Below are 52,568 nucleotides of genomic sequence, written 5' to 3'. Positions count from 1 at the left end.
CTCCTGCCCGCGCGTTCCTCCAGCGTCCGCGCGGTCTCCTGGCACCAGTCGCGCATCTCCCGCTCCAGCCGGCAACCGGCCAGGCAGGACAGGTACGGCCCGATTCGCTCGCCCTCGCGCAGGAACTCCTCCTCGCCGAGGTCGCCGCGCAGGCGGCGCAGGGTCTGCTCGAACAGGGCCAGCTTGGCCGCGGCCTCCTGTGCCCGCTCCCGTAGCTGCGTGATCAGCGGGGCGGGGTCGACCAGGTCGGCGGCGTGCACCTTGACGGCGAGGTCGTCGCGCAGCAGCAGGGGCTTGGCCGGGGTGGCGGCGAAGGCGGCCAGCTCCTCCAGCCCTGCCTCGGTGACCTTGAAGACGCGCTTGTTGGGGCGGCCGCGCTGGACCACCTCGCGGCCCGCCACCAGGCCGTCGGCCTCCAGCTTGGCCAGCTCGGCGTAGAGCTGCTGCGGGGCGGCGTACCAGAAGTTGGAGACGCCGACGTCGAAGATCTTGGTGAGCTGGTAGCCGCTGTACTCGCCGTCGAGCAGTGCCGCCAGGACGGCGTGCCGGAGCGCCATCCGGCTAGTCATCTCCGTTAATAGTCATGTCGATGACTATAAGGCGGTCGCTCCCGCCCGGCAAGGGGTGCCCCGGGTTCGCTAGGAGCCGGCCAGCGTCAGATCGAGCACGTCGATGCCGACAGGGGTGCGCCCGATCGCGATCCGGCCCACCGACCACGGGCCGGGGAAGCGGCGCAGCAGCGCGTGAACCGCGATCGCGACCTCGTGCCGGACCAGGTGCACGCCGAGGCAGAAGTGCACGCCGTGGCCGAAGGACAGGTGCTCGCTGGGCGTCCGGTCCGGCCGGAACTCCTCGGGGTGGGCGAACACGCGCGGGTCGCGGTTGGCCGAGAGCATCATGGCGATCACCCGCCGGCCGGGCTCGACGGTGTGCCCGGCGATGCGTGCCGGGCCGGTGGTGAAGCGGTCGGTGCCACCGACCGGGGGCAGGAACCGCAGCACCTCCTCGATGGCATGCGGCACCAGCTCAGGCTCGGCACGGAGGCGGGCAAGCGCGTCGGGATGGGCCGCCAGGCAGAGCACGACGTTGACCAGCAGGGTCTTGGTGCTCTCGTGGCCGTTGATGAGCAGCTGCGTGCAGAAGTCGAGCAACTCCTCGTCGGAGAGCCGGCCGCCGTCCGGCTCGGCGGCCAGCAGAGTGCCGATCACGTCGTCTCGGGGCCGGGCGCGGTGCTCGGCGAACACCTCCCGCAGGTACGCGGCCAGCTCGGCGCGTGCGGCGCGGAACGCGGCCTGGCGCACCGGGTCCTCGGCGAACGAGCCGGCGAAGGACGTGATCGCCTCGCTCCAGCGCACGAAGTCCGGTTGCCGGTCGGCTTCGACGCCGAGCAGCGTGGCGATGGTGCGCACCGGCAACGGGTAGCCGAGCCGGCCGATCACGTCCAGCTCACCGTGCACGCCGGCCAGTTGCGTCCGCACGGTGTCGGCGATCGAGGGCAGGAGGGCCTGGATCGCGCGGGGCGTGAAGGCCCGGCTGACCAGCCGGCGCAGCAGGTGGTGCCGGGGCGGGTCGATTCCGGACAAGCTGCCGAGCACCGGGTTGTCCCGGTGCGGCACGGGTCGCGCGCTGTGGTGCCGCTCGTCGGAGGAGAACACCGCGTAGTCGGTGAGCACCTGCTTCACCTCGCTGTAGCCGTGCACCACCCAGGCGCCGACCGGCTCGGCGAACCGCACCCCGTCGCCGGCGAGACCGTCGCGTGCGGTCTGCCGGTACCAGCCGAAGATCTCCTCGACGACGTCATCACTCATGCCCTCGAGTGTGTTGACCCCGGCCCGGCGGGGCTTGGAGAAAACGGACGTCCGGCAGCAGCGCGGCCGGCGGCGCCCCCACCGCGTGCCGGAACTCGGCGAGCAGGTGGGACTGGTCGTAGCAGCCGCTGCGCACGGCGATGGCCGCCCAGTCCGGGCGCTCGCCCCTGGCCACCGCGGCGCGCGCGGCGGCGAGCGCGTGGTGCAGCCGGACCACGCGCACGTACGCCTTGGGCCGCAGCCCGACCGCCGCCCCGAACCGCCGCCGTAGCTGCCGCTCCGACAGCCTGGCCCGGGCGGCATGCCGGTGCACCGGCGTACCTGGGCTCGCGTGCATGGCCGCCACTACGGCCCGCACCCGCTCGTCGACCTGGCATCGCCCGGCCCGCGCCCGTACCAGGGCCAGCGCCCCGGCCAGCCGCTTGCCCACCGGCCCGTCCAGGGGCCCGGCCTCGAGGGGCGTCCCGGCCAGCGGCACCTCGTCGGCCGCGACCCCGAACAGCCCGGTCACCGTCCCCGGCCGCAGCCGCACCCCGATGAGCGCTCCGCCCTCGGGCAGCGTCCCCTGCCGGACACGCGTCTCCGGTCCGGCCAGCCGGCACTCCCCATCGGGCATGACCAGCAGATCGACGGCGGGTTGCGGCAGACCTCGCGGCACCGCGCCGCCGTCCAGCACCCAGCTCGCGGCCACCAGGTGGGCGAGGTCGGCGGGCACGGGCAACGCGGTCACCCGTGCAGTCCGGCTGTTCACAGAGCGCCGCGGGCGGCGGCGATCACCCGGGTCAGCGACTCGTGCAACCGCTGCAGCTCGTCGAGGCTCATGCCGAGCCGGGCCACGATGGCGGGCGGGATCTTCTCCGCCTGCGCGCGCAGCGCCCGCCCCTCCGGGGTGAGGGTCACGGCCAGGGCCCGCTCGTCCTTGCTGCTGCGCTCGCGCCGGACGTAGCCCAGCGCCTCCAGCCGCTTCAGCAGCGGCGACATGGTGCCGGGGTCGAGCTGCAGCAGCTCCCCCAGCTCCTTGACCGACAGCGGCTCGCGCTCCCAGAGCGCGAGCATCGCCAGGTACTGCGGATGCGTCAGGCCCATGGGCTGCAGCAGCGGACGGTAGAGGGCGATCACGCTGCGCGAGGCGACGCTGAGGGCGAAGCACACCTGCCGGTCCAGCGCCAGCAGATCTGTCGCCTCTGTCACAGGCTCCATCGGTGTGCACCCCTTTCGTCGTCTGGTAGCTTACTTGGTGTACAAACCATTGGCACACAAATCAAAGCGTTCGGCTGGAGGACATCCCCGTGTTTCACCGCAAGCCGCTGGAGGAGCGCATCGCCGAGCGCCAGGCCAAGCTGCCGCCGCTCAAGGAAGGCAAGCACTTCGAGCACGGCCCGGCCAAGTTCGTGTTCGTCTCGCTGCTCGTCGCCGTGGCGCTCATGCACTTCGTCGGCCTGGCCGTCGTCATGCACTTCTACTCCTGACCCGCCTCAGCGGCGGCGGCAGATCATCAGCTCCGTGGTGGGGCTCTCCCTCAGCACCCGCACCAGCCGCCGCTCCAGCGGGTAGAGCAGCGAGCCCGCCAGGCTCCCCGTCCATTCGCTCAGGGTGACCGCGCGCAGGAGGCCGCCCCAGAGCTTGCGCCAGACGGGGTTCGCGTCGACCTGCGCGTTCATGAGGACGAGCATCGGCACCCGGCGCATCACGTCGAACCCGGCCGCTTCGAGCGCCTCGGTGATCCACGGCAGCGTGTGGTTGACCTGGTGGTCGCCGCGCTGCTCGAGCCGCCGCAGGAAGTTCTCCGACAGGACGAGGATGCCGCCCGGCCGCAACGCCGCGGCCATCGAGCCGAGCGCGGCCCGGTAGCGGGCGTCGTCGGTGATATGGAAGAGCATGTCCATGGCCGACACCGCGTCGAACGCGCCCCGCTCCAGCACCTCCCCCGGCTCCGCGATGTCCATCTCGTGGAACTCCACGCCGGGGAAGCGCCCGCGCAGCCGCTCCACCGCCGCCGCCGTGAGATCGCAGCCGACGATCGACCGGACCCCCAGGCCCTGCCAGCGGCGCACGTAGAAGCCCGTGCCCGAGCCGATGTCGAGGACGCGCGCCTCGGGCAGGTCGAGCGGCAGGGTCGCCGCCTCGCGGTCGAAGACCTCCGCGCGCACGCGGTACATCCACGTGTTGAACGCCCGGCCCAGCGCCGCGTAGCCGACCCCGCTCTCCGTCCAGTCGGACCGCAGGCGCCGCTCCCAGAACCCCTTCAGCTCACCATGCGTCTTCATCCGGACAGGCTAGCGGCGCGGCGCCGCCGATCTCCATGACCGCCGTCAGGCGATCTCGACGTGATCCAGCTCCGCCCAGCGGTCATGGTGCCGGAACCGCAGCGTGTTCCAGCCGCGGGACAGCGGCAGCGACGCCGTCACCTGCCGCCACACGTCCCAGCCGTGCTGGGGGTAGTCGAGGGTGAACCTGGTCGAGCCGTTCACCGTCACCGCGTGCTGCGCGTCGCCGTAACCGGCGGCGTAGGTCACGTGCGCGGTGTAGCGGCCGGTCCGCGGCGCGTACACCCTCAGGTCCACCCAGCTGTCCTCGTGGTCGAGGCCGGCCACGACCGTGCCCTGCGAGGCGCCGGCGGCGCCGGAGCGGGCCCGGGCGTGGCTGATCCGCCCGGCCTCCGCCTCGTAGCGGACGCGCGCGGCCGTCCTGAAGCCTGGTTCGAGGGTACGGCTGCCGCGGAAGGTCTCGCCCGCGATGCGGTAGCCGTGCGCGGCCTCGCTCTCCGCCTGGCCGACGTCGAGGGTGTCGGTGGTGCGCCATCCGCCGTCGGTCTGCTGCTCGACGGCGTACCTGAACTCGCTGAAGTCCCACTCCGAGGAGGTGAACGAGGTCAGGACGGCCAGCGTGCCGCGGCCTGCCGTCACGGACGGCGGCAGGTCGACGTGCTGCTCCGCCCAGCCGCCGGTGCCGCCGGGCAGGGGCTCCCAGTGGCCGGCGGGGGCGCCGTTCACCGTGATGGCGGCCCGCTGACGCGAGACGCGGGCGTCCAGGCGGCGGACCAGCCGCACCGGGCCGGCCGCCGGGTCGATGCGCACGGTGAACCGGCTCCACCCGCCGGGGCCGAACGCGCGGCCGTCGTCGGTGAGCGTGTCCCGGCCCGGCCACGCGACCGCGCCCGCCGTCACGATCGCGCCCGCCGTCACGATCACGGCCGCCGCCAGGGCCCCGGCCAGCACCAGCACGCCCCGCCTCCGTCTCGTGGGTGCCGCCGGCGAGGCCGGCGGCGGAGCACCTCCGTCCGGTGGCGGCCGCATGCGGGCGAGGCGGACCCGCTCCCAGGCCCGCTCCCAGGCGGGCAGCCGCTGCTCGGGCACCTGGCAGGCCCGCAGGAACGCCACCATCACCGCCTTGCGCGGGAAGCGCCGGCCGGCGAGCATGTCGGCGCAGGTGGCGCGGGGCAGGCGGGTGCCGCCGGAGCGGTCGGCCCGCGCCTGCAGCTCCCGTAGCGACACATCGGCCCTTGCGAACTGCTCGGCCAGCAACGCCACCAGCTCCTCGTGGCTGTGCACGGCCTCCGGCCGGAGCCGCCCCTCCTCCTCCGGCGCGGGAGGATCGCTGCCCGGATCGGCGTTCATCGGCCCCTTCCTGACCCCGTCCACGCCGGAAAGTATACGAACCATTACGCAGCGCGTCCGGGGGTGGCCGCAAAGTGTCCGGGACCGGCTCGCGGGCGGCCGGTCCCGGACGAGTTCGCACGAGTCCGTCCGCCTCCCTGTCGGACCGCCCGCCGGGCCCGTTTAGCTGGCACAGCGCCGGCCGGGAGCCCCCCGGAGCACCGGCCACCCGTCCTGAAGAGAAAGCAGGGACCACCATGCGGAAGAACATCCACCCCGCCGCCCGCCCGACCCGTCTTCGCGGCGCGCTCCTGTCCTGCGGCGTCACGGCCCTCGCGGTGCTGGCCGCGCTGTCCGCCCCCGCCGCCGCCACGACCGGCCGGGTGCCGGCCATGGAAATGGAGCGCGCGAGAGCGGGATGCCCGTCCGGGCACGTGTGCATCTATCCGGACACGACCTCCAACGGCAATCCGGACACGTACTTCAGGTACGGCGCCCACAACCTGAGGAACGTCTTCGGCGACCGCCTCGTCGTCAACAACCAGACCGGCGGCGCGGGCTTCCGCCTCTGCGCGGCCTACGGCGGCCAGAACTGCGGTGCCCGCCTCGGCCCCGGCGGCTACGTCGTGAACCTGTCGCCGGTCAACTCCATCCTGCTGGAGCCGTAACCTCCGGCCCCCGCGGGCCGGTCAGGCCGGGCCTCTCCCTCAAGGCCCGGCCTGACCCGGCTGGCGAGAATCCGTTGGAAGTTGGCGTTCCACCCCGTGGGACGCCGGGGCGGGGCCGCTCTAGGCTGGCGGCGCCCCCGGCCGGGCGGCTCGTCCATTCCTTCCACGTTTTCGCAGAACGGACCGTCATGTCCATCATCATGCCGATCGTGATCGGCCTGATCGCCGTCACCATCGTCTCCCTGGTCCCCGAGCCGCACCGCCGCCCCCTCAACGCCGTCGTGGTCGGGGGCGCGGGGGCCGCCTACCTGAGCGGGTTCGGGCTCGGCTACTGGGAGTTCGTGCTCCCCGTCGTCATGTCGTACATCGCCTACCGGGGGCTCAAGAGCTGGACCTGGATCGGGATCGGCTGGCTCGTGCACACCGCCTGGGACGTCGTCCACCACCTCAAGGGCAGCCCCATCCTGCCCATCTCGCACGAGGCCTCCCTCGGCTGCGCCATCTGCGACCCGGTGATCGCGCTGTGGTGCTTCGCGGGCGGCCCGTCCATCCCCGGCTGGATCCGCGCCCGCTTCACCCGTACGCCGGCCGCCCCGCTCGCCGCCGGCCCCGAACAACCCACCAGCCGCGGGTAGCCCGCCTGCCTCGGCGGACAACCGGCGGTTGTCCGCGCGTGAACGTCCGTTGTTTGAGCGTGCCGCCCTTCCCCGTGTTGGATCGGCTCCGGTCCGATCGGAGGGAGCGGGATGGCGGGCGACGGCGGCGGTCTGGGGCGCGACTTCGGCAGGTTGTGGGGCGCCTACGCGACCAGCGCCGCGGGGACGTACCTGGCCCTCGACTCCCTCCCGCTGATCGCCGTGCTCGTGCTGGACGCGAGCGCCGCGCAGCTCTCCTGGATGGCGGCGGCGTCCGGGGCGGCCGGCGCGCTGCTGGCGGTGCCGCTCGGCCCGTGGATCGAGTTCCAGCGCAAGCGCCCGCTGATGGTGCGCGCCGACCTGGTGCGCTTCCTCGTCCTGCTGAGCGTGCCGGCCGCGTACGCGCTGGGGCTGCTCACCTACGCCCAGCTCCTCGCGGTGGCCGTCGTGGTCGCCGTCTCGGACATCGTCTTCGTCGGGGCCGGCGGCGCGCACCTCAGATCGCTCGTCCCCGACCGGCACCTGGTGCGGGCCAACAGCCGGTTCGAGACCGTCTCCTGGCTGGCCACCGCCGTCGGCCCGCCCGCCGGCGGCGCGCTCGTCGGCCTGCTCGGCCCGGTCGTCACGGTCGCCCTGAACGCCGCCAGCTACGCGCTGTCCGCGCTGGGCCTGCGCTCGATCACCGCACCCGAGCCCCCGCCGCCCGCCCGCGCCGCCGGCGGCTCCCGGCTGAGGGACGTCGCGGAGGGCTGGCGCGCGATCGCCGCCGACCGGGACCTGCGCCTGCTGTTCGCCAACGGCGTCCTGGTGAACGCCCTCATCATGGCCACCGCTCCCCTGCTGCTCCACCTGATGGTGCACGACCTCGGCTTCACACCCCTCGAGTACGGGCTCGCCCTCGGCGTGCCGTGCCTCGGCGGGATCGCGGGGGCCCGGCTGTCCCGGCCGCTGGTGCGGCGCTTCGGGGAGCGGCGGATCCTGCTCGGCTTCGGGGCCGCGCGGGTGCTGTGGCTCGTGGGGCTGACGTTCGTCGGCCCCGGTACGGGCGGGCTGCTCGTCGTCATGGCGGCCCAACTGGGCCTGATCACGTGTATCGCGGTCTTCAACCCGGTGCTGGTGACGTACCGGCTGCGCCGGGCGCCCCAGGACACGGTGGCCCGCGTCCTCACGGCCTGGACCATCACCAGCCGCGCCACGATCGCGACGGCCACAGCGTTGTGGGGCGTCCTGGCCGGGCTCGCCGGCGGTCGGACGGCGATCGCCGTCGCCGGCGTCCTCCTCATCGGCACCATCGCCCTCCTGCCTCGCTGAAGGGCCGGTGGTGTCCGGCCTCATGCGCACGGCGGGGCGTAGGCGACGTCCTTGCCCACGTCGCGTTGCCAGGTCTCTTGGGTGAAGAAGGTGCCGGTGAGGGTGCAGACGCGGTGGGCGGACTGTTCGGGGCGCAGGTCCCACAGCAGTACGTCGCCGTTGGAGGTCGCGCTGGCCAGGTGGCGGCCATACGGGCTGAAGAGGGTGCGGCCGATGACGGTGCCGGGGCTGGTGAGCGGGAGGCCGGTCGGGTGGGCCGAGGCGGGGTGGGTGGCGTCCCAGAGGCGGATGGTGTGGTCGGCGCCGGCGGTGGCCAGCCTCCGGCCGTCGGGCGAGAACGTGACGGAGGCGACGGCGGCGGTGTGCGCGGGCGGGGGCAAGGGGTAGGGCGTGGCGCGCCGGGGGTCGCGCACGTTCCAGAGGCGTACGGTGCGGTCGCGGCCGGCGCTGGCCAGGGTGGCGCCGTCCGGGCTGAACGCCACCGCGAGCACGTCGGTGCCGTGGCCGGCGAGGGGGCGGCCGAGGAGGGCGGGGCGGGCGGGGTCGCGTACGTCCCACAGGCGCACCTTCCGGTCCTGGCCGGCGGTGGCGAGGGTGGTGCCGTCGCGGGTGAACGCGAGGGTGTAGACGCCGCCGCCGTGTCCGGTGAGCGGCCTGCCGCGCGGGGACGGGTGGTCGGGGTCGGTCACGTTCCACAGGCGGACCGTGCCGTCCTCGGCGGCGCTGGCCAGCGTCCGGCCGTCGGGGCTGAACGCCACCGCCATGAGGTAGCTGGTGTGGCCGGTGAGTGGTTTGCCGCGGAGGGTCGGACGGTCCGGGTTCGTCACGTTCCACAGCCGGATCTCCCGGTCCTCGCCGGCGCTGGCGAGGGTGCGGCCGTCGGGGCTGAACGCCAGCCACGTCACCGCGTCGGCGTGGCCGGTGAGCGGCCTGCCGCGAGGCGCCGGGTGGCCGGGGTCGGTGACGTCCCACAGCCGGACGGTGCGGTCCTTGCCGCCGCTGGCCAGGGTGCGGCCATCGGGGGCGAACGCCACCGTCCACACCTCGCCGGTGTGGCCCGCGAGCCGGCCCGGCGGCAGCTGCCAGAGGCGGACGGAGTGGTCGTTGGCGGCGCTGGCCAGCGTGCGGCCGTCCGGGCTGAACGCCAGGCCCCAGACGGCGTCGGCGTGGCCGGTCAGGGGGCGGCCGCGCAGACGGGGGACGCCGGGGTCGATGACGTCCCAGACGCGGATGGAATGGTCGGCGCCGGCGCTGGCCAGCGTCCGGCCGTCGGGGCTGAACGCCACCGCGAGGACGGAGCCCGTGTGGCCGTCCAGCGGGTAGCCGCGGGGGGCGGGGTGGCCGGGGTCGCGCACGTTCCACAGCCGGACGGAGGCGTCCATGCCGCTGCTGGCCAGCGTCTCGCCGTCCGGGCTGAACGCCAGCGCGGTGACCGTGTCGGAGTGCTCGGTCAAGGGCCTGCCGCGCGGGGACGGGTGGGCGGCGTCGCGCACGTCCCACAGCCGGATGAGCGTGTCGCCGCCGCCGCTGGCCAGCGTGCGGCCATCGGGGCTGAAGGCCACGGCGATCACCTGGCCGTGGTGGGCGGTGAGCGGCTTGCCGCGCGGGCCGGGGGTTTCGACACTCCACAGACGTACGGTGCCGTCGGCGGCGCCGCTGGCCAGCGTGCGGCCGTCCGGGCTGAAGGCGAGGGCGAAGACGTAGCCCTTGTGGCCGGTCAGAGGGGTGCCGCGCGGGGACGGGTGGGCGGGGTCGGTGACGTTCCACAGCCGGATCGTGCCGTCGGCTCCGGTGGCGGCCAGCGTCCGGCCGTCCGGGCTGAACGCCACCTTGGCGTTGACGCCGGCGTGTGAGGGCAGCGGGCGTCCGCGCAGGGTGATGTGGCCGGGGTTCTCCACGTTCCAGAGGCGGATCGTGCCGTCGGAGCTGGTCACCAGGGTCCGGCCATCGGGGCTGAACGCGACCGCGTTGACCTCGGCCTGATGGCCGGTCAGGACGATCGGCAGCGGGACGTGCTGGGTGTTGAGCAGGCGCGTGTCGGTCTCGTCCGTGGGCTGGTCGGCGGGGCGTTCTCGGCGCGCGAGCAGGGTGAGCTGGGCCGACAGGACGGTGTCGGTGTCGGCGGTGCGGTCGGCCTCCGACAGCAGCCGCTGGTAGACGGCGGTGTCGCGCTGGTGCAGCGCCTCACGCCGCTGCACGGAGGCGAACACGGCGGTGGTGGAGGCGAGCAGGGCCAGCGCCGCCAGCGCGGCGGTCACGACGGTCCGCCGCCGCTGGGTACGCCGCCGCAACCGGACCGCGGCCTCCAGGAACGCCTGCGCGGCGGGGCTGAGCTCGTCGCGGGAACGACGCGGGTCGGTCTCGGCCCAGGCGCGGGCGGCGTCCAGGCGGCTGCCCCGGTACAGGAGGGCGGGGTCGCGGCCGGAGCGTACCCACGCGGCGGCCGTCTCCTCCAGGTCCTGGTGCAGCAGGCGGCCGGCGCGGTCGTCGCCGATCCAGCCGCGCAGCCGGGGCCAGCCGCGCAGCAGCGCCTCGTGCGTGATCAGCACCGTGCCGTCGTCCTGGGTGAGCAGGCGGTCGGCGGTGAAGGCGTCCAGCGCGACCGCGGCGGCGTCGGGGTCGGCGGCGGCCTCGATCAGCTCCGTGCGGGACAGGCGGCGCCGGGTGTCCTGCGTGCCGTCGCCGATCTTGACCAGGCGCAGGAACAACGGCCGCGCCGCCTGGCGCGCCGCCGGCGGCAGGGCGTCGTGGACGCGGTCGGCGGTGCGGGCCAGCGCGCGGTGGATGGTGCCGGCGTCGCGGTAGCCCTGCACGGTCATGGCGCTGCCCTGGCGCTGGACCCACGTGGCGCGCAGGGCGTGGGCGAGCAGCGGCAGGCGGCCGGGCTCGTAGCCGCCTCGCTCGTCCGGGTCCGTCCAGCGTGCCGTGCCGAGGTCCCGGTCCGGGACGGATGCGGGGTCGTGGCCGACGCCCAGGTCCCGTAGCAGCAGCTCGACCAGGCCGGGCTCGATCTCCAGGCCGGCCGCCCTGGCCGGGTAGGTGATCGCCTCCTCCACCTGGCGGGCGGTCATCGCGCCGAGCAGCAGGTGCCGGTCCTGGAGTACGGCGCGCAGGGCGGGGTGGGCCGCGCAGGCGGGGTAGAAGTCGGCCCGCAGTCCCGCCACCACGAGCGCCACCGGCGCGGCGCCCGGGCGTTCGGGGGCGGCGAGGTGGGTCAGAGTCTCGATGAACGCCTCGCGCCGCCGGCGGTCGGGGCAGAGGGTGAACAGCTCCTCGAACTGGTCGACCACCACGACGACCCGCCGGCCGGTCGCTGCAGCGGGGGCGGTGGCGGGAGCGGGGTCGGTGGCCGGAGCTGGGTCGGTGGCGGGAGCGGGGGCGGTGGCGGGACTGGAAGCGAGGTCGGGTGCGGGGCGGGAAGCGAGGTCGGGTGCGGGGCCGGAAGCCGGGTGGGGAGCGGGGTTCAGGAGGCGGCGAAGTAGTGCGGCGGCGCGGGGTGGGCTCGCGGCCAGTTCGGCGGCCACCTGGTCCTGGTCGTCGCCGGGACGGAGCTGGGCGGCCAGGGCGGCGAAGGGGTCGGCGGTCGGGGTGAGGACCAGGACGGGCCAGGTGCGGGAGCCCGACAGCGCCCCCTCGGCCAGGCGGGGCAGCAGCCCGGCGTGCAGGAGGGAGGACTTGCCCGCCCCCGAGGGAGCCACCACCAGTTGCAGTCCGCCGGCGGTCAGGCGGTGGTCGAGCTGGGTGAGCAGGTCGGCGATGACCTCGTCGCGGCCGAAGAACCAGCGGGCCTGATGGGCGCCGAACGCGGCCAGCCCTGGGTAGGGGCAGTCGTCGGCGACCTCGTCCGTCGTGACGCGGGCGCGCTGCCAGGGGCCGTTGTGGATGATGACGGTCTGGGAGCCGCCGCTCGTCAGGAACGCCCGGCCATGCCCGAAGACCTCCACGTGGACGTCATGACGGACCGGCTCCTCTCCCGGCGGCTGTTCCCCGTCCGACGGGGGTCGCGGGGGTGCGGTCATGGGGTGGCGTCCATCGCGGTCCTCCTCGCCCTCGGTCGAGCCGGTCGGATGTCACCGTACTCGCATCCGTGACGGAAGGTAGGCGGATGACCGCAAGTGGTGATGAGATCAGTCGTCCTGGGCGGGCGCGTAGTGGGCGACGCCGTCGCTGAACGACCAGTCGATCAGCTCGTTCTCGGTGAGGAAGACGAGCACGTTGCGCGGCTCGGTGCCCGCGTAGGAGTGGGCGAGTTCGGCGATGCGCCGGTACAGGGCGCGCTTCTGGTCGGGGGTGCGGCCGGAGCGCAGGGTGATGGAGATGTAGACGAGGTCGTCGTCGCGGCGGGTGTCGGGGAAGTCGCCGTACCGCATCAGGCTGTGCGTGCCGTCGTGGGCGGTGAGGGCCTGGAACAGGTCGCCGGGCGGGATGCCGAGGGTCTCGACGAGGGCGTCGTGGACGGCGCGGCCGAGCGCGTCGAGGCGGGCGGTGTCGGCGCGGAGGGCGTCGATGCGGACGAAGGGCATGTCAGTGGTTCTCCTTCTGCCGGTGGGGGCGGATGAGGGCGAGGGCGCCGTCGACGGCCTGGGCGTACAGGTCGGCGGTGCCGGCGGCGCGGGCCAGGACGTAGGCGCCCTGCACCACGGCGACCAGCGCGGCGGCCGTGGCCTGGGGGTCGAGTGCGGGGTCGAGCTCGCCGTCGGCGCGGCCCTGGGCGAGCAGGCCGGCCAGGGTGGCGGTGAGCCAGGCGAACGTCTCCTCGATGGGCCGGCGCAGCTCGGGGTCGGCCATGACGTCGGGGTCGTGGGTGAGGCGGCCGACGGGGCAGCCCTTCAGGGCGTCGCGTTCGCGGCGCAGGTAGGCGGTGACGCGGTCGGTCACGGTGCCGGGCCCGTCGAACGCGGTGCGGGCCCGCTCGCGCAGCTCGTCGGCGTTGCGGGTGATGGCGGCGAGCGCCAGGTCGGGCTTGCCGTGGAAGTGGTGGTACATGCTGCCCTGGCCGGCGCCGGAGCGCTGCTGGATCGCCTTGGGGCTGGTGCCGACGTAGCCGCGCTCCCACAGCAGCTCGCGGGTGGTCTCGATGAGTCGTTCCCTGGTGTCCACGCCGTACATACTAGTAGGTACAGAATGGGTTCTCACAACTCCCCCCTGCGCCAGGCTTCCGCCTCGGCCCGCAGCGCGTCCTCGTCCGGGCCCTCGGGACGGGCGCGGGCGGCCCACTGCCGCAGCAGCCGGGCCAGGAGTTGCGCGTGCTCGGGGCGGGCCGTGGCGTGCACGGCGAAGTAGGTGGCGAGCGGGTCGCCCGCGTCGCAGCGCGCGCACAGCAGCACCTCGCCGAGCCCGCGCACCGGGCGGCCGGACGCGTTGGTCCAGGTGCGCGGCAGGCGCAGGACGGCCAGGATCTCACCGAAGCGGCAGCGTGGACAGACGGGCGGGCAGGCGGGCGAGCCGTTCACGCGCCGCCGATCGCCGTCGCGCCCAGCAGCGCCTTGATGTCGCCGTAGAAGGCCGGGCCGGGCGCGACCTGGAACGGCACCAGGTCGAGCAGCAGGCTCCCGGCGTGCCGGCGGTGCAGGTGCACGTGGACGGGCGCGCGTCCGGGATGGGCGGCGAGGATGTGCTTGAACTCCCGGACGATGCGGGCGTTCAGCAGGCTCTCCTGCAGCGAGATCACCACGGGTTGCTCGGTGCCCGCCGTGGCGAGGTCGAGGACGGCGATCTCCTCGCCGTACACGCTGACCGTCTCGTCGCGCACGTTGATCCGGCCGCGTACCGAGATCACGCGGTCCTCGGCCAGCGCCTCGCCGTACAGGGTGTAGGTCTTGGGGAAGATCAGGCACTCCACGGAGGCGTCGTGGTCCTCCAGGGTGAGGATCGCCCACGGGCTGCCCTGCTTGGTGACCTTGCGGTGCAGGCCGGAGACGATGCCGCTGATCCTGACGGTGCCGTCCTGGCGGCCGGAGGCGAGCAGGTCGGCGATCGTGGTGTCGCGGCCGGCGTCCAGGACGCGTTCGGCGCCGTCGAGCGGGTGGCTGGAGACGTACAGGCCGAGCATCTCCCGCTCGTGGGCGAGCAGGGTCGCCTTGTCCCACTCGCCGTCGGGGATCGCGATCGAGAAGGCGCCGCTGTGGCCCGCCTCGCCGAACAGCGTGTCCTGCCCGTGGGCCTGGTTGCGCTTGACGTCGATGACGGTGTCCACGGCCTGCTCGTGCACCGCGACGAGGGCCTTGCGGTGGTGGCCGAGCCCGTCGAACGCCCCGGCCTTGGCCAGCGACTCGATGACGCGCTTGTTGCAGACGACGGGCGGCACCTTGGCGAGGAAGTCGTCGAAGCCGGTGTAGGGGCCCTTGGCCTCGCGGGTGGCGACGATGGCGGCCACGACGTTGGCGCCGACGTTGCGCACGGCGCCGAGGCCGAAGCGGATGTCGGCGCCGACGGCGGTGAAGTCGAGCCTGCTGGCGTTGACGTCGGGCGGCAGCACCTTGATGCCGAGGCGGCGGCAGTCGGACAGGTAGACGGCCATCTTGTCCTTGTCGTCGCCGACGGAGGTGAGCAGCGCCGCCAGGTACTCGCAAGGATGGTTGGCCTTGAGGTAGGCCGTCCAGTAGGAGACCAGGCCGTAGCCAGCGGTGTGCGACTTGTTGAAGCCGTACCCGCTGAAGGGCACGAGCACGTCCCAGACCGCCTTGATCGCCTCGTCGGAGTAGCCGCGGCCGCGCATGCCGGCCGAGAAGCGGTCCCACTCGGCGTCCAGGACCTCCTTCTTCTTCTTGCCCATCGCGCGGCGCAGCAGGTCGGCGGCGCCGAGGGAGTAACCGGCGAGCTGCTGGGCGATGGCCATGACCTGCTCCTGGAAGACGACCAGGTGGTAGGTGTCGCCCAGGATGGGCTCGAGGGCCTGCTCCAGCTCGGGGTGGATCGGCTCCACCTTCTGCCTGCCGGTCTTGCGCAACGCGTAGTTGGTGTGGGCGTTCATCTCCATCGGGCCGGGCCGGTAGAGGGCGTTCACGGCCGCGATGTCGGTGAACGTGGTGGGCTGCATGAGTCTGAGCAGGACGCGCATGCCGCCGCTGTCGAGCTGGAAGACGCCGAGCGTGTCGCCACGGGCCAGCAGCTCGTACGTCGTGGCGTCGTCCAGCGGCACCTCGAAGATGTCGATGTCGATGCCCTTGTTGGCGCGCACGTTCGCGATCGCGTCGCCGATCACGGTCAGGTTGCGCAGGCCGAGGAAGTCCATCTTGAGCAGGCCCATGTCCTCGGCCTGCGTGAACGGGAAGCCGGTGATGACGGGCCCGCCGGCCTTGGGCTTGACCAGCGGGATCACGTCGATCAGCGGCTCGCTGGACAGGATCACGCCGGCGGCGTGCACGCCGGTGCCGCGGGTGAGCCCTTCGATGCCGGTCGCGGTGTCGATGACCCGCCGCACGTCGGGGTCCTGCTCGTACATGCCGCGCAGCTCGGCCGCCTCGCCGTGCCGGGGGTGGCTCTTGTCGTGGATGGCGGCCAGCGGGATCTCCTTGCCGCCGACGGCGGCGGGGAAGGCCTTGGTGATGCGGTCGCCGACGGCGTACGGCAGGCCGAGCACCCGGCAGGAGTCCTTGACGGCGGCCTTGGCCTTGATGGTGCTGAACGTGACGATCTGGCAGACGCGGTCGTCGCCATACTTGCGGGTGACGTAGTCGATCATCTCGTCGCGGCGGCGGTCGTCGAAGTCGAGGTCGACGTCCGGCATGGTGATGCGCTCGGGGTTGAGGAAACGCTCGAAGATGAGCTTGTGCTCGATCGGGTCGAGCTGGGTGATGCCGGTGCAGTACGCGACCATCGACCCGGTGGCCGAGCCGCGCCCAGGGCCGAGGCCGATGCCGTGCTCGCGGGCGTGGCGGCAGATGTCGGCCACCACGAGGAAGTAGCCGGGAAAGCCCATGGCGTCGATGACCGACAGCTCGTGGTCGATACGGTCGAGCACGTCCTGGGGCGGGTCGCCGCCGTAGCGGCGGCGGGCGCCGGCCAGGGTCTCCCGGCGCAGCCAGCTCGACTCGGTCTCGCCCTCGGGCACGGGGAAGCGCGGCGTGAGGTCGCGGTGGGCGAACACCTCGCCGTAGTCGCCGACGCGCTCGGCGACGAGCAGGGTGTTGTCGCAGGCGCCGGGAACCTCGGCGTCCCACAGCTCGCGCATCCGCGCGGGAGACTTGATGAAGTAGCCGGTGCCGCCGAAGCGGAAGCGGTCGGTGTCGGCCAGGCGCTTGCCGGTGCCGACGCACAGGAGCGCGTCGTGCGCCTTCGCCTGGTCCTCGGTGACGTAGTGGGAGTCGTTGGTGGCCAGGGGCGGCAGGGCGAGGTGTCTGCCGAGCCTGAGCAGGTCCTCGCGGACGCGGCGCTCGATGGGCAGGCCATGGTGCATCAGCTCCAGGTAGTAGTTGCCGGGGCCGAACAGGTCGCGGTGGCGGGCGGCGGCCTCGACGGCCTGGTCGTACTGGCCGAGGCGGAGCCGGGTCTGCACCTCGCCGGAGGGGCAGCCGGTGGTGGCGATGAGGCCGGCGCCGTGCTCGGCGAGCAGTTCATCGTCCATGCGCGGATATTTCTGGACGTGTCCTTCGAGCCATGCGCGCGACTGGAGGCGGAACAGGTTCCGCAGCCCTGGGGCGTCGGCCGCCCACATCGTCAGGTGCGTGTAGAGGCCGCGCCCGGAGACGTCGCCGCCCTCGCCGGTGTCGTCGTCGGAGCGGCGCAGGGCCAGGTCGTCGCTGAAGAAGACGGGCTTGCGATGGTGCCGGGAGACGGGGGCCACGTACGCCTCGATGCCGATGATCGGCTTGACGCCGGCCTTGCGCGCGGACTGGTAGAACTCGTACGCCCCGTGCACGTTCCCGTGGTCGCTCATCGCCACCGCGGGCATGCCCTGCCGGGCCACCTCGTCCATCAGCAGCCCCACCTTGGCGGCGCCGTCGAGCATGCTGTACTCGGTGTGGACGTGCAGGTGGACGAAGGATCCCACCGGTCGATCACCCCTCGTGGTTGTAGTCTCGGGAACGGCCCGCGTCATTCGACCCGAGAGCAGGTGGGGTTGTCCAACAATCGACACGCCGATCCGGCACAACCACCGGTTGTGCAGGAAGGTGCGGCGGACCTGGATCTGGGCACGGTGCGCGCCTTCGTCGCCGTCACCGAGGAGCGCTACTTCAGCGAGGCCGCGGCCCGACTGGGCATCAGCCAGCAGGCCGTCTCGAAGCGGATCGCGAAGCTGGAGTCCGACCTGGGGCTGCGGCTGTTCTCCCGGACGCGCGCCGGGGCCGACCTGACCGAGGACGGGCGGGCGTTCCTGCCGCACGCCCGCGCCCTGGTCGGGCTGGCCGACCAGGCGCGGGAGGTGCTGCGGGGGCGGCGGCGCGCGCTGCGGGTGGACGTCCTGGACACCCGGCTGGCGCCGGTGGACCTGCTCAGGTCCTTCCACCGGCGGCACCGGGACGTGGACGTCGAGATCGTCACCTCCAACGGGCTCAGGAGCGCCCGCGACGCCATCGAACGCGGCTCGGTCGACGCCGCCTTCTGCCGGGTCAGCGGCTCCCTGGACGAGCTGGGCAGCGTGCCGGCGTTTCTGGAGCCGGCGCACCTGCTCGTCAGCCGCGGGCACCCGCTGGCCGGCCGGACGTCGGTACGCACGGCGGAGCTGTCCGGGTCGGTGGTGTGGATGCCGGGCAACGTGCCCGGCAGCGAGTGGGCCGAGTTCTACGACCTGCTCGGCGCCGCGTTCGGCATCCGGATCGACACCTCCGGGCCCGACTTCGGCTGGGACCACTTCGTCGCCGACGTCGGCGCGGGACGCGGGATGAGCCTGGTCGGCGAGACGATGCGGCTGCCGTGGCACCCCGGCACCGTACGGATCCCGCTCGTCGACCCGGTGCCCGTCTACCCGTCGTCGCTGCTGTTCCACCGGCGCCACCGCCATCCGGCGCTGGAGTCGCTGCTCCGTTTCGTCCGGGACGACCGCCCGGTGTTCGACCCGGAGCGCCACTGGCTGCCCGAACCCGACCGAGCCGCGTTCTGCTGATTCCCGTGGAAGATCACGCAGAGCCGGATTTACCCGTATGATCCGGGTCAAGGCGAGGAAGGCAGGCGATGGTGGACGAGAACGTGCCCCACGGGATCGACCCGACGATCCCCAGCGTCGCGCGGATGTACGACTACTACCTGGGCGGCAAGGACAACTTCGCCGCCGACAGAGAAGCGGCCGAGCAGATCATCCGGCTCGCCCGCGACGCCGGCTCCGACGTCCGCGAGGTCGCCCTGGCCAACCGCGGGTTCCTCGTCCGCGCCGTACGGCACGTCGCCGAGGCCGGGGTGCGGCAGTTCCTCGACATCGGCGCCGGGCTGCCCACGCAGGACAACGTGCACCAGGTCGTGCAGCGCACCGCGCCCGGCTCGCGGGTCGTCTACGTCGACAACGATCCCATCGTGCTCACCCACGCCCAGGCCCTGCTCGCCGACAACCCCGACACGTTCGCCGTGCAGGGGGACCTGCAGCGGCCCGCGGACATCCTCCACGCCGCCGCCGCCCACCTCGACTTCTCGCGGCCCGTCGCGATCGTCCTGGCCGCCGTCCTGCACTTCTTCAACGACGACGACGAAGTCACCAAGATCGTCACCACGCTGCGGGACGCGCTCGTGCCCGGCGGGTACCTGATCCTCTCGCACGGCTACATCGAGCCGGACGAGAACGACGCGGAAAAGATCGACGAGGCGCGCGGCGTCTACCGCCGCTCCGCCTCCGGGTCTATCGCCTGGCGCGACCGGGAGACCGTGCGCGGCTACTTCGAGGGGCTGGAGCTGCTGGAGCCCGGGGTGGTGCCGGCCCAGGACTGGCGCAACGACGACCCGTACCTGCCGCCCGGGCTGGCCAAGGGCGGCGTGCTGGGCGCCGTCGGCCGCCGCCCCTGACCTCCACCTCCTGACCTCTAACTCCTACCCCTGACTTCGCACGGCGCTGGGCGCCGCACGGCCGTCCGCGTGCGCGCCGCGGTGTTCGCTCTGGAACGGGACGGGAGCCGCGTCTACCCTGACAGCGGGATCCCTGACGCGACGGAGGCTGCGCCCGCCTCGCGCCCGGCGACTTCTCCACCGGGTTGCCCGTCGGCGGGGACGTCTACGTGCTCAAACGCATCCTGCACGACTGGGACGACGACAGCTGCGTCACCGTCCTGCGCCACTGCCGCCGGGCCATGGTGCCCGGCGGGCGGATCCTCAACATCGACGCGGTCATCCCGCCCGGCAACGAGCCCCACCAGGCCAAGGCCGTGGACATGATGCTGATGACGGCGTTCACGGGGCGGGAGCGGACGGAGGGGGAGTTCGCCGCGTTGTTCGCGGCGGCCGGGCTGCGGATCGCCCGGATCGTGCCCACGGGGACGATGGTCTCCATCGTCGAGGTGGTCGAGCCGTAACCTGGGCATCGGTCGGACGGTCAGGCGCAGGAGAGCCGGATCGGGCCCGCCGCCATCGACTGGTCGCCCGTCGCGTTCCCCATGCCGGTGTCCTTGATCTCCACCATCACCAGGCCGCCCTCGACCGTCACCGGCGAGGGCGCCGCCACCCACGTGCCCTGCCGCATGCGCTGGTCGAGGGTGAACTCGGTGACCGTGCGGGCGCCCTTGTCGAAGCCGTCGGTGACCGTGTACCAGACGCGCTGGCCCGCCAGGCCGGAGCTGGGCACGTACACGCCCACCACGCACTGGTGCCGGCCGCGCAGGCCCGTCGTGAAGCGCCACTGGAAAGTGTTGCTCGGCCGGACGGTGGCGGCCGGGTCGTACTTCAGGTCCGAGAACAGGAAACCCTCGCCGCAGCCCGCGCCCGTCCAGCCGCCCGCCTTCGCGTCCTTCCAGCCGTCCCTGCCGGGGGCGCCGATGATGTTCACACTGCGGCCGGAGTCGCGCGGGCAGCTCGGGCCGGCGACCGCCGAGAAGGCGAGGCCCACGCCGCCCTTACGTGCCTGCCCGCCCCGCTCCCCCTCGGCGGACCGGCCCATCGCGCCCGTCCGGCTCTGCCTGCTCGTCGCGGCCGTCCTGGGTTCGGTGTTCGGCGTGGCTTCCGTTGCCTGTGCGGGCCCGGCGGCTCCGGCCGGTGCGGCGAGCGCCGTGCCCGGGTCACGGTCCTGGTTGAGCAGCGTCACCGCGAACAGCCCGACCTGTGCGAGCACCCCGGCGATCACCCACAGTTTGACAGAGCCGCGCGACCACCGCCCCTTGCGAGCCGCCGCCTCCGGCGGTGCGGGAGGCTCGGCCGCGTGAGCCACCGGGGCAGGGGTTCGAGTCGCCGGCGCAGGGGCGGCCTGTGCCGGGCGGGCTGACAGCGCGGATGCCTGTGCCGGGCGGCCCGGCGGCACGGGCGCGTGTGCCAGGCGAGCCGGAGGCACGGCCGGACGGACGTGCCGGAACTGGACCGTGGCCGCCGCCTCGTCGCTCCCCGCCGCAACGGCCGGGACGCCACCCGCCCGATCGGCGTCGTGAGCTCCAGGCTCAGCAGCCGCACGACCCGGCCCAGCAGCCGCACGACCCGACTCGGAGGCGGCAGGCCCGGCAGCGGCGCGGCCCGGATCGGGGGCGGCAGGTCCGGCGACCGCGCCGCGCGGGTTGCGGCCGGCGATGGCTCTGGTGGCGTCGTAGGTGCTGTCGGGTGGCGTCGTGCGTGCCTGGAGTGGTGCCGGGTGGAGGGCGCGGTTAAGGCCCCGTTCGTCGCGGTCGTTCCGGGCGTTCCGGGCGGGGCGGGCCGCCGGGTCCGGTGGTGGGGTGGGTGTGGGCCGGCCCTGGCGGTGGCGTCCGCCCGCCGATCTCCTGCTCGTCATCATGGCCCCCTGGATGCCGGTCGCCGCCCTCCCTCCGGGCGGCTCTCCGCTCCTGGATACGACGGGGCGCGATGATCGGGCTGCTCGGCATGATGACCGGCGTTGTCCGGACCGCACTGGACAAAGCGTGCGGCAGGTCGCGGCCGGGTGGTTGCGTTCCGGTCAAGGGGTGGGGCCGGGGCGGTCCAGGCAGATCTTGGGAAGGGGGAACCAGCGCAGGCGTTCGAACTCCTGCGGGAGGCCGGGCGGGTGCGGGTCGATCTCGGCGGGGCGGGACTCCAGGAGGGTGCGGGCCTCAGCCAGGTAGCCGGGAAGGGCGTCGTCGTCGCCGACCCGGGCGCGCGAGGAAAGCCACGCACCTGGGTCCGCCGAAAGCGGGCCGCCCGCACCACGGCCGTACAAGCCACCACCGCCCGGGGGTGGCTCGTCGAAGTGCAGGTCGGAGAGGTGGAGTGGGGGGTCGGTGGGGGCGGCGCGGTGGCGCCACAGGCCGGTGGCGGGGTCGAAGCGGTAGTCGGGCAGCAGCCGGGCGCCGTACCGGGCGATGAGGTCGACGGCGTCGATCAGGTAGTCGCAGACGGCGTCCGAGATGAAGTAGTTGAAGTTGACCCGCACCCAGCCGGGTTTGATGCCCTCGCAGCCGTTGCCGATCTCCTCCTCGAACGCCCGGGAGCGGGCGGCGTCGATGGACAGCAGGCGGTGGCCGTAGGGGCCGGCGCAGGAGCAGCCGCCGCGTGCCTGGATGCCGAACAGGTCGTTCAGGACCGCGACCACGTAGTTGTGGTGCAGGAACAGGCCGTCGCCCGCGCGGATCCTGATGGAGACGATGGACAGGCGGCGGGCGTCGCGGTCGCCGAGGATGTCGATGCCGGGGTTGCGCTCCCAGCGGCGCAGGGCCCGCTGCCAGAAGCGTTCCTCGCGGGCCTGGATGAGATCGGTGCCGATGGCCTGCTTGAGGCGGAAGACCAGGCCGGCGCGGATCGACTCCACGATGGCGGGGGTGCCGCCCTCCTCCCTGGCGACGGGGTCGGCGAGGTAGCGGTGCCCGGTCGGGTCGACGAACAGGACGGTGCCGCCGCCGGGCGCGGTGGGCACCCGGTTGCGTACCAGCTCGCGGCGCACCACCAGCACGCCGGGCGTCTGCGGGCCGCCGATGAACTTGTGCGGCGACAGGAAGATGGCGTCCTTGTGGCCGCCCGCGCCGGCCGCCATCCGGATCGGCACGTACGGCGCGGCGGCGGCGTAGTCCCAGAACGACAGCGCGCCGTGCTCGTGCAGCAGCCGGGCCACGCGGTCGGTGTCGGTGAGGATGCCGGTGACGTTGGAGGCGGCTGAGAAGCTGCCGACGAGCAGCGGCCGGTCGGCGTGCCGGCGGAGCTGGGCGCGCAGGTCAGCCAGGTCGATGTGGCCGCTCGCGTCCTCGCCGACGGCGACGGTGTCGGCGATGGACTCGCGCCAGGGCAGCTCGTTGGAGTGGTGCTCGTACGGGCCGACGAACACGACGGGCCGCCCCTCGTACCGGCCGGGTGTGCGCAGGCCGAGGATGGCGACGAGCTTGTTGATCGCGGCGGTGGTGCCGGAGCCGCAGAAGATCACCACGTCGTCCGGGCCGGCTCCGACGCCCTCGTGCACGGCGCGGCGGGCCTCTTCCCGTAACCGGCTGGTCTGCAGGCCGGTGCCGGAGCTCTCGGTGTGGGTGTTGGCGTAGCGGGGCAGGACGTGGTCGCGGATGAAGTCCTCGATGAAGGTCAGCGATCTGCCGGAGGCGGTGTAGTCGGCGTAGATGATGCTGCGCGGCCCGTACGGGCCGCGCAGCACCTCGTCGTCGCCGATGATGCTGCGGCGGATGCGCTCGAGCAGGGGCGAGGTCGGTGGAGCCTGCGGTGTCACCACTCCACCAGCATCCACGGCGTCGTCACTCTGGCAAGCGGCCTCTCACCGCTCCTGCGCGGAGGCGGCCGGTGACGAGCGGCCTCTCACCGCTCCTCCGGGGAGGTGGCCGGTGACGAGCGGGAGGTAGACCTCGTCGACGATCTCGACGAGCACGTCATCGGGGACGTTCGGCGTCCCCCGGGTGACGAACTCGTTGCGCAGCAGCCCCATCGCCACCGTCGCGACCCTGGGCGTGACCTCGATGCCGGCCCGCCGCAGCACCGCCTGCCACATGCCCGCCCCGCTGTCGCCACCGCTGACGCGTGCGTGCAGGACGGACAGCAGCTCGGGGTCGTCGCCGGCGGCGGACAGCAGCCCGCGCAGGATCTCGCCGAGCGGCGACGACCAGTGGTCGTTGGCGGCCCGCAGCAGGGCCAGGACGTCGCCGCGCAGGCTGCCGGTGTCGGGGATCACCGTGTGGGCGGCGGCCAGCTCGGCGTAGGCGGCGACGCCGAGCGCGGCGCGGTGGGGCCAGCGGCGGTAGAGGGCGTTCTTGTTGGTGCCCGCCCGCTTGGCCACCCGCTCCATGGTGAGCCCGGCATATCCGGATTCGAGCAGTTCGTCCTGCGCCGCCTTCAGGATGGCCCGCTCCAGCTCTTGACCTCGACGCCTCATGCCCATCAGGGTACGGTACGTACCGTACCTAAGGGAAGGATGAGGACATGCGCGGCAAGGGCATCGTGTACGACACCGGCATCGTGATCGGCGACCACGACACCAGGGGGACGTTCGACATCGAGGACGTGCGGCGCGACCTCCAGGTGATCGGGCGCGACCTGCACGGCACGGCCGTCAGGATCATCGGCTCGGACCCCGACCGGCTGGAGGCCGCCGCCCGCGAGGCCGTCGAGGTGGGGCTGGAGGTGTGGTTCTCGCCGTTCACCGCCGACCTGTCGCCGGCCGAGCTGCTCGACCTGTTCGCCGACTGCGCCGGGCGGATCAAGGGCAGCGACATGGTGTTCGTGGCGGGCGCGGAGCACAGCCTGCTCAGCCGGGGCTTCCTGCCCGGCGACACGATCGGCGACCGGGTCGGCCTGCTCTCCTCGCCCGAGACGCTGCGCCGGCACCTGGGGCGGGTGCCCGCGCTGGTCAACGCGTTCCTGGAGGACGCGGTGACGGTGGTGCGGGAGCGGTTCGCGGGCCGGATCACGTACGCGGCGATCCCGTTCGAGTCCGTGGACTGGTCGCCGTTCGACATCGTCGGGGTGGACCTGTACCGGTCGGCGGAGATCGCCGACCGGTACCGCGACGGGGTGCGCGAGCTGGTGGCGCGCAGCGGCAAGCCGGTGGCGATCACCGAGGTCGGCTGCATGACGTTCCGGAACGCCGGCGACCTCGGGGCGCGCGGCACGGAGGTCGTCCGGTACGACGGGCACCGGCCGGTCGGGCTCAGCCGGCCGCTGGCGCGCGACGAGGGCGAGCAGGCCGCCTACCTGGGCGAGGTGCTGGACGTGTGCGAGCAGGAGGGGGTGGACAGCGTGTTCGTGAACACCTTCGCGCAGCACGACATGCCCGGGGAGCTCGACGCGGCCAGCTACGGCATCGTGCGGGTGACCGGCGAGGGGTCGTGGGAGCCGAAGCAGGCCTTCCACCTGCTCGCCGAACGGTACCGCTGAGCCGGCACCCGGCCAGGCCCGCACACCCCGCCCAGCCGTAAGCCCGCCCAGCCGCACGCCCCCAGCCGCACGCCCTCAGCCCCCCAGCGGCCCTCCGCCCGGATCGGCGGCTACCTCCGGCGGGTCTCGCTCAGCGTCACGTGGAGGTGGTCGTTGTGGTCGGGGCGGAAGTCCCTGGCCGTGATGACCTTGTTGCCGATCCTGCTCCACTCCCCGATCCCGAGATCCAGCTCCCGGGCCTCCTTCTTCGCGTCCGTGTAGGCGTACACGCCGGTCCTGAGCAGCGCGCTCGCCCAGCCCGCGGTGAACCGCGCGTCCCCCTTCACGGCGCTGCCGGCCGCGTAGTACATCCGCACCACGTTCCCGTCGTCGATCAGCTGGGCGAGCCGGGTCCTGGTCGTCTCCGCCCACTCCTTGACCTGTCCGAGCCCGTCCGCGTCGCCGTCCATGGCGGCCCGCGTGGCGGCCACCAGCCTGGCGTAGTTGCGGCCGCCGGAGCCGGCGGCGCCCGCGTCCACGCCGGAGAAGCGGTAGGGGTGGAAGGCGTCGATGTCGTCGCCGGTCAGGTGGGTCTGGTGGCCGAGGTTGCGGGCGTGCTCGCCGGAGATGTCGTTGACGCGGGGCAGCAGCGCCCGGCCGGTCGCCGAGGACAGCCAGCCGTGGGTGAAGGACGAGCACCAGTCGTCCCCGCCGGTCTTGTCGTCACGCGGGCCGTACCGGTCGAGGCCGGCGGGCAGCCGCCACAGCGGGAAGAAGTCGGCGGAGTCCTTGCGCGCGGCCACCACCGTGCCGTCCTGGTCCTCGCCGATCAGGCTGACGCGGTAGCCGACCCTGGTCACCTGCGCGGGCTTGGCGCGGAGCTTGGAGGGGTGCTGCTCGTCGAAGGTCACCCGCACCTTGAGCCGGTCGCGGCCGACGCTCCTGACGCCTTCGCCGCCGTCGGCGGTCGGCGCCGCCTCGGTGACCGTCTGCAGCACCGTCCTGCCGGAGCGCGGGGTGGTGTCGAGGAGGTCCACGCGGACGCAGGTCAGTTCGACGCCGGCGGGCAGCGCGTACTCGACGTCCAGGTACCGCTGCCGGGTGTTGGCCTCGTCCTGGCGCGGGATGCTGACCCGGTCGTCCCTGGCGAACCCCGCGTACTTGCGCGCCGGGTGGCGCGCGACCCGGTCGGCGGTGATCGCCGTGACGGCGAGCGCCGAGTCGCCGGCCGCGTCCGTCCCGGCGTCGCAGTCCTCGCCGGACGGCTCCGCGCCCTCCTCCTCGACGCCGACGCCGGGGTCCGGCGACGGCGGGCCGGCCGCCCACGCGCTCGCACCGCCCGCCTGGAGCAGGCCCGCGGCGAGCACCGCCACGGCCGCGGCCGGCAGCCGGCGCGGGCCTAACCTGCGGGCCATGGCCGGCAGCCGGCGCGGGCGTAACCCGCGGGCCGTGGCGCGCCCCGTCGAACCGATCATGATGGCCTCCTCCGTCAGGCGTCCGAGGGTTCGGTTGTACGGCGCCGCGTGTTGACCAGCCAGATCGGCACGTTGACCAGCGTTGTCCACGGTGATCGAGCAGGGCCAGGGCTAGCATGGGGGAGGCGGCCGTCCGCGCCTGCCGCACGGGAGACGTTCATGACCGAGCACGTGGACCTCACGCGGATGGCTGCGGCGCTGCACGTCGGCAACGGCGACGCCACCGACCTGGCGGGCACCGGGCTCGCGCGGCACATCATCTACTGGCGGGACACGCTGCACGAGGGGCCGGTCCCCGCGCTGCCGCCCGAGGAGCTGCGCCGGGTCAGGACCGCGTTCCTCAGGACGGCCGGCGCCGACGACCGCGCCGAGGGGCCGCACATGTTCGAGCAGCGGGACGCCGCCCTGGAGGCGCACCGCGACGGCGAGCACGTGCTGTGGTTCGAGGCCGACCTGTACGACCAGCTCCAGATCGTGGAGATCCTGTCCCGCCTGGCCGGGTTGAAGGTGCCGGCGCAGCGCGTCACGCTGATCTGCATCGGCGAGCATCCCGGCATCGCCCGCTTCGGCGGCCTCGGCCAGCTGCGGCCCGACCAGCTCGCCGCGCTGCCCGCGACCGGGGCGTGCGCCGCTCTCACCCCGGCCGCCTTCGACCTGGCCATCCACGCGTGGAACGCCTTCCGCGCCCCTGCCCCCGAGGGCCTGCCCGCGATCGCCGCCGACCGCTCCCCCGAGCTGCGCTTCCTCGGGGAGGCGTTCGAACGGCTGAGCCGCGAGTACCCCTCGACCCGCGACGGCCTCTCCCTCACCGAGCGCCGTGTCCTGGCCGCCGTCGAGCCGGACGGCGGCTCCACGGCGGGAGACGTCTTCGCCCGCGCCTCCGCCAGGGAGGCCCGCCCCTACATCGGCGACACCTGGTACTTCGCGACGATCGACCGCCTGGCCGGCGGCCCGCAGCCGCTGCTGAGCGTCGAGCCCGCCGGCCGCCCGGCCGGCTTCGCCACCGAGGTCCGCCTCACCCGCGCCGGTGCGCGCGTGCTGGAGGGTGAGGCCGACCACGTGACGATCAACGGCGTCGACCGGTGGATCGGCGGCGTCCACCTGACCGGCCGGGACGTCCGCTGGAGGTGGGACGAGGGCCGGGAGCGCCTGACCGTGAGCGCCTGACCGCCCGGGCCTACACCTCGGCCAGCACCCGCACGTCCCACGGCCCGAGCCGCAGCTCCGTCCCCGCCGCGTGCTCGGTGCCGTCGAGGACGTCGCGGACGGCGACCGGCACGGGCACGGCCGTCTCCTCCCAGCTCCAGTTGTGCAGGAAGCGCAGCCGCCGCCCGTCCCGCGCGGTCGCGCCGGTGGAGGTGACCGAGGGGGACGGGGCCGGGTGCCAGGGGCCCGGGTCCGGGGCGAGCCAGCGGAACAGGGCCGCGCCGAACGCGGGGTTCGGGAGGGTGCCGACGTAGGTGACGCGGCCGGCGCCGTGCGCCCGCGTGGTGGCGGCGGCGAACCGGCCGAAGTGCGGGTGCCGGTAGCCGGCCAGCACCTCGGCGCCGTCGGCCTGCAGCCCGTCGGCCCAGCGGGTGCCGGCGGCCTGCCCGGGCAGGTCGAGCGGGGAGCCGTCCGCCGCTCGTACCGGCAGGTCGGCGTCGAGGTTGCTGAACTCGTCGTACCAGGCCCCCGCCGCCTCCGCCAGCCGGGCCGGCTGCACGTCGCGCCGCGCCCGCGCCTCGTGATCGGCGTACGCGGTGCGCGGCCCGAGCACGAGGTGCCCGCCCGCCGTCGCGTACGCCCGGAGCCAGCCGAGGGTGGCGTCGTCGGTCACGTACAGACCGGCGGCCACCAGCACCGGGTGCCGGCGGGCGAGCGCGGCGGGGTCCTCGGCGACCGCCTGCCCGGCGTGCACCACGCGCGCCTGGAGCCCCGCGTCGAAGGCGCCGCGGTAGAAGGCGTCGAAGATCGCCTCGTAGGAGCGCCGGTCGGGCCCGCCGTCGGCGGCCTGGAGCGGCGGCTGCGCGGCCAGCGCCCACTTGCTGGGGTGGGAGTAGAGCAGCGCCACGTCCCCGTCGGGGGTGAGACCTTCGACGAGGTCGCCGGCCCGCTCCAGCTCCGCGCCGATGCGGGCGATCTCCCGGTACGTGCGCCCGGGCCGCCCGCTGTGCGGCAGCACGCCGCCCCAGTACGTCTCGGTGCCGAACACGAGCGTCCGCCACTGCCAGTACTCGATCATGGACGCGCCGCGGGAGACGAGCGCCCAGGCGGCCTGCCGCCACTGCCCGTCGTAGGCGGGCTGGTTGACCCAGGGCGCGCCGATGGCCTGGGCGTTGGTCTCGGTGACGAGGAACGGCTCCTGCCGCGAGGAGTACATGCGGTCGGCCGCCCGGTAGAACGCCCAGATGTCGCGGGTGCGCCAGTCCTGGGTGGCGTGCGGCCTGGCGGGCAGGGCGAGCCCGTCCTGCATGGCGTAGTACGGGTTGCCGGCGGCGACGTCGAGCCCGGCGGTCAGCTCGTCGTCGGCGACGGCGGGCCGGTCGTAGGCCAGGCAGGTGGTGACGAACTGCCCGGGCCGGGCGTACTCGCGCACGATGCCGGCCTGCCAGCCGATGAACGCGGTCACCTGGTCGGCCTGGAAGCGCCGCCACGCCTGCTCGTACTGGGGCTGGGCGTTGCCGTCTGGCTGCCACAGGTCGGCCCAGGTGGACAGCCGGTGCGACCAGTAGACGAGCCCCCATTCCTCGTTGAGGGTCTCGACGTCGCCGTAGGTGTGGCGCAGCCAGTCGACGAAACGCTGGAAGATGCCGTGGTTGCGCAGCAGGTGCAGGCCGGGCTCGTTGTCCACCTGGAAGCCGATGACGGACGGGTGGCCGGCGTACCGCTCGACGACCTTGCGGATGACGCGCTCGGCGTGGAACAGGAACGCGGGGTGGGTGAAGTCCATCTCCTGGCGGGCGCCCCAGCCGATGCGCTCGCCGGTGCGCAGCTCGCCGGCGATCTCGGGGTAGAGGCGGGTCAGCCAGGGCGGGGCCGCGTACGTGGGCGTGCCCAGGATGACGCCGATGCCGCGCTCGTGGGCGCCGTCGAGCGTGGGCCGCAGCCAGTCGAGGTCGAAGCGGCCGTTCTCGGGCTCCCAGGTGGACCAGACGGACTCTCCGACGCGGATGACGGAGAAGCGGGCCTCGGCCATGAGGTCGAGGTCGGTCTTCAGCAGCTCGCTGGGGTGGTATTCGGGGTAGTAGGCGGCGCCGAAGAGCACTCGCGGCACGGGTGATCCTTTCATGGTCGGTACGGCCGGGTGGACCGGCGGGTCACCAGGCGCGTGGTCGGGACGTCCGGTGCGGGGGCGTCCTGGCGGCCTTCGATGCGGTCCACGAGCCGGGCCAGGCCCTGGGCGGCGGAGGCGGCGAAGTCCTGCCGGACGGTGGTCAGGGGCGGGGCCAGGTAGGCGGCGGCCGGGATGTCGTCCATGCCGACGACGCTCACCTCGCCGGGCACGGCGCGGCCGGCTTCGGCCAGGGCGTGCAGCACGCCGATCGCCATGTCGTCGTTGGCCACGAACACGGCGGTGACGTCCGGGTTCCCGGCGAGGGCCCGCCCGGCGGCGTAGCCGGAGGCGGGCGTCCAGTCGCCGGTGAGCAGCGGCGGCTCGGGGGCGCCGGCGGCGGCCAGCGCCGCCCGCCAGCCGCGCACGCGGTCGCGGGAGGCCCACCACCGCTCGGGGCCCGCGACGTGCCACACGGTCGGGTGGCCGAGGCCGAGCAGGTGCTCGGTGGCCTCGCGGCCGGCGTCCTCGTTGGACGGGCGGTGCACGATCACATCCGGGCCGGACAGGCCGGGCAGCGGCCCCAGGCTCAGCACGGGCACGCCGGGCTCGATGCGCGGCTCCTGGCCGCCGCCGTCGATCGGGTCGGACAGCACGATGCCGTCCACGCCCTGCTCCAGCAGCGACTCCATGGCTCTGGCCACGCCGCCCTCGTCGCCTTCGAGGGTGTGCACGACGCTGAAGGCGTACCCGATCGCCCTGGCCCGCCGCTCCAGCTCGATGAGCTGCGTGGCGGGGCCGTAGAGCGCGCTGCCGAGCGAGACCACGCCGATGCGGTGGAAGCGGCCGAGGTTGAGCGCGCGGGCGGCGGTGTTGCGGCGGTAGCCGAGCTCGCGCGCCGCCGCGAGCACGCGCTCGCGGATCTCGTCGCTCACGTACGGCTCGCCGTTCATCACGCGGGAGACGGTCTTCTGCGACACTCCGGCCAGCCGGGCGACGTCGGTGCTGCCCGGCGGCCGGCGTCTGGTCCCGGACATGCGGCTCCTTACGTGTGACTACGTAGTCAACATGATCGGTACTGTGCTGCTCGCGGCGGCGTCCTGTCAAGAGAGGGCTTCGCTCGGCGGACGTTCCGCAGTACTCTCACGGGCACCAGGGTGTTTGTTCGTCGAGCGCGGGCTCGTGCGCCCCATGGCGGGCGCCGTCCCGCCAAGGGGGATGAGGCCCGTGAGCGCTCAGCCGGATACCGGCGCGCCGGCCCTGAGCCGGTTCGTCACCGACGACCTGGGCGAGGTGCGCGAGTGGCTGGACCGCGTCTACGGCAGCCGGCTGCTCATGGGCAGGATCCGCGACGGCACCGCCCGGCTCGCCGTGTCGGCCGCCGACGCCGGCTCCTTCCGCACCACCGACCTCACCCTCCCGGGCACGATGACCTGCCGCAACCGCGACATCGAGACCGTGCGGGCCGGCCTCGTCCTGAGCGGCACCGTCACGATCGAGGACGCGCAGGGCGTGCACCGCTACGGCCCCGGCGACGCGCTCATGGCCACCTTCCCCCGCGACGACCTCGTCTCCCGGGCCGAGAACCTGCGCATCCGTACCGTGACGCTGCCGCTGGACCTGCTGGCCGACGTCGCCGGCGTCCCCCGGAACGGCTCCGCCTGGCCGCCGCGGCTGCTGTCGCGCTCACCCCGCGGCCCCGCCGCCTCCCGCATGATCGCCGACGCGCTGGCCCTGACCGACGCGCTGCTGTCCGGCCCCGCGGCCCCGCATCCCCTCGTCGTCGGCAACGCCGCGCGGCTGCTCGCGGCCGGCATCCTGGCCGCGTTCCCCACCACGCTGACCGTCCGGGAGGAGGCCCGCGCCGACCACGCGGACGCCACCCCGGCCGTGCTGCGCCTGGCCGTCGCCCACATCGAGGCGCACCACGCCGACCCCGACCTGTCGCTGGCCGACATCGCGGCGGCCGCCTGCGCCACCCCGCGCGCCGTGCAGTACGCCTTCCGCCGCCACCACGGCACCACGCCGATGGGGTACGTGCGCCGGGTCCGGCTGGCGGCGGCCCACACCGACCTGCTGGCCGCCGACCCCGCCGAGGGCGCCACGGTCAGCGCCATCGCGGCCCGCTGGGGTTTCTACCACCTGGGCCGCTTCTCCGCCTTCTACCGCCGCGTCTACGGCCGCTCGCCCCGCGACACCCTCAGCACCTAGCTCACTGCCCGCTCTCTCCCCAGGCGCGCCGCAGGCGTTGCAGCCGGATCGCCGCCTGGACGGCTCTGAAGCGTTCGCCCTGCGTGACGAGATGAAACCGGGTCCGCCTGGCGGCGGCCACGACGCGCCGGGTCTCGGCCCGGATGTCGCGCGCCTGGAGCCTGAGCCGGGCCGAGGTGGCGCGCATCTCCGCCACCCGCTCCCGTACAGGGGGATCATCAGCCTGCCGAGCTGCCGGATCACACTCTGCGGCCCGCATCGCGCCTCGCCCTTCCCTCCCCGCCGATCTCCCGGCGGCCCTCTTCACCATCGCATCGCCCGGCCGGGTCCCGCAGGTCGCGTGACGAACCGTTCGCCGCGGTCGATCCGGAAAACGAAGGACGCGGGCGGCCGTGCCAGTTGACCTGGAGTGCGCTCCAGGCGACAGTCTGGTCCCCATGCACAACACCACCATGCGAACGCGTGCCATCGGCGGCCGGCAGGTCGGAGTCATCGGGCTCGGCGCCATGCCCATGTCGGTGGCCGGTCACATGCCGGACGAGGAGCAGTCCATCCGGACGATCCACGCCGCCCTCGACGCCGGCATCACCTTGATCGACACGGCCGACGCCTACACGCCGTCCCACGAGGACGTCGGCCACAACGAGCGGCTGGTGGCCCGCGCCCTGTCCCTGTGGGGCGGCGACACCGACGCCGTGCTGGTCGCCACCAAGGGCGGGCACACCCGCACGCCCGACGGCTGGGACGTGGACGGCAGCCCGGCGTACCTGCGGGCGGCCTGCGACCGCTCGCTCAAGGCGCTCGGCGTGGACAGCATCGGCCTCTACCAGCACCACCGGCCCGACCCGAAGGTCCCCTACGAGGAGACGATCGGGGCGCTGAAGGAGCTGCACGACGTCGGCAAGATCCAGTACGCGGGCATCTCGAACGCCAACCCCGACCAGATCAGGCTCGCCCACAGCATCCTGGGCGAGCGCCTGGTCAGCGTGCAGAACGAGTACTCGCCGCGGTTCCGCACCAGCGAGCCGGAGATCGACGTGTGCGCCGAGCTCGGGCTGGCGTTCCTGCCGTGGTCCCCGCTCGGCGGCATCGGCCGCACCGGCGAGCTGAACGCCGTGTTCGCCGAGATCGCCGACGCCCACGGCGTCTCGCCGCAGCAGGTGTGCCTGGCTTGGGAGCTGGCCCGCAGCCCGGTCGTCATCCCGATCCCGGGCGCCAGCCGCCCGGAGACCATCATCGACTCGGCCGCCGCGGCGAGCCTGGAGCTGAGCGCGGAGGAGCTCGCCCGCCTCGGCTGAACGCCCGCGACGAGGACGCCCCGCCCTGGCCAGGGCGGGGCGTCGCCGCGTTCATGGCTCGGCCGGTCAGGGCGGGGCGCCATCCGCGTTCGGGGCTCGGCCGGTCAGGGCGGGGCGTCGCCCGCGTTCCCGGGCGCTCGCCTGCAACCTTCCGCCCCGCGGGTGGCGTTGGGAACGGGCGAGAGGAGCTCACATTGGATCACCACGACGGCTTCCGCGAGTTCGTGCTCGCCCGCCAGCAAGCGCTGATGCGGACGGCGTACCTGCTCACGGGAGACGCCCATCTCGCCGAGGACCTGCTGCAGAGCGTCCTGATCAAGGTCGCGGGGCAGTGGGGCAAGCTGTCCAGGGGCGGCAACCCCGAGGCGTACACCCGTAAGGCGCTGGTCAACCAGTACATCTCCTGGCGCCGCCGGCCGCGCCCCGAGCTGCCGAGCGCCGAGGTGCCCGAGCGCGCCGCCACCGGCGACGACGCCACGCTCGACCGCATCGTCCTGCGGCAGGCCCTGGCCAAGCTGGGGCCCAGGCAGCGGGCCGTGATCGTGCTGCGGTTCTGGGAGGACCTGACCGAGGCGCAGGCCGCCGAGGTGCTCGGCTGCTCCGTCGGCACCGTCAAGAGCCAGACCCACCACGCGCTGACCCGCCTGCGGACGATCGCGCCCGAGCTGGCGCACCTGCTGAACGACCCCGAGATCGTGGAGGTGTCCCGATGACCCGGCTGCGTGAGGCCCTGGACGGCATCGCCGAAGAGGCGCCCCTGGTGGACCTGCTCGACGTGGTCGTCGCGGGGCACCGGCGCCGGCGGCGGATCTCGCTGGCGCTGACCGCCGTGGCGACGGCCGCCGCGGTGGGCGCGGCGTTCACCGCCGTGTCGCTGCCCTGGCGGTGGAGCGCCGCCCCCGCCGTGCCGCAGCAGCAGGCGAACGCGGTGCCCGACCTGCCCGGCGGCAAGGTGGGGCCGCTGAGCTACGCGTACCGGACGAGGTGCGAGGTGGTCGCCGAGCCGATCGGCGTCGACTGCGACAGCGTGGAGTGGCGGGTCGTCACGACCGCCGGGAAGACGTACCGGCTGCCGCAGGCGCTCGCCCACAAGGAGAACGGCCACGACGTGCCGGTGGCGCTCAGCCGCGACGGGCGCAAGCTCGCCTACTACAGCCGCGAGGCCCAGGCGCACGTGGTGCGCGACCTGATCACCGGGGCCGAGGTGAGCGCGCCGACACCGGAGGAGAAGATCGGGATCGGCTCCATGCTGGTGGTCTCCGACGACGGCCGCTACCTGGTCTTCGACCCCCGAGAGGGCAGCAAGTACCCCGGCGTGCTCATCGACACCAGCACGGGGAGGCGCACGACGATCAACGGCAGGTACGAGCCCATCGCCATCAAGGACGGCGTGGTCGAGCTGATCCGCTACATCAAGACGGACCTGTGGTTCATGCCCGTGACCGGGGGCGGCAAGCCGGTGCGCTTCGACGGGACGTTCATCTCGCCCAGCGAGCTGGCCCCCGACCAGCGCACCGTGGTCGCGTTCGACCACGGCAAGTACTCCAGGAGCGCCAAGCCGGTGCTCACCGTGCTCGACGTCAGGACGGGGCGCGCCGTGCGGGAGATCACCGTCACCGGGCTGTCGGCGGCCAGCGGCTACCTCACCCCGACCATCTGGCGCGACGCGACGGAGGTCGAGGTCAGGTTCCACGGCAACCGCGGCTGGGAGCTGTACGCGCTGAACGTCACGACGGGCAAGGCCCGCCTCCTGAAGAGGTACGACACCAAGCTCTCGAACCTGACCCTGCCCGGGGAGGCGGCAGGCACCGGGCTCTGACCTCCCCGGCCGGTCACATCACCTGCTCGCGCATCAGCTCCGTCACGGTGGTGGCCCGCATCATGTGCGGGTCCAGCAGCTCGGCCCGCTCGCGCGGCACCCCGCCCGCGAGCGCCGCCGCGGTGAGCGCCGCCGTGACCCACTGGACGTCCACCGGCCGGCCGTCGGGCCGCCGAAGCAGCGGCTCGCCGGGCGTACGGGCGGCGGACAGCGCCCGCAGCAGCGCGCGGGCCAGCGGCGGGACCGGGAAGGCGACCAGGTCGCCGCGGCCGTCGTGCACGGTCACGACGGCGGGCCCGCCGGCCGTCACCGCCCGCAGGTCCTGCACGGTCAGCCCCGCCAGCGCGGACACGGGCGCGCCGGTCGCGTCCAGCAGCGCGACCGCCGCCGCCTCCGCCGCCCTGCCCTCCTCGGCCAGCCGGGCGACGCCCTCGCGCAGCAGCCGCCGATCGGCGCGGCCCAGCACGGCGGGGTCGCGGGGCGGCGCCGGGCGCGGCACCACGGCGGCGTGGTCGTGGCGGACGACGCCGCTGCGCCAGGCGAAGGTGTAGAACGACGACAGCACGGCCCGCTTCCTGGACACGGTCGTCCTCGACAGGGGCCGGCCCGGGTTGCGCACGCCGACGGTCAGCTTGCCGGCGCGCGCCGCGTCGCAGTAGGCGTCGAGGTGCGCGCCGGTGACCGCGAGCAGCTCGATCGCCGGGTCCACGCTGCGCAGCCAGCGCACGAACGCGGCCAGCACCTGCAGCCTGGCCTGCCGGGTGGCCGCCGACTGCCTCTCCAGCAGCCAGGCCGCCACCGTGCGGCGGGTGGCCGGCGGCAGGGCGTCCACCAGGTCGACGTCGGCGCCCGACGCCTCACCCCCGTCGCCGGGACGGCGGCGCGGCCGCAGCCCGCCGATCCGCCCCACGCTGAGCACCGCCTCCTCGGCCCTGTCCGGAACGGCCCGCGCCACCCCGGTCTCACCTCGCTCCTCCGCCATCGCCACCAGGCGCCACTCATCCGCGACCGGGCTCACCCGCGGCCCGCCCTGCTTGCCGCCCTGCTTGCCAGCCTGCTTGCCGTCCTGCTTGCCACTGGCCGCCGGGGGCATGCTCGGCACTCGACCGCCCCCGCCCGCACGGCCGCGGCGCCGAGCCCCGCCCGGCCGCGCAGCCCCGGCCGCGCCATGAACGTCACGGACGTGTCGGCGGCCGGCCCGCGGGCGTAAGCGCCCCTGCGGCGGCCTGAGCCAGGCAGTGCAATCATGGATTCGATCTTCTCACGGAGCGACCCCATGTCGGGCTGTGACCGCTGATGTCATGATCGGACGGTTTCGCTGGTCAGCGCGCCCCGGCCCGCGCTCGATGGACCGGGCTCCGCGTCAGGGGCAGGGTGATGCGCTCCTCACCTCCAAGATGCCCGGCCGCGACCGAAGGGTCATTGCTTGGCGGCGCGCTCGACGAGGGCGTCGTAGCTGCTCGGGTCGAAGGAGCCGACGACGGGGAATCCCACCGCCCACGGCCCCTGCCAGGAGACCTGGATGCCGGGATTGTGCTCGGCCGTCCCATCGGGCAGGCGCAGCGTCGGGCTGCCCTTGACGGCGTCCGTCTGGGAGACGGCGAAGTCGCGCATGACGTCGCCGCGATGCCGGCCGCTGTCCAGGGCGGCGGCCAGCGCGGCCACGTCCACGGCCCCGTCCGGCACCTCGGCGGCGACGTCGAGGATGGCCTGGCGGTGGCTGATCGAGCAAGAACGCGTCCAGAACGCCCGGCGCAACGCGAAGTCGAGCTCCTCCCCCGCCGGGAGGCTCTGCGCGTTCGCGGCGTGGACGGCCTCGGCGGCCAGCAGCACGGTGTGCGGGTAGAGATCGTCGGGCTCGGTCCAGATCCGGAACTCCGCCTCGGGCTCGATCTGCCCGAGACCGACCGCCTCGGTGTCGGTGCCGCGGCGGGGGTGCGGCCCGTTGAACAGCTCCAGCGGGAAGGTGCGGTGCTCGACCCGTACGACGCCGTCGAGCCCGAGGCGCCGGCGGGCCCGCCGCAGCCAGATCAGGCCGACGTAGGCGAACGGGCACAGCAGGTCCGACCAGACCTGAATGGTGCCCGGCGCCACCGGCGGCGCGGCGGGAACGGGGTCGGCGTGGCCGTCCGGGTGCGTCATGGGGTCTCCTGGTGTTCGGTGCCGGCGGGGTTGGTGGTGAAGTGGTGCGGGTGCAGCAGCACGGCGACCCGCCGCTCGGCGGCCATCACCCGGTCGTACTCGGCGAGGTCGGGGTGGTCGCCGCCGGCCGCGTGGTAGATGTCGCGCAGCAGCCGCTCCAGCTCCACCCCTGTGAGGGGGTCGTCGGGGCCGGCCAGGTCGACCGGCCCGCGCACCGCCACCCACTCCCAGCCGGAGCGGAACACGAGGGTGGCGTGCGGGTTCGCGCGCAGGTTGGCCAGCTTGGCGGTGCCCCCGCGGGCGACGAACGCGACCGTGTCCACGCCGGTGACCGGATGGGGCAGCACTCCGGCGTTGACGACGCACACGGAGGGCCGGCCGTCCGTCCGCGTCGTCACCAGCACCGCCAGCCACCGCTCCGCGGCGCCGTACCGGCGGACCAGCCGCAGCCCGTCCTCACGGGCGAGCGCCATCACCAGCCCTCCCTCTGCGCCGCGCCCGAGCACGCTCGCGCAGGGGACGAATACGGAAATATCAGCATGGGACGCCCTCTCACGCGTACTGACCGGACCCGCCGGCCTGCTGGAACGCCAGCATACGGACCACGGTCCGATTACGTCAATCCGCGTGCCGCGAGCACCCTTCCCTCACCATCCCGGCCCTATGATCGGCGGCATGGCGCTACGACTCGTACAGGTGAACTTCAAGGCCCGGGACGACGCGGCGCTCGGCCGCTTCTGGGCCGAGGCGCTGGGCTGGGGCGTCTCCAGCGAAGCGCCCGGCGTGACCAACCTGGAGCCCGAAGGCGTCGCCTGGCCGGACCCCACCGGCTTCTACATCGACCTCGTCACCGTCCCCGACCCGGAGACGGTGCGGTACCGCGTCCACATCGACCTCGCCACCACCTCGGCCGCCCACCACGCCGAGCTGGTCGCCCACCTGAAGGACCTCGGCGCCACCCCCGCCGACGTGGGCCAGGGCGAGGTGCCGTGGACGGTGCTGGCCGACCCGGAGGGCAACGTGTTCTGCGTGCTGGAGCCCCGGGAGCTCTACCGCGACACGGGACCGATCGCCGCCGTGGTGGTCGACTGCGCCGACCCGCGCGCCCTGGCCCGGTTCTGGGGCGCGGCGGTGGACTCGGTCCCGCAAGAAGTGACCGACGACCACGCCCGCCTGCGCCCGACGGAGGGCACGGGCACGGGCCCGTACCTGGAGTTCCTGCGCACCCCGCCGGGCCCGCGCACCTGGTGGAACCGCATCCACATCGACCTCCTCCCCGACCCCGTGGACACCAAGGACGCGGAGGTCACCCGCCTGCGCACCCTGGGCGCCACCAGCGCCGACGTCGGCCAGGGCGAGGTGCCGTGGACGGTGCTGGCCGACCCGGAGGGCAACGAGTTCTGCGTCCTCGGCAAGGGCTGACCCGGTCTGCACCCGGCCGGGCTCGCCCGCGCCGCCCGGCGGAACGCGTCGCGCGCGGCGAAGTCACGCTCGCCCGCCACTCCCGCGCCGCACCGATCGTGGCCGCGTCACCGAGCAGCAGCACTCCCTCCCCCTTCTTCGTCCGCTCGGCCTCCGCCTCGTCCAGCAGCGGTAGGGCGGACAACCCCGGCGGTTCCGGCACAAGTACCACCCCCTACTCGGATCGGCGGCTTTCGGTGCTGTCACCACCAGGTAATGACGTTCTGTGTCAACCTGACTCCAAGGGGTGCGAGTCAGAAGGGGTGAGCGGATGCCGTTCGACGACTACCAGCGAGAAAGCTCGCGACGGATACAGCAGCAGCGCGACATGGTGCGGCGCATGAGCGACGACGCGGAGCGCAGGCGTAACCGCGAGGACTGGCGCGCCCGCCGCGACGGCGGCGGCGAGGAGCTCGGCCTCGGTACGCAGCTGATCCTCGCGGCCGTGGGTCTCGTCGTCTTCTTTCTCGTCGTGTACCCGCAGCTGCCCCATCACTGACCCGCCCACCGGGCGCCCAGGGCGGTCAGTCGAACAGTGACAGGTCCACCGAGTCGGCCAAAGCCTGGTAGCCGGCGTCGTTCCCGTGCAGGTGGTCGCCGGAGTGGTAGTCCTCCCTGATGCGGGTGGGGTGGGCCGGGTCGCGCCAGACGGCGTCGAAGTCCAGGACGGCGTCGAAGGCGCCGCCGGTGCGGATCCACGCGTTGACCGCCTGGCGGGCGCTCTCGCCCTCCGGGGTGTGGATGTCGGCGCCCTCGAAGGGGGCGATCGTGGTGGCGTGGACCCGCACGCCTCGGTCGCGGGAGCGGGCGACGAGCTGGCGGAAGCCGGCGATGACGTCGTCCACGGTCACCGGCGCGCCGGGGAACATCTCCAGGAAGCCCGCCAGGGGGCCGCCGTCGCGGGCGGCGAACGAGACGCCCAGGTCGTTGCCGCCCACCGACAGCACCACGTGGCCGAGGCCGGGGGTCGCCAGCACGTCGCGGTCGAAGCGGGCCAGGGCAGCGGGGCCGATGCCGTCGTTGAGCAGGCGGTTGCCGCTGATGCCCTGGTTGGAGACGTATCGGGCGGGCGTGCCGCGCTCGGCGAGACGGGCGGCCAGCAGGTCGGGCCAGCTGCGGGCGGCGTCCGGGGTGGAACCGGCTCCGTCCGTACGGGAGTCGCCCAGCACGACGACGGCCCTGGCCGGGGCGTCGGCGAGCACCTCGACGGCGGAGATCAGGGCCCGCACCGGCAGGACGGCGGCGTCGTCCGGCAGGGCGGGGGCGGTGACGGCGTTGCCCGGGATCGTCCAGCCGGTGTCGAGCGCGGGGTCGTGGCAGGTGCAGGTTTCCACGCGTTCCGGCAGGTACAGGCTGATGGACAGCCTCGCGAGGGCGGGCAGGGACAGGTCCACCGGGTCGCTGAGGATCGGCGCGCCCGCCGGGACGGCGACCCGCGGCGCGCCGGAGAAGGTCAGCACGCGTGCGCTGCCCGGCCGCACCCCGCCGCCGGGCTCCGCCAGGCCCACCTCGGCGGCGCCGATGGTGAGGGGCGCCGTCCCGTACTCGTTGGTGAAGCGGACGCGCACCTGGTGGCCGCCGCCGCTGATCCGCAGCACCTGGCGCAGGGTCACGTCGGCGAAGGGCGGGTGGCCGTCCAGCGACCCGAGCCCGCCGTCGGGCGGCTGCGGCGAGGCGCCCCAGCTCCGGACCCACTCGCGGGCGTCGTGCTTGTCGGTCATCGGTCTGCCTCCGTGTTGATCATGATGATGGGTACGGCAGGCGCCAGACTGGGGCAGGCCGGTGACATGCGGCGGACACCGGGCATACACGGGGCCGTCATGGCCGCCCTGTTGTGCGGTGTCGCCGGTGGGCGCGCGAAGATTGGGGGATGGACGGGGAGGCGCCGCTTCGCATCACCTTGCTCGGCACGTTTCAGGTGTCTCGTGGTGAGGTCGTCCTGCCCGTTCCCGGTGCGCGGTTGCAGGGGCTGCTCGCCCGGCTGGCGCTCGCCGGCGGGCGCCGGGTGGAGCCGGGTGAGCTGGTGGACGCGATCTGGGGCGACGCCCCGCCGTCCGGGCCCGCCGCCGCCCTGCAAACCCTTGCCTCCCGGCTGCGCCGCGCCCTCGCGGCCCGTGGCGCGGCCGGGCAGGTTCCGACCGGTGTGGTGGTGCAGCAGGTTGCCGGGGGTTACCGGCTGGCGGTGGACGTGGCCGACGTGGACGCGCTGCGCTTCGAGCGGCTCGCCGCCGCCGGCCGGGAGAGGTTGCGGGCCGGTGACGCGGAGGGGGCGAGGGCCGCGCTCGCGGAGGCCGTGGCGTTGTGGGGTGACCGTCCCGGTGCGGAGCCGGCGGTCGTCGCCGCTGTCGCGCCCACGGTCGCGACCCGGCTGGCGCAGGTGTCGATCGAGGCGGTCGCCGACCTCGCCGAGGCCGACTCGTCCCGGGGACGGGCGGACGCCGCCGCGGCCCGGCTGACCGCGTTGCTGGCCGAGCATCCCGTCCATGAACGGGCGGCGGCGCTGCTGATGGACGCGCTGGCCGCGCAGGGGCGGCAGGCCGAGGCGCTGGCCGTCTACGAGCGGACCCGCCGGGCGCTGGCCGACCTGCTCGGCGCCGACGCCGGCACCGCCCTGCGCGAACGTCACCTCCGCCTGCTGCGCCCCGCCCCGCCCACCTCGGGGGCGGGCGCCCCAGAGCAAGCCGTTCCGGCCCAAGGCCCGGCGGCCGACGCCCCGGCCGCAGACGTTCCAACCGCAGCCGTTCCGGCCGCAGGCGTTCCAAGCGCGAACGTTCCGGGCGCTTCATCTGTCACGGCGGTCTCGGAGCCCGGCCCGCTGCGGCCGGTCGCCCTGCCCGCGCCGCTGACCAGCTTCATCGGCCGCGACGACGACCTCGCGCGCATCGCCGGCCTGCTCACCACCGGCCGCCTGGTCACCGTCCTGGGCCCGGGCGGCGCCGGGAAGACCCGGCTGGCGTTGGAGGCCGCGCGCCGCCACGAGCATGCGTACCGCGACGGCGCCTGGCTCGTCGACCTCGCTCTCGTCACCGAGCCGGCGAAGGCCGGGGCGGCCGTGCTCGCGGGGATCGGGCGGCGCGACGGCGGGTTGCCCGGGGTTCGCAGGCGGGCCGAGGGCGCGGAGCTGGATGTCCTCGTCGGCGAGTTCGGCGGCCGGGAGTGCCTGCTGCTGCTCGACAACTGCGAGCACCTGGTCGACGCCGTGGCTCATCTGGTCGCGGCGCTGCTGCCCCGCTGCCCCGGGCTGCGCGTGCTCGCCACCAGCCGCGAGCCTCTCGCGGTGGACGGGGAGGCGCTCGTGCCGCTGGGGCCGCTCGCCCTGCCGGGCCCGGACGACGGTGTCGAGCAGGCTCGGGAGGCGGCCTCGGTGCGGCTGTTCAGCGAGCGGGCCGCCGCCGTGCGGCCCGGTTTCGGCGTCGACGAGACGACGCTGCCCGAGATCGTACGGGTGGTGCGCGCCCTGGACGGCATGCCCCTGGCGTTGGAACTGGCGGCCGCCCGGTTGCGGACGCTGTCGCTGCCCGACCTGGCCGCCGGGCTCTCCGACCGGTTCCGGCTGCTCGCGACCGGCACCCGTACCGCACCGCCCAGGCACCGCACCCTGCGCGCGGTCATCGCCTGGAGCTGGGACCTGCTCGGCGAGCACGAGCGCGTCGTCGCGGAGCGCATCTCCGTCCTGCCCGGCGGCGTCACCCCGGCCTCGGCCGCCGCCGTCTGCGCCGGCACCGCCGTGCCCGCCGCCGACCTGCCCGGCCTGCTCGCCGCCCTCGTCGACCGCTCGCTGCTGCAGCTCGCGCCCGGCGCGGGCCGCTACCGCATGCTCGAGACCATCCGCGAGTACGGTGTGGAGCGCCTGGCCGACACTGGCGGCCTCGGCCCGGCCCGCGACCTGGCCGCCGCGCACTTCGCCGAGCTGATGGCCCGTCACGACCCCCTGCTGCGCGGCCCCGGCCAGCTCGCCGCCATGGCGGCGATCAGCGTCGAGTACGACAACACGCTCGCCGCCCTGCGCCACCTGTGCGCCACCGGCGACTCCCCCGGCGCGACCGCCCTCGCCCTGAGCCTGGTCTGGTACTGGCAGATGTCCGGCCGCCACTCCGACGCCGCCTCCTGCCTGGCCGAGACCCTGGCGGTGCCCGGCGGCGAACCGACGCCCGAACGCGACTGCGCCCGCGCCGCCTACCTCCTCACCCGCGCCGATATCCTGTCGGGGATCACCGAGGGCGAGGCCGCGGACGACCGGGCGGAGATGCGCGCATTGGCCTCCCGCCTGCTCGCGCATCAGGAACTGCCGGGCCACTACCGCGTGTTCGGCGCGATCCTGCTCTTCCTGCGTCAGGAGGAGGAAGCCGCACTCGCGATCTTCCAGCGCCTGGCCGAGGGGGACGAGGTGTGGCTGTCCGGGCTGGCCCACCTGTTCCAGGCCGAGATCGCCGAGAACGCCGGCGCCCTCGACCGGACGCGTGACCACGCGGAGGCGGCCCTGACCCGCTTCCGTCAGGCCGGCGACCATTGGGGCCAGGCCGCGACGCTGCCGGTCCGGGCCCGGCTGCGGCGCTACGACGACCTCGACGGCGCGCTGTCCGACCTGCGCGCGGCCCGGACGCTGGGCGACGCGTTCGGCGCGCCCAGCCTCGGCGACCAGCTCTACAGCGACCTGCGCTGGATCGACATTCACCTCCGGCGCGGCGACACCGGCCAGGCGCTGGCGATGCTCGGCTCCGCCCGGGCCCGGCACGCGTCCTCGGCGGCGATGCTGATCCTCATCGACGCGCACGAGGCCGTCCTGCGGGTGCGACTCGGCGACCTGGACCGGGCGGGTGACCTGCTCGCCGCCGCCGAACGCGGGGTCCTCGGTGACACGGCGTTCCCCGCGGACCACGTCCGGACGCTGGTCGGCAACGCGCGGGCGGCGCTCCGCCTGGCACGCGGCGACCTGCCCGGCGCCGGCCGGGCGGTGCGGGAGGCATGTGCGGCCGCGCTGGCGACGCGCGAGTCGCCGATCCTGGCGGGGGTCGCGGTGAGCGCGGCGGCGCTCGCCCAGGCGCACGGACGGCAGGACGAGGCGGCCGTGCTCCTCGGGGCCGCCGCCCGGCTGCGGGGCGCGCACGACCGCACCGACCCGCAGATCCGCGAGCTCACCCGCCGTGGCCGGGCCGCGCTGGGCGGGGACGCGTTCGCCGCGGCGTACGCGAAAGGCTGGGAGATGGACGCGGAATCGGCCACGACCGCTGTCGGTTTGGTCTTGTACGATCCGGGCGCCTTTACATTGTAGATTTTGGGGCGACCGGTCCATTCATCGATCGGGCGGGCGGCCCGTCAGGTTGTCGCTTTCGTCCCGTTCGTGAGGGTGATCGTGAGCCCTTCCTCGGCCGCCAGCACCTCGCCGCCGAACTCCTTCCGGGCGGCGGCCACGGCGGCGGCCCGGTCGTTGCCCGGCCAGAAGTGGGTGAGCATCAGCCGGCGGGCGCCCGCGCGACGGGCCCACTCGCCGGCCTCCGCGGAGGTGAGCAGGTTGCGGGTGGGGCGGGCGGTCTCGCCGTCGCGGTCGGTGGCCTCGACGATGAACAGGTCGGCGTCGCGTCCGAGGTCGGCGAGCGCCGGGGTGGGGCCGGTGTCGCCGGTGTAGGCGAGGGTGACGCCATCGGCCTCCAGGCGGATGCCGGCGTTGGGGACGTAGTGGGGCAGCGGCGAACCGGTGAGCGCGAACGGCCCCACCCGGTGGTGGCCGGGCAGGGGGTGCGGGTCGAAGACGGCGTGGAGGTCGACGTCCGGTTCCAGGCCGGCGAGCCGGTCGAGCACGCCCGGCGGGCAGTACAACGGCAGCCTGGGGCCGCCGGGGTCGCCGTAGAGGCGCATCCGGAACAGGCCGTGCAGGTCGACGCAGTGGTCGGGGTGCTCGTGGGTGACGACGACGGCGTCCACGCCGCCGTCCGGCCAGTGCGCGAGCAGCCGTGGCAGCGCGGCGTAGCCCAGGTCGAGGAGGAGACGATAGCCGTCCCAGTCCACGGCGAAACCGCTGCAGGCGCGGCCCGGCTCGGGGTAGGCGCCGCAACTGCCGAGCACGGTCACTTGTCGCATCATCCGTACAGGATGCCAGCCCTGCCGCACACCGCCTGGAACCGGACCGCGCCCGCCGGGGCCGGGCGGCGCCGCCCGGAAGCCGGCCCCGCCGCCCGGGCGAGAGGGTCAGGCGAGTTTGAGGAGCAGGCCGGCGAGCTCGGCCGGCATGGTGATCATGCAGTCGTGGCCCGTCGGCAGCTCCCACACCTGCGCCGGGCTGCCGTTCGGCTGGATCGGGGGAACGGGCCGCCGTTCGATGCCTGCGGGTGCGGCGCCGACGCAGTGGATGTGCGTGCGCGGGATCCCGCGGACGGCCGGGTTGTCGAGGCGGACCGGTTGCTGGAGGCAGAGCACCGGCTGGTCCGACAGCAGGGAGCGCAGCCAGGCCACGTCGGCCGGGTCGGTGACCCCGAACAGGCCCAGGGGCGGCGGCAGCTCGGGCATCGGCGGGATCCGCCAGGGGGTTTCCGTCCGGGCGGCGCGGTCGATGAGGGTCCGGGTCACCGGTTGCACGTCCAGGGCGCTCTCGCCGTCCTGCGGCACCATCGCGTCGAGGTAGACGAGGTGGGCGATCCGGTCGGGCAGGCGGTTGGCGGCCGAGGAGATGACCAGCCCGGCGTAGCTGTGGCCCACGAGGATGACGTCGGTGAGGTCGTACTCGGTGATGAGGGTGACGAGGTCGTCCACGTGGGTGTCCAGCCCGACCTCGGGGCCGAGCAGGTGGGCCTTGTCGCCGTAGCCGGTGAGCGACGGGGCGAGCACCCGGTGCCCGGCCGCGGCCAGCAGCGGGACGACCCGCTCCCAGCACTGCCCGCTGTGCCAGGCCCCGTGTACCAGCACATATGTCGACATGGTGTGGCTCCTTGCCGTGTCGTCGATGTTCGAGGTGAGGCTTCCGCTCGCACGACGACGCAGCCAGAGCCCCCGCGATCCTGGGGGTGACAGGACCAGGCAGGCACGGCGGCGGGCGCACTACCGTGAGGGTATGGGCGACGAAACGAACCTGCTCGGCGACTACGTACGCGCCCGCCGGGAGCTCGTCACTCCCGAGCGGGCGGGCATCCCCTCCGCGGGCGTGCGGCGGGTGCCGGGCCTGCGCCGTGAGGAGGTCGCGATGCTCGCCGGCATCAGCGCCGACTACTACCTGCGCCTGGAGCAGGGCCGCGACCGCAACCCCTCCGCGCAGGTCCTCGAATCCCTCGCCCGCGTGCTGCTGCTCGACGACGACGCGACCGCCTACCTGCTGCGCCTCGGCGCGGAGCGGCCCCGGCGGCGACGGCGGCGGCCCCGCAAGGAGACGGTCCCGCCGGGTGTCGCCCAGCTCGTCGGCACGCTGCCGCTGCCCGCGTACGTGGAGGGCCGCTACCTGGACGTCCTGGCCGCCAACGCGGCGGCCACCGCGCTGTCACCACGCCTGTCGGCGGGGCACAACCGGCTGCGGGACGTGTTCCTCGACCCGGCCGAGCAGGCCCTGCTCCCCGGCTGGGAGGCCGCCGCGCAGGGCATGGTCGCCGGCTTCCGCATGTCGGTCGGCACGGACACCGACGATCCCCGGTTCATCGAGCTGGTCGGCGAGCTGTGCCTGGCCAGCCCGCTGTTCAGCAGGCTCTGGGCCCGGCACGACGTGAACACGTGCGAGGGCACGCCCAAGCACCTCGACCATCCCCAGGTCGGTCGCCTGCGGCTCAACCGGGAACGGCTGGGCGTCGCCGGCGCGCCGGGCCAGACGCTCGTCGTCCTGCACCCGGACCCCGGCACCGACAGCGCCGAGAAGCTGGCGCTCCTCGCGTCCCTGACGCGAACGGCCGGCTGAGCGGACTTCCCGCCCTGATCGCCTATAGGGCGAAGGTCGGCGGACGCTACGCGTACCCCATGCCGGGGATGGCGGTCGCGAGCGCCCGCTCGACCTTCGCGCGGGTGGCGGGGTCGAACTGGCCGTCGCGGTGGTCGAGCTCCCGCGCGCGGAACGCCGAGGGAGTTTCGTAGTCCTCCACGCCGACGCTCTCGAACAGGGCCTTGCGCCGAGCCGGCCAGTCGGCGGCGAGGTCCTCGGCGCTGACCTCGACGTAGCGCCGGGCGCCGAGGCCGGCGGTGGCCTTCCAGGCGAGCCACCGGTCGTAGATCGGCGTGAGCCAGGTCAGCACGCCCTCGACGGTGGACGGCGCCCACGGCTGGTCGACGTGCGAGGCGACCACCGCGACCGGGTGGCGCTTGATGTGCACGATGGTCGCCTCGGGGACGAGCTCCCACAGGAAGTCCATGCACAGCAGGTTGAACGGGGTCTTCTCGCACCAGGCGGGCTTGCCGGCGTCGGCGGCGGCCCCGCCGAACATGGTGTCGACGGCGCCGCGGAGCAGGCGGAGCAGCTCGCCGCGGTCGCGGAAGTGCCGGGGGACGGCCCGCCGGCGGGTCTGCCGCTCGAACGGCCCGGCGGGCCAGCCGGCGTGGCGGGCTCCCGGCGTGGACACGACCTCGTCGAAGGTGTGCGCGACGAGCTCGTGCCACAGCCGTCCGACCGCGTCCCAGTAGTGCCGCTCGCCGATGGCGCCGGGAACGGTGTGACCGCGGTCGACGTCGAGCCGGCCGGGGAGCCGCTCCGTGAGCAGGTCGCTCAGGCGGCGCAGGGCGTCGTCGCCGGCGTACGGGTCGTAGCGCAGGGTGAGCGCGTCCGCCAGGTCCCTGAACCCGCCGGGGTCGACGATGAACCTGGTCTCGATCGGGATCCGGTGGATGTGCGGGTGCTGGCCGAGGATGTCGGCGAGCTGCGAGGTGCCCGACCGGCCGGTGCCGGCGACGAAGATCGGAGGTGGATGCGTCACGGGCGACCATCCTGGGCGCGCGGCCGGCCGTGACGCAAACGGTTTGTCAGCCCTTGAAGGCGCCGTCCATGATCCCCGCGACCATGCGCCTGCCGACGAACACGAACAGCACGATCAGCGGCAGCGTGGCCAGGAACGAGCCCGACATGGCCAGGCCGAGGTCGATCGAGTAGCTGTTCTGCAGCGCCTTGATGGCGATCTGCGCGGTGTACATCTCGGGCGACTTGAGCACGATGAACGGCCACAGGAAGTCGTTCCACGCGGTGACGAACCCGAGCAGGCCGAGCACGAACGCGGCCGGCCGCACCAGCGGGAACGCGATCCGCCAGAAGATCTGCCAGGTGCCGGCCCCGTCGATGCGGGCGGCCTGGAGGATCTCGTCGCTGATGGTGGTGGCCAGGTGCTGGCGCATCCAGAAGATGCCGAACGCGCTGGCCAGGCCGGGCACGATGAGCGCCTGGAGGGTGTCCACCCACCCCAGCGAAGAGATGATCATGTACTGGGGGATGACGGCGAGCTGGGTCGGCACGGTCATGGTGAGCACGACGACGAGGAACAGCGCGTTGCGGCCGGGGAAGCGCAGCTTGGCGAAGGCGAACCCGGCCAGCGAGCACAGCAGGGCGTGGCCGATGCCGATCGAGCCGGCGACGATGAGGCTGTTGAGGATGGAGCGGACGAACGGCACGGTTGTGAAGACGAGCCCGGCCAGGTGGAAGAAGTTCCCGCCGGGCAGGATCTCGGGCGGCAGTTTCGTCGCGGTGGCCGTGTCCGTGGTGGCGACCACGAACATCCAGTAGAGCGGGAACACGCAGGCGAGCGTGGCCACCCCGAGCAGCAGGTAGGTCCACCAGCGGACCCGGTCGGCCTTCTTCATCCTCGCTCCGGGCGGATTCGGGTGGACAGGACGTAGTTGAGCGTCGCGACGGCGATGATCAGCACGAACAGGGCCACGCCGATGGCGGAGCCGTAGCCGAACTGGAACTGGCCGAAGCCCTGCTCGTACAGGAAGAGCGTGAGCGTCTGGCAGTGCCGCGCCGGCCCGCAGGTGAGCGGCGAGGTGTTCGAGACGAGCAGCGGCTCGGTGAAGATCTGCAGGCCGCCGATGGTGGAGGTGACGATGGTGAACACGATGACGGGGCGCAGCGACGGGACGGAGATGTGCCGGAACTGCTTCCAGGCCCCGGCGCCGTCCACGGACGCGGCTTCGTAGATCGTGCGGGGCACGGCCTGCAGCGAGGCGAGGTAGAGCAGGGTGGTGTAGCCGAACCAGCGCCAGGTCACCATCACGGCGATCATGGTGTGGCTGCCCCACACCGACTGCAGGAAGTCGATCGGCCCCACGCCGACGAAGCCGAGCAGCCAGTTGAGCAGGCCGTAGTCGCGGTCGAACATCTGGGCGAAGACGATGGTGGTGGCCGCCACCGAGGTGATGTACGGCACCAGCATCGACATGCGGAAGAAGACCGCCAGCCGGAGCCGGGCGTGGTTGAGCAGGTGGGCCAGCACCAGCGCGATGAGCAGTTGCGGCACGGTCGACAGCAGCCAGATGCTGATCGTGTTCCAGGCCGCGTCCCAGAAGCGGGCGTCGCCGAACAGCCGGGTGAAGTTGTCGAAGCCGACGAAGACGTGCTCGCCGATCGGGTTCCAGTCGAACAGCGCGACGTAGAAGGTGAACAGCAGCGGGACGAGCCCGAAGACGGCGAAGAGCAGGAAGAACGGGGCGATGTAGGCGTACGGGGCCACCCGCTCGGCCAGGCTCTGCCGTACCCGCGCCTCGGCTTCGGGCATGACCCCCCGGGACGGGCTGAGCGTCGTGGTCACGTCACTTGCCGATCGCGGTCTTGATGTTGGCCAGCGCGGTCTCCCAGGCCTTGGCGGGGTCGCCCTTGCCCTGCTCGACGTTGGTGATGGCGTTCAGGAACTCTTGGCCGATGGCCGCGCTCTCCGGGCCGATGAGGAACGGCTTGAGCCCGAGCACCGAGTCGGTGTAGATCTTCCCGATGGGGGCGTCGGAGAAGAACTCGTCCTTCTCGGCGAGGAGCTTCGGGTCCTTGTACACCGACGGCGTGGTGGGCAGCGAGCCGACGTCGAGGAAGTGGGCGAGCTGGTTCTGCGGCGACTGCATGGTGGAGATGTACTCCCAGGCCGCCTTCGGGTTGGCCGCGCCCTTGGGGATGGCCAGGTAGCTGCCGCCCCAGTTGCCGGCGCCGCCGGGGATCGTGGCGATGTCCCACTTGCCCTTGAGGCCGGGGGCGTAGTCGCGGATCTGGTTGAGCATCCACGACGGCGCGGAGACGACGGCGTAGTCGCCCTTGCTCATGCCCGCGATCCAGTTCTCCTCGAAGGAGCTCTGCTTGGCGGTGATGCCGGCCTGGATGGCCTTGAGCGCGTAGTCGAAGGCGTTCTTGACCTGGGGGCTGGTGGAGTAGACGACGTTGCCGGACGGGTCGTGGTACTTCTGCGGGCCCTGGTTGACGGCCTGGTAGAAGACGCTGGTGCCGGCGTTGTCGACGAACGCCTTGCCGGTGGCGGCGGTGTACTTCTTGCCGGTCTCGATGAAGGCGTCCCAGGTCGGCCAGAGCTTGCTCACCTCGTCGCGGTCGGTGGGCAGCCCGGCCTTCTTGAACAGGTCGGTCCGGTAGGCCACCGCCAGGCCGCCGACGTCGGTGGGAATGCCGATGATCTCGCCGGTCTTGGCCGTGGACTGGCTCATCACCCAGTCGAGGTAGTCACCCTTGATCTTGTCGGCGCCGTACTGCCGCAGGTCCTGGAAGTTCTGTGGCTGCTGGACGAACTGCGGCAGGTTGTCGCCCTGGATGAGCACCAGGTCGGGCACCTTGCCGCCGGCCAGTGCCGTGGTCAGCGACTGCGCGGTCTCGGTCGAGGTGCCCACTTCGGTGAGCTTCACCTGGACGTTCGGGTTGATCTTCTTGTAGTCCTCGACGGTCCGCTTCTGGTTGATGCCGGTGAACGACCAGAACTCGAACGACTTGCCGTCGCCCGCGGGCTGACCGGATCCGCCGCCGCCTCCGCAGGCGGCGGTGGTCAGGACGAGCGCTGCGGCGAGCACGATGGGTGCGGTGGTACGGAGCTTCACGGGTGGTCTCTTCCTGAGCCATGCGGCCCATGGCCGGGGGGTTCATGCTGGGGGGTCGCTGCTGCGTGAAGGCATTCGCAGCTCTGAAACTTTCGGATTAGCTCACGATCGTTAAGGCGCGACCTTACGTGCGGGTTCGGAAATCCGTCAAGAACTCGTTCGCAAGAATCCCGAAACGTGAGCGGCGAAATGCCGAAAACTGCTGGTTAGACTTCCGCCATGAGCACGGCCGAAGGCCCGCCCGACGACGGCGCCACCCCGTCCCAGCCGCTGACCATCGCCCAGCTCGCGGAGCTGGCCCAGGTCTCCACCGCCACCGTGTCGAAGGTCGTCAACGGTCGCGCGGAGGTCGGGCCGGAGACGCGGGCGCTGATCGAGCGGCTCATCCGCGAGCACGGCTACCGCCCGCAGCGGCGCCGCGCGACCTTCGCGCCTCTGGTGGAGCTGGTCTTCCACGCGCTGGAGGGCGAATATCCGACCGAGATCGCCAAGGGCGTCGAGCAGGTGACGCGCGAGCACCGGCTGGCCGTGGTGCTGTCGCAGCTCCAGCACCGCGACACTCCTGGCAAAGGCTGGATCGAGGGCGTGCTGAGCCGCCGTCCCCTCGGCGTGATCTCGGTGTTCTCCGGTCTGACCGAGGCGCAGCGGGAGCAGCTCGCGACGCGCGGCATCCCGCTCGTCCTGCTCGACCCGCGCGGCGATCCCGCACCTCAGGCGCCTTCGGTGGGGGCGAGCAACTGGAACGGCGGGGTGATGGCCACGCGCCACCTGCTGGATCTGGGGCACCGGCGCATCGCCGCCATCACCGGCCCCGACTGCGCGCTGTCCGGCCGGGCCCGGCTCGACGGGTTCCGCACGGCGCTCGACATGGCCGGCGTCCCCGTCGACCCGGAGCTGATCGGCCCTGGTGACTTCCTCATCGAGGGCGGCCTGGCGCAGGCCGAGCGGCTGCTGCGGCTGCCCTCCCCGCCGACGGCCATCTTCACCTGCAACGACGGCCAGGCGTCGGGCGTCTACCGGGCGGCGCACCGGCTCGGCCTGCGCATCCCCGAGGATCTGAGCGTGGTGGGCTTCGACGACCTGCCGGCGGTGCGCTGGATGAACCCGCCGCTGACCACGGTGCGCCAGCCGCTCACCGCGATGGCCGCCGCCGCCACCGACATGCTGCTCAAGCTGTCACGGGGCGAGCTGCTGCCCCGGCACCGCGTGGAGCTGGGCACGGAGCTGATCATCCGGGAGAGCACCGGACCTGTCCGGCGGCGCTGACGAAACTTAACGAAACCTTTCCCGAAAACTATCCTTGACAGTCTGGAGCGGCTCGACCTAGCGTTTCGCCCACCACGGCCGCGAACAGCCGAGATGTTAACGCTAACAGCCCCGCATGCATGGAGCGACCCACCACCGCCGGAAGGGGAAGAATTGGGGCCACCTGCCGAGCGCCGCCTGCCGGTCATGGCCGACGTGGCCAAACTCGCCGGCGTGTCGCACCAGACCGTCTCCCGGGTGCTCAACGACCATCCCAAGGTCAGGAAGGAGACGCGCGCGCGGGTCCTGCGCGCCATCACCGCCCTCGGCTACCGCCGCAACCTGACCGCGCGGGCGCTGGTCACCCGCCGCTCGCACCGGCTCGGGGTGGTCAGCTTCGACACCATCCTGTACGGCCCCGCGAGCACCGTCCACGGCATCGAGCGGGCGGCCAGGGAGGCGGGCTACTTCGTCAGCATCATGAGCCTGCGCACCATCGACCGGGCCGGCGTCAACGAGGCCATCGGCCACCTGGCCGAGCAGGGCGTGGACGGCGTGGTCGTGGTCGCGCCGCAGCGCGCCGCCGCCCAGGCGCTGGCCGACCTGCCCCCGGGGCTGCCCGCGGTGGCGGTCGAGGGCCGGCACGAGGGCGAGGTGGCCGTGGTCAGCGTGGACCAGCGCGAAGGCGCCCGGCACGCCACCGCCCACCTGCTCGCCCTGGGCCACGACACGGTCTGGCACGTCAGCGGGCCGGACGACTGGCTGGAGGCCGAGGGGCGGCAGGAGGGCTGGCGCGCCGCGCTGGCGGCCGCCGGCCGGGAGATCCCCGAGGTGCTGGCGGGCGACTGGACCCCCCGATCCGGGTACCGGGCCGGCCGGGTGCTGGCCGCCCGCGTCGCCGAGGTCACCGCGGTGTTCGTGGCCAACGACCAGATGGCGCTCGGGCTGCTGCGGGCCTTTTCGGAGGCGGGCGTGCGGGTGCCCGAGCAGGTGAGCGTGGTCGGCTTCGACGACATCCCCGAAGCGGCGTACTTCACCCCCGCGCTGACCACGGTCCGGCAGGACTTCGGCGAGGTCGGCCGGCTCAGCATCGGCCTGCTGCTCAAGCAGATCGAGTCGTCGGGGGCGTCCGGCCACGACCACCTGATCGTGCCCCCGCGGTTCGTCATCAGGGACAGCACCGGCAGGGCGCGCTCCGCGCTGCCGTATTGATCGATCAACCATCAGGACAAGGAACGAGGAAGGTCGTCATGGCGAAGAGATTCTCGGCGCTCGTCGCGCTCGCGGTCGGGGCGTTACTGACCACGAGCT

At 73.6% G+C, this 52,568-nt stretch carries 46 protein-coding genes and 1 pseudogene; 19 read left to right on the top strand and 28 right to left on the bottom strand.

Annotated features, from left to right (window positions below):
* The 4 genes from HCN51_RS50550 to HCN51_RS50535 form a co-directional block, all read right to left on the bottom strand.
* Positions 1 to 569: PadR family transcriptional regulator (locus HCN51_RS50550; protein WP_240974088.1), on the bottom strand; the 569-nt coding region annotated here is incomplete at its 3' end.
* Positions 570 to 638: 69 nt separating this feature from the next.
* The gene (locus tag HCN51_RS50545) at positions 639 to 1,808 is read right to left on the bottom strand and encodes a cytochrome P450 (protein ID WP_168019882.1); all 1,170 of its coding nucleotides are present in this window, start codon (positions 1,806 to 1,808) and stop codon (positions 639 to 641) included.
* Positions 1,801 to 2,538 (bottom strand): helix-turn-helix domain-containing protein, encoded by a 738-nt coding sequence (locus tag HCN51_RS50540; protein ID WP_168019881.1) that lies wholly within the window; start codon positions 2,536 to 2,538, stop codon positions 1,801 to 1,803. The genes HCN51_RS50545 and HCN51_RS50540 overlap by 8 nt, the downstream gene beginning before the upstream one ends.
* Before the next feature lie 17 nt (positions 2,539 to 2,555).
* The gene (locus tag HCN51_RS50535; RefSeq protein WP_346434096.1) at positions 2,556 to 2,999 is read right to left on the bottom strand and encodes a MarR family winged helix-turn-helix transcriptional regulator; all 444 of its coding nucleotides are present in this window, start codon (positions 2,997 to 2,999) and stop codon (positions 2,556 to 2,558) included.
* A gap of 98 nt (positions 3,000 to 3,097) precedes the next feature.
* Here HCN51_RS50535 and HCN51_RS50530 point away from each other — a divergent pair, with 98 nt between their 5' ends.
* A complete protein-coding gene (locus tag HCN51_RS50530; protein WP_168019878.1) occupies positions 3,098 to 3,277 on the top strand; it encodes a hypothetical protein in 180 nt (59 codons plus the stop codon).
* Positions 3,278 to 3,283: 6 nt separating this feature from the next.
* On the opposite strand, the gene HCN51_RS50525 is transcribed toward HCN51_RS50530, so the two are convergent.
* Positions 3,284 to 4,075: a class I SAM-dependent DNA methyltransferase gene (locus HCN51_RS50525; RefSeq protein ID WP_168019876.1), complete on the bottom strand. Its 792-nt coding sequence runs from the start codon at positions 4,073 to 4,075 to the stop codon at positions 3,284 to 3,286.
* Between the two features lie 45 nt (positions 4,076 to 4,120).
* Positions 4,121 to 5,449, bottom strand: coding sequence for a CBM35 domain-containing protein (locus tag HCN51_RS50520; protein WP_168019874.1), 1,329 nt, complete (start codon positions 5,447 to 5,449; stop codon positions 4,121 to 4,123).
* Between the two features lie 212 nt (positions 5,450 to 5,661).
* Between HCN51_RS50520 and HCN51_RS50515 the strand changes: the two genes are divergently transcribed.
* From HCN51_RS50515 to HCN51_RS50505, 3 genes are all read left to right on the top strand, one after another.
* Complete coding sequence (locus HCN51_RS50515) at positions 5,662 to 6,072, top strand: hypothetical protein (protein WP_168019872.1); 411 nt, start codon at positions 5,662 to 5,664, stop codon at positions 6,070 to 6,072.
* A 188-nt stretch (positions 6,073 to 6,260) separates the two neighbouring features.
* A complete protein-coding gene (locus tag HCN51_RS50510) occupies positions 6,261 to 6,707 on the top strand; it encodes a DUF6010 family protein (protein ID WP_168019870.1) in 447 nt (148 codons plus the stop codon).
* 111 nt (positions 6,708 to 6,818) lie between these two features.
* Positions 6,819 to 8,018: an MFS transporter gene (locus HCN51_RS50505; protein WP_168019868.1), complete on the top strand. Its 1,200-nt coding sequence runs from the start codon at positions 6,819 to 6,821 to the stop codon at positions 8,016 to 8,018.
* A 20-nt stretch (positions 8,019 to 8,038) separates the two neighbouring features.
* On the opposite strand, the gene HCN51_RS61905 is transcribed toward HCN51_RS50505, so the two are convergent.
* The 5 genes from HCN51_RS61905 to dnaE form a co-directional block, all read right to left on the bottom strand.
* On the bottom strand, positions 8,039 to 12,037 hold the full coding sequence (locus tag HCN51_RS61905; protein WP_206068853.1) for an nSTAND1 domain-containing NTPase: 3,999 nt from the start codon (positions 12,035 to 12,037) through the stop codon (positions 8,039 to 8,041).
* A gap of 108 nt (positions 12,038 to 12,145) precedes the next feature.
* Entirely contained in the window at positions 12,146 to 12,541 is a 396-nt protein-coding gene (locus tag HCN51_RS50490) for a tautomerase family protein (RefSeq protein WP_168019864.1), read from the bottom strand.
* Between the two features lies 1 nt (position 12,542).
* Entirely contained in the window at positions 12,543 to 13,118 is a 576-nt protein-coding gene (locus HCN51_RS50485; RefSeq protein ID WP_168019862.1) for a TetR family transcriptional regulator C-terminal domain-containing protein, read from the bottom strand.
* Between the two features lie 32 nt (positions 13,119 to 13,150).
* Complete coding sequence (locus HCN51_RS50480; RefSeq protein WP_168019860.1) at positions 13,151 to 13,471, bottom strand: DUF6300 family protein; 321 nt, start codon at positions 13,469 to 13,471, stop codon at positions 13,151 to 13,153.
* Complete coding sequence (gene dnaE, locus HCN51_RS50475) at positions 13,468 to 17,058, bottom strand: DNA polymerase III subunit alpha (protein WP_168019858.1); 3,591 nt, start codon at positions 17,056 to 17,058, stop codon at positions 13,468 to 13,470. Before dnaE ends, HCN51_RS50480 begins: the two co-directional genes overlap by 4 nt.
* A gap of 63 nt (positions 17,059 to 17,121) precedes the next feature.
* Here dnaE and HCN51_RS50470 point away from each other — a divergent pair, with 63 nt between their 5' ends.
* The 3 genes and pseudogenes from HCN51_RS50470 to HCN51_RS50460 form a co-directional block, all read left to right on the top strand.
* Positions 17,122 to 18,063 (top strand): LysR substrate-binding domain-containing protein, encoded by a 942-nt coding sequence (locus tag HCN51_RS50470; protein WP_168019856.1) that lies wholly within the window; start codon positions 17,122 to 17,124, stop codon positions 18,061 to 18,063.
* 68 nt (positions 18,064 to 18,131) lie between these two features.
* On the top strand, positions 18,132 to 18,950 hold the full coding sequence (locus HCN51_RS50465; RefSeq protein WP_168019855.1) for an SAM-dependent methyltransferase: 819 nt from the start codon (positions 18,132 to 18,134) through the stop codon (positions 18,948 to 18,950).
* 176 nt (positions 18,951 to 19,126) lie between these two features.
* A pseudogene (locus HCN51_RS50460) lies at positions 19,127 to 19,453 on the top strand (methyltransferase); the annotation flags it as partial.
* A gap of 20 nt (positions 19,454 to 19,473) precedes the next feature.
* Here HCN51_RS50460 and HCN51_RS50455 read toward each other — a convergent pair.
* From HCN51_RS50455 to HCN51_RS50445, 3 genes are all read right to left on the bottom strand, one after another.
* On the bottom strand, positions 19,474 to 20,205 hold the full coding sequence (locus HCN51_RS50455; RefSeq protein WP_168019851.1) for a hypothetical protein: 732 nt from the start codon (positions 20,203 to 20,205) through the stop codon (positions 19,474 to 19,476).
* An 807-nt stretch (positions 20,206 to 21,012) separates the two neighbouring features.
* Positions 21,013 to 22,743 carry an aminotransferase class V-fold PLP-dependent enzyme gene (locus tag HCN51_RS50450; RefSeq protein ID WP_168019849.1) on the bottom strand — a complete coding sequence of 577 codons (1,731 nt, stop codon included), beginning with the start codon at positions 22,741 to 22,743 and terminating at the stop codon, positions 21,013 to 21,015.
* Positions 22,744 to 22,785: 42 nt separating this feature from the next.
* Positions 22,786 to 23,397, bottom strand: a complete 612-nt coding sequence (locus HCN51_RS50445; protein WP_240974086.1) for a TetR/AcrR family transcriptional regulator — start codon at positions 23,395 to 23,397, stop codon at positions 22,786 to 22,788.
* A 47-nt stretch (positions 23,398 to 23,444) separates the two neighbouring features.
* Here HCN51_RS50445 and HCN51_RS50440 point away from each other — a divergent pair, with 47 nt between their 5' ends.
* The gene (locus HCN51_RS50440) at positions 23,445 to 24,398 is read left to right on the top strand and encodes a glycoside hydrolase family 113 protein (RefSeq protein ID WP_168019845.1); all 954 of its coding nucleotides are present in this window, start codon (positions 23,445 to 23,447) and stop codon (positions 24,396 to 24,398) included.
* A gap of 110 nt (positions 24,399 to 24,508) precedes the next feature.
* Here HCN51_RS50440 and HCN51_RS50435 read toward each other — a convergent pair whose 3' ends face one another.
* Positions 24,509 to 25,852: a hypothetical protein gene (locus HCN51_RS50435; protein WP_168019843.1), complete on the bottom strand. Its 1,344-nt coding sequence runs from the start codon at positions 25,850 to 25,852 to the stop codon at positions 24,509 to 24,511.
* Positions 25,853 to 26,011: 159 nt separating this feature from the next.
* Between HCN51_RS50435 and HCN51_RS50430 the strand changes: the two genes are divergently transcribed.
* Positions 26,012 to 27,019: a DUF1835 domain-containing protein gene (locus HCN51_RS50430; protein WP_206068851.1), complete on the top strand. Its 1,008-nt coding sequence runs from the start codon at positions 26,012 to 26,014 to the stop codon at positions 27,017 to 27,019.
* Between the two features lie 10 nt (positions 27,020 to 27,029).
* Here the strand turns inward: HCN51_RS50430 and HCN51_RS50425 are convergent, their stop codons facing one another.
* Positions 27,030 to 29,108 carry a beta-galactosidase gene (locus HCN51_RS50425; protein ID WP_206068850.1) on the bottom strand — a complete coding sequence of 693 codons (2,079 nt, stop codon included), beginning with the start codon at positions 29,106 to 29,108 and terminating at the stop codon, positions 27,030 to 27,032.
* A gap of 11 nt (positions 29,109 to 29,119) precedes the next feature.
* Complete coding sequence (locus HCN51_RS50420; RefSeq protein ID WP_168019840.1) at positions 29,120 to 30,142, bottom strand: LacI family DNA-binding transcriptional regulator; 1,023 nt, start codon at positions 30,140 to 30,142, stop codon at positions 29,120 to 29,122.
* A gap of 190 nt (positions 30,143 to 30,332) precedes the next feature.
* Between HCN51_RS50420 and HCN51_RS62775 the strand changes: the two genes are divergently transcribed.
* Positions 30,333 to 31,316 carry a helix-turn-helix domain-containing protein gene (locus HCN51_RS62775; RefSeq protein WP_168019838.1) on the top strand — a complete coding sequence of 328 codons (984 nt, stop codon included), beginning with the start codon at positions 30,333 to 30,335 and terminating at the stop codon, positions 31,314 to 31,316.
* 1 nt (position 31,317) lies between these two features.
* Here HCN51_RS62775 and HCN51_RS50410 read toward each other — a convergent pair whose 3' ends face one another.
* On the bottom strand, positions 31,318 to 31,503 hold the full coding sequence (locus tag HCN51_RS50410) for a hypothetical protein (RefSeq protein ID WP_168019836.1): 186 nt from the start codon (positions 31,501 to 31,503) through the stop codon (positions 31,318 to 31,320).
* A 265-nt stretch (positions 31,504 to 31,768) separates the two neighbouring features.
* On the opposite strand from HCN51_RS50410, the gene HCN51_RS50405 reads away from it, so the two are divergent.
* The 3 genes from HCN51_RS50405 to HCN51_RS50395 all read left to right on the top strand — a co-directional run bounded on the left by HCN51_RS50405 (position 31,769) and on the right by HCN51_RS50395 (position 34,433).
* Positions 31,769 to 32,614 carry an aldo/keto reductase gene (locus HCN51_RS50405; RefSeq protein WP_168019834.1) on the top strand — a complete coding sequence of 282 codons (846 nt, stop codon included), beginning with the start codon at positions 31,769 to 31,771 and terminating at the stop codon, positions 32,612 to 32,614.
* Positions 32,615 to 32,808: 194 nt separating this feature from the next.
* On the top strand, positions 32,809 to 33,327 hold the full coding sequence (locus tag HCN51_RS50400) for a SigE family RNA polymerase sigma factor (protein ID WP_206068849.1): 519 nt from the start codon (positions 32,809 to 32,811) through the stop codon (positions 33,325 to 33,327).
* Positions 33,324 to 34,433, top strand: coding sequence for a TolB-like translocation protein (locus tag HCN51_RS50395; RefSeq protein ID WP_168019818.1), 1,110 nt, complete (start codon positions 33,324 to 33,326; stop codon positions 34,431 to 34,433). The genes HCN51_RS50400 and HCN51_RS50395 overlap by 4 nt, the downstream gene beginning before the upstream one ends.
* 13 nt (positions 34,434 to 34,446) lie before the next feature.
* On the opposite strand, the gene HCN51_RS50390 is transcribed toward HCN51_RS50395, so the two are convergent.
* The 3 genes from HCN51_RS50390 to HCN51_RS50380 all read right to left on the bottom strand — a co-directional run bounded on the left by HCN51_RS50390 (position 34,447) and on the right by HCN51_RS50380 (position 37,048).
* A complete protein-coding gene (locus HCN51_RS50390) occupies positions 34,447 to 35,526 on the bottom strand; it encodes a site-specific integrase (RefSeq protein WP_168019816.1) in 1,080 nt (359 codons plus the stop codon).
* Between the two features lie 326 nt (positions 35,527 to 35,852).
* Positions 35,853 to 36,575: a DsbA family oxidoreductase gene (locus HCN51_RS50385; protein ID WP_168019814.1), complete on the bottom strand. Its 723-nt coding sequence runs from the start codon at positions 36,573 to 36,575 to the stop codon at positions 35,853 to 35,855.
* Positions 36,572 to 37,048, bottom strand: coding sequence for a pyridoxamine 5'-phosphate oxidase family protein (locus tag HCN51_RS50380; protein WP_168019812.1), 477 nt, complete (start codon positions 37,046 to 37,048; stop codon positions 36,572 to 36,574). The genes HCN51_RS50385 and HCN51_RS50380 overlap by 4 nt, the downstream gene beginning before the upstream one ends.
* 202 nt (positions 37,049 to 37,250) lie before the next feature.
* Here HCN51_RS50380 and HCN51_RS50375 point away from each other — a divergent pair, with 202 nt between their 5' ends.
* On the top strand, positions 37,251 to 37,997 hold the full coding sequence (locus tag HCN51_RS50375) for a VOC family protein (RefSeq protein ID WP_168019810.1): 747 nt from the start codon (positions 37,251 to 37,253) through the stop codon (positions 37,995 to 37,997).
* A 310-nt stretch (positions 37,998 to 38,307) separates the two neighbouring features.
* Positions 38,308 to 38,535: a hypothetical protein gene (locus HCN51_RS50370; RefSeq protein WP_168019808.1), complete on the top strand. Its 228-nt coding sequence runs from the start codon at positions 38,308 to 38,310 to the stop codon at positions 38,533 to 38,535.
* Between the two features lie 25 nt (positions 38,536 to 38,560).
* Here the strand turns inward: HCN51_RS50370 and HCN51_RS50365 are convergent, their stop codons facing one another.
* A complete protein-coding gene (locus HCN51_RS50365) occupies positions 38,561 to 39,757 on the bottom strand; it encodes an SGNH/GDSL hydrolase family protein (RefSeq protein ID WP_168019806.1) in 1,197 nt (398 codons plus the stop codon).
* Between the two features lie 149 nt (positions 39,758 to 39,906).
* Between HCN51_RS50365 and HCN51_RS50360 the strand changes: the two genes are divergently transcribed.
* Positions 39,907 to 43,308, top strand: a complete 3,402-nt coding sequence (locus HCN51_RS50360) for an AfsR/SARP family transcriptional regulator (RefSeq protein WP_168019804.1) — start codon at positions 39,907 to 39,909, stop codon at positions 43,306 to 43,308.
* Positions 43,309 to 43,352: 44 nt separating this feature from the next.
* Here the strand turns inward: HCN51_RS50360 and HCN51_RS50355 are convergent, their stop codons facing one another.
* A complete protein-coding gene (locus tag HCN51_RS50355; protein ID WP_240974085.1) occupies positions 43,353 to 44,117 on the bottom strand; it encodes an MBL fold metallo-hydrolase in 765 nt (254 codons plus the stop codon).
* A 105-nt stretch (positions 44,118 to 44,222) separates the two neighbouring features.
* A complete protein-coding gene (locus HCN51_RS50350; protein ID WP_168019802.1) occupies positions 44,223 to 44,948 on the bottom strand; it encodes an alpha/beta hydrolase in 726 nt (241 codons plus the stop codon).
* A 133-nt stretch (positions 44,949 to 45,081) separates the two neighbouring features.
* Here HCN51_RS50350 and HCN51_RS50345 point away from each other — a divergent pair, with 133 nt between their 5' ends.
* Positions 45,082 to 45,909: a helix-turn-helix domain-containing protein gene (locus HCN51_RS50345; protein WP_168019800.1), complete on the top strand. Its 828-nt coding sequence runs from the start codon at positions 45,082 to 45,084 to the stop codon at positions 45,907 to 45,909.
* 46 nt (positions 45,910 to 45,955) lie between these two features.
* On the opposite strand, the gene HCN51_RS50340 is transcribed toward HCN51_RS50345, so the two are convergent.
* From HCN51_RS50340 to HCN51_RS50325, 4 genes are read right to left on the bottom strand one after another with little or no spacing between them, the layout of a single operon-like run.
* Positions 45,956 to 46,915: a sulfotransferase gene (locus tag HCN51_RS50340; RefSeq protein ID WP_168019798.1), complete on the bottom strand. Its 960-nt coding sequence runs from the start codon at positions 46,913 to 46,915 to the stop codon at positions 45,956 to 45,958.
* A 46-nt stretch (positions 46,916 to 46,961) separates the two neighbouring features.
* Positions 46,962 to 47,789 (bottom strand): carbohydrate ABC transporter permease, encoded by an 828-nt coding sequence (locus HCN51_RS50335; protein WP_168019796.1) that lies wholly within the window; start codon positions 47,787 to 47,789, stop codon positions 46,962 to 46,964.
* Positions 47,786 to 48,736, bottom strand: coding sequence for an ABC transporter permease subunit (locus HCN51_RS50330; RefSeq protein ID WP_168019794.1), 951 nt, complete (start codon positions 48,734 to 48,736; stop codon positions 47,786 to 47,788). The genes HCN51_RS50335 and HCN51_RS50330 overlap by 4 nt, the downstream gene beginning before the upstream one ends.
* A 1-nt stretch (position 48,737) precedes the next feature.
* On the bottom strand, positions 48,738 to 50,012 hold the full coding sequence (locus tag HCN51_RS50325) for an extracellular solute-binding protein (RefSeq protein WP_168019792.1): 1,275 nt from the start codon (positions 50,010 to 50,012) through the stop codon (positions 48,738 to 48,740).
* A gap of 219 nt (positions 50,013 to 50,231) precedes the next feature.
* Between HCN51_RS50325 and HCN51_RS50320 the strand changes: the two genes are divergently transcribed.
* The gene (locus HCN51_RS50320; protein WP_168019790.1) at positions 50,232 to 51,278 is read left to right on the top strand and encodes a LacI family DNA-binding transcriptional regulator; all 1,047 of its coding nucleotides are present in this window, start codon (positions 50,232 to 50,234) and stop codon (positions 51,276 to 51,278) included.
* A gap of 186 nt (positions 51,279 to 51,464) precedes the next feature.
* Positions 51,465 to 52,469 carry a LacI family DNA-binding transcriptional regulator gene (locus HCN51_RS50315; RefSeq protein ID WP_168019884.1) on the top strand — a complete coding sequence of 335 codons (1,005 nt, stop codon included), beginning with the start codon at positions 51,465 to 51,467 and terminating at the stop codon, positions 52,467 to 52,469.
* Positions 52,470 to 52,568 lie beyond the last annotated feature (99 nt).

The sequence above is a fragment of the Nonomuraea composti genome (assembly GCF_012034275.1).
Taxonomy (GTDB): domain Bacteria; phylum Actinomycetota; class Actinomycetes; order Streptosporangiales; family Streptosporangiaceae; genus Nonomuraea; species Nonomuraea composti.
Note: the sequence above shows the minus strand (reverse complement) of the source record. Positions and strands in the feature narration are given on the sequence as shown.

Excerpts from the sequence above, each read along its gene's own strand:
- HCN51_RS50545 (WP_168019882.1), bottom strand. The coding sequence starts at position 1,808 with ATGAGTGATGACGTCGTCGAGGAGATCTTCGGCTGGTACCGGCAGACC.
- HCN51_RS50525 (WP_168019876.1), bottom strand. The coding sequence starts at position 4,075 with ATGAAGACGCATGGTGAGCTGAAGGGGTTCTGGGAGCGGCGCCTGCGG.
- HCN51_RS50515 (WP_168019872.1), top strand. The coding sequence starts at position 5,662 with ATGCGGAAGAACATCCACCCCGCCGCCCGCCCGACCCGTCTTCGCGGC.
- HCN51_RS50510 (WP_168019870.1), top strand. The coding sequence starts at position 6,261 with ATGTCCATCATCATGCCGATCGTGATCGGCCTGATCGCCGTCACCATC.
- HCN51_RS50505 (WP_168019868.1), top strand. The coding sequence starts at position 6,819 with ATGGCGGGCGACGGCGGCGGTCTGGGGCGCGACTTCGGCAGGTTGTGG.
- HCN51_RS61905 (WP_206068853.1), bottom strand. The coding sequence starts at position 12,037 with ATGACCGCACCCCCGCGACCCCCGTCGGACGGGGAACAGCCGCCGGGA.
- HCN51_RS50490 (WP_168019864.1), bottom strand. The coding sequence starts at position 12,541 with ATGCCCTTCGTCCGCATCGACGCCCTCCGCGCCGACACCGCCCGCCTC.
- dnaE (WP_168019858.1), bottom strand. The coding sequence starts at position 17,058 with ATGACGCGGGCCGTTCCCGAGACTACAACCACGAGGGGTGATCGACCG.
- HCN51_RS50465 (WP_168019855.1), top strand. The coding sequence starts at position 18,132 with ATGGTGGACGAGAACGTGCCCCACGGGATCGACCCGACGATCCCCAGC.
- HCN51_RS50445 (WP_240974086.1), bottom strand. The coding sequence starts at position 23,397 with ATGAGGCGTCGAGGTCAAGAGCTGGAGCGGGCCATCCTGAAGGCGGCG.
- HCN51_RS50440 (WP_168019845.1), top strand. The coding sequence starts at position 23,445 with ATGCGCGGCAAGGGCATCGTGTACGACACCGGCATCGTGATCGGCGAC.
- HCN51_RS50435 (WP_168019843.1), bottom strand. The coding sequence starts at position 25,852 with ATGATCGGTTCGACGGGGCGCGCCACGGCCCGCGGGTTACGCCCGCGC.
- HCN51_RS50430 (WP_206068851.1), top strand. The coding sequence starts at position 26,012 with ATGACCGAGCACGTGGACCTCACGCGGATGGCTGCGGCGCTGCACGTC.
- HCN51_RS50420 (WP_168019840.1), bottom strand. The coding sequence starts at position 30,142 with ATGTCCGGGACCAGACGCCGGCCGCCGGGCAGCACCGACGTCGCCCGG.
- HCN51_RS50410 (WP_168019836.1), bottom strand. The coding sequence starts at position 31,503 with ATGCGCGCCACCTCGGCCCGGCTCAGGCTCCAGGCGCGCGACATCCGG.
- HCN51_RS50405 (WP_168019834.1), top strand. The coding sequence starts at position 31,769 with ATGCGAACGCGTGCCATCGGCGGCCGGCAGGTCGGAGTCATCGGGCTC.
- HCN51_RS50395 (WP_168019818.1), top strand. The coding sequence starts at position 33,324 with ATGACCCGGCTGCGTGAGGCCCTGGACGGCATCGCCGAAGAGGCGCCC.
- HCN51_RS50390 (WP_168019816.1), bottom strand. The coding sequence starts at position 35,526 with ATGCCCCCGGCGGCCAGTGGCAAGCAGGACGGCAAGCAGGCTGGCAAG.
- HCN51_RS50385 (WP_168019814.1), bottom strand. The coding sequence starts at position 36,575 with ATGACGCACCCGGACGGCCACGCCGACCCCGTTCCCGCCGCGCCGCCG.
- HCN51_RS50380 (WP_168019812.1), bottom strand. The coding sequence starts at position 37,048 with ATGGCGCTCGCCCGTGAGGACGGGCTGCGGCTGGTCCGCCGGTACGGC.
- HCN51_RS50375 (WP_168019810.1), top strand. The coding sequence starts at position 37,251 with ATGGCGCTACGACTCGTACAGGTGAACTTCAAGGCCCGGGACGACGCG.
- HCN51_RS50370 (WP_168019808.1), top strand. The coding sequence starts at position 38,308 with ATGCCGTTCGACGACTACCAGCGAGAAAGCTCGCGACGGATACAGCAG.
- HCN51_RS50365 (WP_168019806.1), bottom strand. The coding sequence starts at position 39,757 with ATGACCGACAAGCACGACGCCCGCGAGTGGGTCCGGAGCTGGGGCGCC.
- HCN51_RS50360 (WP_168019804.1), top strand. The coding sequence starts at position 39,907 with ATGGACGGGGAGGCGCCGCTTCGCATCACCTTGCTCGGCACGTTTCAG.
- HCN51_RS50355 (WP_240974085.1), bottom strand. The coding sequence starts at position 44,117 with ATGATGCGACAAGTGACCGTGCTCGGCAGTTGCGGCGCCTACCCCGAG.
- HCN51_RS50350 (WP_168019802.1), bottom strand. The coding sequence starts at position 44,948 with ATGTCGACATATGTGCTGGTACACGGGGCCTGGCACAGCGGGCAGTGC.
- HCN51_RS50345 (WP_168019800.1), top strand. The coding sequence starts at position 45,082 with ATGGGCGACGAAACGAACCTGCTCGGCGACTACGTACGCGCCCGCCGG.
- HCN51_RS50335 (WP_168019796.1), bottom strand. The coding sequence starts at position 47,789 with ATGAAGAAGGCCGACCGGGTCCGCTGGTGGACCTACCTGCTGCTCGGG.
- HCN51_RS50320 (WP_168019790.1), top strand. The coding sequence starts at position 50,232 with ATGAGCACGGCCGAAGGCCCGCCCGACGACGGCGCCACCCCGTCCCAG.
- HCN51_RS50315 (WP_168019884.1), top strand. The coding sequence starts at position 51,465 with ATGGCCGACGTGGCCAAACTCGCCGGCGTGTCGCACCAGACCGTCTCC.